Raw genomic sequence first — 57,671 nt, forward strand, 5'->3', positions numbered from 1 at the left:
ATATTTGAAAACAGGATTAAACTATGAAAAATCTAATCCTGTAATTTTTAACTTACACACTTGATGGGAAAGTGTCGAAAAAAGTAATTTTTTATCATTTTCTTTAGGCACAAACTACAGACTAGGTAAAGTTGTGTATTGTAATGGAAACTTCGAATATACCAATTCGAAATTTGATAACAATATTGGTTCTATAAGAGGTTTTACAGGATATTCGATAAGTGTTGGTTTAGGGCTTAGTTTTTAAGTGAAATCTCACCTTTTTAATACACTATTGTTCTCATTGTTCAATTTGTCCTTTAAAATGTTCAGTTCACCAATTCATTACTAGTTGAGCATCATTTCTTATAGCATTTTTGTATCAGATTAAAAAAATGAAAATAAGTTATGTCAATTTTTAAACTGATAAAAGAAAGATACAAGAGTAAACTTGTTTTAGTTTGTCTCTATGTTTTCACTTGTTATTCGGTTCACGGTCAAATAGAGTTTTCATCATTGCAAGAGCTTTTTAATTATGCTGATGATAATTCTATTATCCTAAAAACTTCCGATTTAAATGAGCAGTTGTATTTGTCAAAAAATAAAGAAAGTAAAACAAATCTATTACCAGATATAAATACATCTCTTGGTTATAATGATAACATTACATTACAACCTAGTTTAATACCAGCACAAATTTTTGACCCAACAGCACCAGAAGGAGAATTCTCAGAGATTGTATTTGGTACAAAATATCAATATTCACGTACTATGCAGGCGCAATGGGACGTGCTTAATTTTCAGAAGATATTTGCTGTCGAAGTATCAAAATTAGATATTTCTAAAGCAAAAGCAAGTACTGAGTTAAATAGGTTCAATTTATACAATCAATTAGCTTCTACATACTACTCAATAATTCTTACTCAAGAAAGTATAAAGGTTTATGAAAAAAATGAACGAACATCTAAAACTATTCTTGAAAATGCATCAAATCAATTTGATAAAGGAATAATAAGTAAGTCCGAATACAATCAAGCTTTAATTAATTTCAAACAGATAGGAAGTCAACTGAAATCAAGTAAAAGCTCTTTAAAACAATATATAATACAATTGCAAACTCAACTAGACACACAAGATAGTATTGTTGTAAATGATAGGTTTGAAGTGTTTGATGAATTTAGTTTAAACAGTACACAAACACATCCTGAAATTCTGCTTCAAGAAGCTAATCTTTTGGGTGTAGAAGCGCAATTAAAACAAACAAAAGCATTACGCTACCCTACGTTGAGTTTAGTTTATCAGGATACCAAAACCTGGGCAACGGATGAGTTTTTTGATTTTTCGGACGCTAATGATTTACCTCAACAACTTTTTGGGGTTACTTTAAGTTTAAATCCTTTTGACTTTTCACTAAAGAAAAAAATTCAACAATCTAAAATTAACATAGAGCTTCAAAAGCTAGAACTAGAAAGTTCCAAGTTGCAATTTCAAAAAGAAGATGAATTACTACAATTACAGTTTGTACAAGGTATGGAACAGCTTGAAAATGATAAGACAATATTAGCATTACAAAAAGAGAACGACCAGCATACAGAAAATTTATACCAAAACGGAGTTATAAGTCTAGATAATCGCTTAGAGAAATTTAAAGAACTATTGAATACTCAAAATAATTATTTAAACAGTTTAGCATCATTGATGTTATCAAAATATAAAAAATACATTCGTCAAATTGACTTTGAATCTAAATAAAATGAAAACAAAATTTATATACTTAAGTGTTTTTCTTCAGCTATTAAGTTGTGGGAAAGAAGAATCGGTTTCACCAATAAAAAAGAACGTTCAAGAGGTTGTCTTTGCAAGTGGTATTATGGAAATGGAAAATGAATATGTTCTTTCAGCTAAAGTAGATGCTGTTTTAACGCAGTTAAATTTAAAGGAAGGAGATAGCGTTGCTACCAATCAAACTATTGCTATACTTGATAGTGATGTACAAAAGAGTCAACTAAAAGAGTCAGTAATTGTATTTAATGATTCAAAAATGAATGCAATGACTTCTTCGCCACAGCTGCAGAATCTAAAAGCTCAAATTGTTCAAGCTCAAGAACAACTTTTGTTTGACGAACAACAGTTCAATACATACAAAGACTTGTGGAATAAAAAATCAGTATCACAGGTAGATTATGAAAAAAAGAAACTGCAATTCGAAACGTCCAAAAGCAACCTATTAGGTTTACAAGAAAACTATGAAGATCGTAAAAACGCATTACAATTAAGTGTTCAAAGAAATAAAGAACAAGTAAATATGCAACAAGCAATGCTTAATGATTATACGCTAAAAGCTAAAACCAACGGAATTATAACTAATGTATTCAAAGAACCTGGTGAGCTTGTGCGTAGAGGTGAAGAAGTTTTAAAAATTGGTAGTGGTAACTATATCATTAAGTTGTATGTTTCTGAGGAAGATATCACACAAATCCAGTTAGATCAAACAGTCATTGTGAGTTTGAATACATATTTGGATAAAACGTTTAAAGCAAGAGTTTCAAAAATCTATCCAAGCTTTAATGAAGCTGAACAGTCTTATATAATCGAAGCTAGATTTGATGAACTACCAGAGAAATTATTTTCAGGCACTCAATTACAGGCCAATATTGAAATAGATGAAAAAAAAGATGTTTTATTGATACCAACAGCTTTTTTAAAAAACAATAAAGTGAAGTTAGAAAACGGCGACTTAATCCCTATTGAAATAGGATTTAGTAATAATGAATGGACCGAGGTAAAATCTGGTATCAATGAAAATGATATAATCGTAAAACAATGACAACCAATCAGAAAATAGTTCAGGTTTTTTTAACGGCTCGTATTAAACAACTGATAGCTGCTGTGCTTAGTGTTATGTTCGGTATTTCTATGTACGTATTTATGAATAGTTTTATGGATGGCGTAAATACTATTCAAACAGATATCACATTTTCTGCAATGTCACACATAAAAATTTATAATGAACTCAAAGGCGAACCAAGAAAAATTAGTACTGAAAAGAATACCGACGAACTGATTTTAGTTAGTAATGCTAAAAGTATTAGATATACTGAAGGTATTAAGGATATTGAGACTATTAAAAATAAGTTGAAAAAAATACCTCAAGTTACGGGTTATGCAGCTCAACTTAATCAAAACGTTTTTATAAGAAATGGTGTTACTAAAATAAATGCAACCCTTTCTGGGATAGAAACTCAACAGGAGAATCAATTATTTGGTACTAATGATAACATTATTCAAGGAGATTTATATGAATTAGATAAACGTAATGACGGTGTTATTCTAGGTACTGGTCTTGCAGAAATAGTCGGAGTAAGTTTAAATGATAATATTACAATTCAAACTTCAGACGGTGTTTCAAAAGTTTTTAAAGTTGTTGGTACCATAGAAACAGGTGCAGCAGGTTTAGATAGATCTCGTGCTTTGGTAAATATAAATGTTGCCCGTCAACTATTAGGTAAGAATAAGAGTTATGCTACTGAATTAATGATTGATATAGACGAACATAAAAATGCAATTAATGTCGCAGAGAAAATCCAACCGCTAACCAATTATAAGGTAGAAGCTTGGCAAGAAGGCAATGCTCAAATGGACTCAGGAGAACTTTTACGTAATATAATTGCTTTGGCAACATCATTAACTATTTTAATGGTAGCAGGTTTTGGAATTTATAATATTATGACGATGACTGTTAATGAAAAAATAAAAGAGATTGCAATACTTAACGCAATGGGATTCAATCGTAATGATATTATAGAAATCTTCCTTTTACAATCAATTTTTATAGGTGTGATTGGAGGATTAATTGGATTAGTTTTTGGATATATTTTTTCAAGCATTATAGATGTCCTTCCTTTTGATTTAGGCATTATGGATTCGCTGCCAATGAACTATAACCCAAAAGACTATATTCTAGCATTTCTATTCGGTATTATGATAACTTTTGTTGCGGGATATTTGCCTGCTTTAAGAGCATCAAAATTAGATCCTGTAGACACTTTAAGAGGATAAACATTAAATTATGAAAGCACTACAAGTCCAAAATATTAACAAATACTTTTACACACCAACAGAGTTTCACGTTTTAAAAGATATTTCTTTTGAAGTAGAAAAGGGAGAGTTTATTGCAGTAACAGGTAAGTCTGGCTCAGGTAAATCTACTTTATTATATTTACTGTCTACTATGGATACTGATTATAGTGGAAATATAAATATCAATGGAACAAAAATAACGAATCAAGATAAAAAGAGATTAGCTAGTTTTAGAAATGAGCATATTGGTTTTGTTTTTCAGTTTCATTATCTTTTAACAGAGTTTACTGTACTTGATAATATTATGTTACCTGCTCTAAAGTTGAATAAGAAAAGTAAAAAAGAAATATATAATGAAGCAATGGAGCTAATAGAATTACTCGATATAAAAGGTCAAGAACATAAAAAAGCATCCCGAATATCTGGTGGGCAACAGCAACGTGTAGCTATTGCAAGAGCTTTAATAAACTCACCTGCTATAGTTATGGGAGATGAGCCTACTGGTAATTTAGATAGTAAAAATACTAATAATATTTTTGATATATTTAAAAGGTTGGCAAGAGATCGTGGACAGACAATTATAGCTGTTACTCACGATGATGATTTTGCTTCTAATTGTGATAGAATAATAGAATTAGCCGATGGTAGAATAGTATGATGAAATTAAGAATAAATAAAATACTTCCTATATTAATATCTGTTTCCATTCCTGGGGTTGGTTTTTTTTTATCTGAAGTAGAAACGACAGGTGCTATTCCAATGATATATCAATGGATATACACATCTATTGTTCTTTATTCTTTGTGGCAATTATTAATGTTTTCTTGGGTGCTTAAACCACTATACAAGCGCCTTCTTTTTTTAGTGGTTTGTATTCCTGTTTTTTTAATATTGGTGTCATTTTTAGCCTATTCAATAGGCATTAAAGAGGATTTAAATTTTGAATTAAAAGAATCGATTAGAATACTATTTCTAACCTTTATATTCTTGACCATACAATATGGTATTGAATCTCAAAAACAACTTGATAAATTAAAAATTGAAAAAGAGCAACTTTCTAAAGAAAATTATAAAGCACAATTACAAAGTCTACGCAGTCAGATGGACCCTCATTTTTTGTTCAATAGTTTAAACACGTTAAGGTCTATGGTCAGGAAAAATCATGATAAATCCGAGGAATTTATCTTAAGCTTGTCAGATTTTTACAGAAGTACCTTAAAGCATTATGAAGAAAATACATTGTCGTTATCAGAAGAACTTTCTTTGTTGAATTCTTATCTAAATCTGATGAAAAGTAGAAATGAAAAAGCCGTTCAGTTTGATATTTCAGGTATAGAAAAAAAATATAGTTCATACCTATTACCTTCTTTTGCCCTTCAAATTGTTGTTGAAAATTGTTTTAAGCACAACAGTATGTCTTCAAATAAACCGCTTAGCATTAGCATCCTTAGCGTGTCAAATGATTATATTGAAGTAAGTAATAATATGCAAGAAAAATTAACGCAGACCTCTACAACAGGAACAGGCTTAAAATTGTTAAAAAAAAGATACAAGCTTTTAGGTGAAAGTCAAGGTGTGGTTATTTTAAAGTTAGACGATATTTTCCAAGTAAAATTAAAATTAATTAACCCAGCTAATGAATATATTAATAGTTGAAGATGAATTACACACAGCTAATCTCTTAAAGGAAATAATTGAAGAAAGTGGAGATTTTCTTGTGGTTAAAATAGTAGAAAGTATTGTTGATGCTGTAGATTATCTGGTAAAGCATCAGCAAAATTTACATTTACTGTTTTTTGATATAGAACTGTCAGATGGTTTGAGTTTTGAAATTTTTAATCATGTAGACATCATTACACCTGTTGTTTTTTGTACAGCATATGATGAATATGCTATGAAAGCTATAAAAAATAATGGAATAGATTATATTCTTAAACCTTTTAGGAATGAAGAAATCAATAGTGCTTTAGAAAAGTATAAAACATTGCAAGCTAATTTAAACACAAAGAAATTAGTTGAATTTAATAAACCAGCCCCAAGTTTTCAGCAAAACTTTTTAAGTCAATTTAAAGACAAAACCATTGTTTTTAAAGTAGATGAAATTGCTTGTTTTAGTATCCAAAATGAAGTAACATATCTTCATGCATTCAATGGTAAGAAATCACCTGTTTATAAGAAGATAGAGTATATTGAATCCGTTTGTGACCCTAAACAATTTTTTAGGATAAATAGACAAATGTTGGTTAATAGAGCAGCTATAAATTCATATCAACCTTATTTTAATAGAAAAATTATTCTGAATATATCAGCAAAAGTTGACGAAAAACCAATAGTAAGTCGTTTAAAAGTTTCAGAATTTAAAAAATGGTTAGAGCAATAACTTACCTAATACAACTAATGAATACTCTGCTCTTTACTTAAAATATTTTCTTTTTAGAAAAGCATCAAGTAAAATATAGCTAAAAACAGGGGATATCGTGCAAGTTTTAATTACCAAAGTCATACGTTGTATGTATTCGAGGTACTAGCTAGTAAAAAGAGAAACCGCTTTAACCCATACTAACCGATTAAATTTAAATAATCCTTAATAGGGACTAACTGTTTTTAAACATAGATAATGTATGATGATTACAAAGTAAGCTTGTGTATACCCAAAAGACAGTGAGTGATGCTGAGGAAGAAATTGTCAACAAATATATAATAGATTAATCATAAGATTTTATGCTATTTATCTGTTTTTAAAGAAATTAAAAACCTTAAATTTGTTTTAGACGTTCAAATAAAAAATGTACATAAACATTGAAAAGTAAAAAGCTCAAGAAAAATTATAATTTTCTCGAGCTTTTTTAAAGTTTTTATAGAAGTCTAGCTTACTTCTGAATGTACCTACAAAATACCGATGAAACTTATATTTTTTTCATCTGTTGTTTCATCATTTGCATTTGTTCTTTTAACATACCATGTTTGTCTAATTTTTTAGCTTCTGCCATTAAATTAGTGGCTTCTCGCTTACGCCTTTTGGTCATTGCAATTCCTGCCAATTGTAGTTTTGCCATGGCCAAGTCATGATCCATAGATAAACCTAAACGTACTGCTTTTCTTAAAAATTTTTCTGCTTGTGTTATGTTGGTTTGACTCAACATAATGCCGTGTAAATAATTGTAATATCCTTGTTGCTTTGTAATTAATGCAGCTTCAGGATTTTTAATATACCCCAACCACTTTTGTGCAGCCGGAAAATTTTGTTTACGCAACTGTAAAAAAGCCAATAAAATAAACTCATTTTTAAAATACAACAACACAAAAATTCCAGCTAATAATAAAATGGAAATTCCGTTCATAATATTCACTTGAGTAAATTCATAAATAGCCCAAGCAGCAAGTAAACCTGCTATAATTAATTTAATATTTTTATTGAACATTGTTCTTTAATTTTTATTGAGGAGCAAAAATACATTTTCTTATGATAAATACCTACACCGTTTTTGAAAGCTTACAGCAATAAAGTTACTTCTTGTAATATTTTGCATATTTAAACCAAGATAATGTTCCTAAAATGGCAACAAAACCAATAGAATAATACACAGATGATGGTGTAATAACGCGATCTCCACTGGCATAAGAATGCAAACCAGCTAAGTAAAAGTTAACACCAAAATAAGTCATCATAATAGAAGCGTATGCAATAATAGTCCATAAATTAAAAGTGTATTTTCCTCGTAAACCAGGAATCAAACGCATGTGTAACACAAAGGCATAAATCATAATAGAAATTAGTGCCCAGGTTTCTTTAGGATCCCAGCCCCAATAACGACCCCAACTTTCATTGGCCCACATTCCACCTAAAAAGTTACCAATGGTTAACATTACCAAACCAACAGTCACTGCCATTTCGTTAATTATGGTAATTTCTTTAATGTTAAGATCCATTTTCTTTTTGTTATTTTTATTCGTAAAAAGAATTAAAAAAAGCGAAAATATTCCTAAAATCATACCCAATGTTAACGGCCCATAACTGGCTACAATAATAGAAACATGTACCAATAACCACCAAGAATTTAATACAGGCTGTAAATTTGCTATTTCAGGGTCAAGCCAATTCATGTTGGCAACAAATAAAATAATGGAAACAACAAATGTTGTTGCTGTAATGGTTAAAGCAGATTTTCTACCCAAATAAAGCCCAAATAACATGGTTGTCCAGGCCACATAAATAATAGATTCATACGCATTACTCCAAGGTGCATTTCCGCTAATATACCACCTAGCAATTAAACCAGCTGTGTGCAAAAGAAAAAGAGCAATTACAATTCCTATTGCAAATTTTACAATCATATTCAGCCATTTTTTATCACTAAATATTTGTGCAATTACAAATACAAGCAGTAGTAAACTAGCCAAACCATAATAGCGAATTAATTTTGCAAAAACACTAAATTTATTATAAGCAATTTCTATATTTATTTGTTTTTCTGACGGATATACTTCTGCTCCAAATTTCTTTTGATACTTTTTGATACCATCTAAAACTTGATCAGCTTTAGAATAGTCTCCTGTTTTCTTTGCAGTTTGTAGCAATTGCACATAAAGAGGTAAAGATTTCTGTACAAACACAGTATCTGCGGGTCTAAAGCCTTTTGTACTTGTAGTTTCAGGTTGAGAAACCCATTTGTTATTCTCATCATTTGGTATTGGATAAATCTTAAGAATTCCACCACCAATAGCATTGTATAACAACCCTAAACGTCTATCGATTTTAATAAGATCTTGCTCAAATTTATTTTGAATCTTTTTTTTCTGAGCTTCTTCAATTTGTTGTTTAATTATGTATTCTCCTCTAGCCGTAAAAAAATCTGATAAACGAGCATATTTTGCAGTAGGTGCTACACCCAATTGTTCTCTAATTTTTAAATTACCTTTTTCTAAATACACCATAGGAACTTCGTACCAAAGTCTTGGATTTTCTATAATAGAAAGCAACACTTGGCTTGGCTGCATATTATTAAACGTTTCTGTTTGTGCCACTTTACGCACCAATTCAGAAGCAAAAGTATGTGCAGGTTTCATTCTACCACCAGCATCCTGAATTACCAATTTACTAAAACTTTCTGCATGTGCAATAGATACCAAATTGGCTGTTAAAATAGAGTCAATTTGCTTTGCGCTAACTTTGGTAGTAGGTAAAGTAGTATGAGGCTCTGTAGCATCTGTTGTTGGGTTGGTATCGTGTGTATGATTAGGGTCACTATGATCGTGTTCGTGTTCTTGAGTAAAGGCAAAACTAGAAGCCAACAATAAAACAGTTATGCTAAGTAATTGTTTCTTTTTACGAATCTTTTTTAGTGAATTTTTCAAGCTATCAAAACGCGTGTATTTAGCAAAGAAAATAGTAATCATTCCTGTGTATAAAAGTGAGTATCCTAAATATGTAATAAAAGTTCCCCACCAATCATGATTTACAGATAAATGAGTTTGTTCTCTTTCGCCAGACAAATCATAACTAGATTGGAAAAATTTATAGCCTTTATGGTCTAAAATATGATTCATAAAAATGCGATAATCAAATTTATCATCTTTATCAATAACAGTTACTTCACTAGCGTAAGAAGCGGCACTTTCTGAACCTGGATATTTTTCTAATTGAAAATCATTCAGTTTAACGCTAAAAGGTGTTTTTAAGATTTTTGCACCATACCACATTCTAAAATTTAATCCGTCAACAGAAAATTCTTTAGCATTGTCGTTGTTAAATTTCCCTCCAGAAAGTGAAACTCTTTTGGTTTCGTTCTCTGTTTTTACATCTAAAACAATAACATCTAATTTCTTATCATCTTTTGGCCCACGAACTATTTCCATTTTGCCTTTTGCTGGATATTGAGGTACCACAAATGGTAAACCAGCAACATTGTATAGCGCTCTTAATTTAAAATCTTGTACACTATCTTTTGTAATGGTTCCTTTATTCATAGTTGCCATAACTTGATAGACACCATCAGACTTTGTGCTAATTTTTAAAGAGTCGTTTCTTTTAAAAATATTGATTGAGGCATTATTATCAACATTATTATAACCCACCAAAATATTGTGAATGTTTTGAACTGTACCCGATTTTATACGATGTTCGTGCCTGTTTCCGCTTGACGATTCTACCAAAAACAAATATTCGTCTCCTGAATTGCTTTCAGTGAATTTTTCTTCTGCCCACGGAATGTAATCTACCAAATCAACTTGGTAACTTTTACCTTTAAAATCATCTGAAAAAGCCCAAGAATTGTCACCCCAAGCACTTAATAAAATAGGTTCGTGTTTTGTTTTTTGTACCTCATTATTGTCTACAATAACATTAACATAAGTAGTTTCTGATAAAAATGTATTGGTAGTTTCACCTTCATCAATTAACATAATGCCTTCATAACCAATGTATCTGGTAACTCCTGCTCCAATAATAATAAATAAAAATGCCAAGTGAAACATCAATACTGGCCATTTTTCTTTGCGTAAGAGTTTGTATCTAAAAATATTGCCAAAAAAATTAATTACAAAGAGTATCATTATGGTTTCAAACCACCAAGAATTATAAACTAACGCTTTAGAGGTTTGTGTACCAAAGTCGTTTTCTATAAAGGTAGCAACCCCCATTGCAGTTGCAAATAGAAAAAATAGAACGGCCATTAAGCGTGTAGAATATAGAAAATTCAGAAAATTTTTCATCAAAAAAAATACTTTTAAAAGAGTTACAAATTTAAGTATAAAAGCACAAATTTTCTGCTGGATTCCATTATATTTCTGTATTAAGAATAGTTAAAAATTACAAAAATAAATGTCAGAAAAACACATAATACCTAAAATTATTAAAGATAGAGTAGCATTTGCGTTAGCACATTACCCAGAACTGAAAGATATCTATATCGAATTTAAACTCAAAAAAAACATTAAAAAATCTACAATGCAGGCTAGGCCTACTTTTGATAGTTTTTTTAAGCTAAAAAAAGATAGAAAATTTTTAATACTGATTAGTGAGAAATTTAAAATTTCGAATAAAAAGTTTTCAACTTTAGATATTCCTGATGATATTTTTATTGGTTGGATTGGCCACGAGTTAGGCCATATTATGGATTACCAAAACAGAAATAGATTTAATTTAATTTGGTTCGGAATTAAATATCTCTTTTCAGAAAATCATATTGTTGAAGCAGAAAGAGCAGCAGATCGCTTTGCAGTGCAACATAAAATGGAGAAATACATCTTAAAAACAAAAAATTTTATTTTAAATCATGCAGAGATTTCTAAAGTTTATAAAGATCGGATGAGACGTTATTATTTATCGCCAGAAGAAATTATGTTTTTGGTGAAAGAGAGAGACAATATGAAAAGTGCGTTGTTATAAATTGGGTTGTTTTTCGCTCAGGTATTTCCAATAGCGTTTGGGAATATGTTTTACATGCAACTTCATATTTTTACGTTCTTTAATGTTTGTGCTATCAAAATAATCTTTCCAAAGTTTTTGAAATTCAAATTCCTCTTCAGCAAAAAAATCAGCATTTGTTTTTGTAAAATCTAAATTTTTTGGAAAATCTAGATTGATGAAATCTAAATTTTGCAAATCATAATACAAACCATAATTTCTTTTGATGTCATAAATCACCCATTTTTGATCTGCATATCTACGCTTAAAATGTTTAGCAATTAACGGTAATACATTAAAATCGGGATCAATATTGGCAAAGTAAATATCATCTTTTGTTAATCTAAAACGCACAAAAGCTTCCATTCTATGTTTTTCTCGGCTAACATTTTTTGCAATTTTCGATGTTTTTAAAACACTTGGGTGTGTAAAATCGGTATCTACTTTTTGTTGATGTTTAAAGATATATTGAATGTAATTTAGTAATGTATTTTCAATGCCTTCTTGTTCACTTAAAAAAGCATAATATATTTTGGTTGATGTTAATGTAGATGCTTTCTTTTTTAAACCGTTCCAAACTCTATCTGATTTTTTAATATCTGTAATAATGGTTTCATTTTCAGAAAATAATCCGTTTTGATGTACATATTCATTTTGAATAGAAACGTCTTTGAGTTTGTATTCGAAAACATAAAAAACACAGGATAGAAAACCTTCAAAAGTGCCATCATAAATGAGTGTTTTTTCTTGCATTGTTTACCCTTTTAATGTCATTTCGACCTTGTGGAGAAATCTAAATTAATATTATTTAAGTAGAGATTTTTCGACTCCACTACGTTTCGCTCAAAATGACAGTCAAAAATTAAATTATTTATCAAATAAATTCAATTGCGGACTTAACATTTTCTCATATTTACTTTTTGAGTTCTGTAAAATCAGCCCTTTTAATTTGGCTGCTGTTAAATCTCTCCTTTCAAATTGAGGACTATCGCATACTAAAAAGTATTGTGCTCTGTTAAATGCGATTCCTATCTTTTTAAGATGATCCCAATTTAATCGTCTGTATTTTCTTGCCATTAAAATTTTGGCAACAGATTTCATTCCTACTCCAGGAATTCTTGCTAACATTCGTTTACTTGCTTTGTTGACATCTACAGGAAATTCGTGTAAATTACGTAAAGCCCAACTCAGTTTAGGATCAATATCTAAATCTAAATTTTGATGCTTTAAGTTGACAATTTCGTTAGTCTGAAAACCATAAAAGCGCGTTAACCAATCAGATTGATACAATCTATTTTCACGCAACATGGGCACCTCACTACCAATTGCAGGCAAACGATGATCGTAACTTATAGGCACATACCCAGAATAATAGACTCTTTTTAGGTTGTAGTTTTTGTAATAATGTTCCGCGGTTTTTAAAATCTGAAAATCATTTTCGCCACTTGCACCCACAATCATTTGAGTACTTTGTCCTCCAGGAGCATATTTGGGTGTACTTTTTATAATTTTCTTTTCAGCTTTATATTGAATAATTTCATTCTTAACCTTTTCCATGGGTTTTATAAAATCTTCAAAATTTTTATCAGGAGCCAATAATTGTAAACCAGATTTTGTTGGAATTTCTATATTTACGCTTAATCGATCTGCATACAAACCTGCTTCTCGCATTAATTCGTCTGAAGCACCAGGAATCGATTTTAAATGTATGTAACCATTAAAATTTTCTTCTAACCGTAATTTTTTAGCTACAGCCACCAAACGTTCCATAGTATAATCTGCACTTTTAAAAATACCGGAACTTAAAAATAAACCCTCAATGTAATTTCTACGATAAAAGTTGATGGTTAAGTCTACCACTTCTTGTACTTGAAAAGCGGCTCTTTTTACATCGTTACTTTTGCGAGTAACGCAATACGCACAATCGAAAATGCAATGATTGGTGAGCAAGATTTTTAGTAAAGAAACACATCTACCATCTTCTGTGTAGGAATGACAAATACCCATTCCTGTTGCATTTCCTAACCCTTTATTTGTATTGGTTCTTTTGCTGCCACTGGAAGAGCAAGAAACATCGTATTTAGCTGCATCTGCTAAAATTTTGAGTTTCTCTAAAGTGCGTTCAAAAGACATAAAATGTTGGTATTGTTGAGATTGATTGATTTTTAAAAAGCATTAAAATCGATATTAACCTTGCAACAAAATAATCAATTTTAGAATTTGAAAAGCATTAATTAGGATTAGTTTTCCACAAAATAGAAAATATTTAAAAATGAAAAAGTATTTTTTTTATAGCTTGCTGTTGGCAAATTTTGTTAGCCCAGATTGAACGGTTTGTTTGAACTCTTTTTTGCGTTTTTCAGCAAAAAAAGTGAGTAGTGAAAGCTGGAAATAGCTTCAAAAAAAAACTTCTCTTAAGTTTACTTTACAAAGTCTTCCCATTTTTTAAATTTCTTCTCTTTCATTACACGTTCCATTTTTACTTGTCCGCCTTTTTTCTTGTTCCTGTCATTCCAATCGTAAAACTTTTCTACTGGAATTATGTTCACTTTTACACCTTTTAAAGCTTTACTTCTGGCGACCTTATAATTTTTATTGGCATCTTTTAGAAAATTATCTAGTGCATTTGCGACTTCAGTTTCCTTGGTATTTAAGTCAGTCCCCAAATACCAAGAATGATAAAATTCGCCATCTTCAAAACGTTTTGCACAAATGGTATATTCAGAAATTTTGGTCGAAAATTTCTCTTCTAAATGTTTCATAGCATCATCCATTTTGTTGACAGATAATTGCGAACCTACTGTATTTAAAAAGAATTTGGTGCGTCCTGTAATTTTGATTTCTGCTTTATCAACATTAGTAAATTTTATGGTATCACCAATTAAATAGCGCCAAGCGCCAGAAACTGTACTGATGATTAAAATATACTCTTTTTCTGGCTCAACATCTTTTAGAGAAATTGCAGGTGCATTTTTCTTTAACGAGCCATCTGGTTTTATATAATCTGGATGCATTGGCACAAACTCAAAGTAAATTCCGTTATCGGTATTCAATTGCATAGCATCAGTTTCTGGTCTGGTTTGGGTAGCAATATAACCCTCAGAAGCCAAATAGGTGTCAATAACTGTAACAGGTTTGCCCAATAAAGCATTGAAACTTTTTTCGTAAGGACCAAAAGCAACGCCTCCTGAAGTATAAACTTTTAAGTTGGGCCAAATTTCGTGAATATTGTTGAGGTTGTGATATTCGATTACTTTTTGAAGCATCAATTCTATCCAAGCAGGAATTCCGCTTAACGCACCAATATCCCAATTTTTTGCATTTTTTGCGATATGTGAAACACGTTCGTCCCAATCATCAATTTTAGCAATATCTTCACCTGGTTTGTAGTATCCTTTGAACCAAAAAGGGATGTTGCTTGCGCTAATTCCGCTAATTTCTCCTTCTAAATGATTGCTATTTTCTTGCAAGTCTGTAGAACTCCCCAACATCATAATTTCTTTTTCAAAAAAATCTGCGGGCAAATCAAAATTATTTAAAGACAATACCTGTTTGATTCCTGAGCTTTTTATAGCATCAATCATGTCATCAGTAACAGGGATTCTTTTACTGGATTTTCCAGTAGTTCCTGAACTTAGTGCGAAATAGGATGGTGTACTTGGCCAAGTCACATCAGTTTCTCCTTGGTGTAATTTGCTCCACCATTTTTTATTGATTTTATCGTAATCAAAATAAGGTACAGTCTCTGCAAAAGATTCTTGCAAATCGTCACTGATTAAAATAGTTTTAAAATGATACTTTTCACCAAACTGTGTGTCTTTAGCAGTTTCTAATAGATTTTGAAGCACTTTTTCTTGGGCTTCAATATGATTTGTTTCTGATGAGAGGGTATCTGTTACATTGATAACTCCTTTGATAAGATTTCCTAAAATGGTCATAATTATTGGTTTTGTACAAAGTTGATCATTTTAGGAAGATTTTTTTAACGTAATTACTGTAAAGCTTAATGCATTTCGTAAAGGTTTTGCAAAACTGTTTTTTATACGTTTGCTTTTCTGTACAAATTTCTTTATCTTAAAAGAAATTAAAAATTATGAGAAATATGAGAAATGAGTTAGAATTGATTCAAAAATACCAAGCAAAAGGTTATGTGAGTAACTTTAGAGTAGCTAACCAAAAATTAATAGATGTAACTAGTAAAATTGAATTTTCACCCGAGAAAGTTCATATTGTTGCAGAACATAGATTTGAAGGAATGAGCAATCCTTCTGATATGTCAATTTTATATGTAATTTGTGTTGGTGATGCTATTAAAGGTACGTTTTTAGCTTCTTATGGTTCTGTTGCAGATACTGAAGCTGCCGAATTTTTTAATGAAATTCCGAAAGCCAATGTATCTAATACAGCTAATATTTTGAGTTAAACTACTACTGGTTTTTGTTTTTTTGTTGATGGTTAAAATACGTTGTACCTATTAATACAATACCAATTAAAATACTGTAATAATAAATGCTTAAATTTTTGCCTTTGAGCATTTGATATATTCCTATAATTATTGCTAAAGCACCAATCAAAAATTTAAGATAATACGTTGCTTTTTTCATAGAAAACTATTTGATTACAAAATAAAGTGATTCATCAGTTCAGGTATTGTTTTTTTATTATCAATATAATAAATATTGAGTTATATTGATGTTTTGATTTAAAAAAGGGCTATGTAAATTACTATAAAGGGTTACTAATAAGTTATTTAATCTACAACACTATCAATCAAAATACTTAATAAATCAATAGCCGCTTGTGCAATTTTTGTGCCTGGTCCAAAAACACCAACAGCACCAGCATCAAATAAAAATTGGTAATCTTGTGCAGGAATTACACCACCAACTATCACCATAATATCTTCACGTTCGTATTTTTCGAGTTCAGCAATTACTTGAGGAACTAAAGTTTTATGGCCTGCGGCTAAAGAGGATATTCCTAAAATATGCACATCATTTTCTACAGCTTGTTTTGTAGCTTCTAAAGGTGTTTGAAATAAAGGGCCAATATCAACATCAAAACCCAAATCTGCATAACCAGTAGCCACTACTTTTGCACCACGATCATGACCATCTTGCCCTAATTTGGCAATCATAATTCGTGGCCTGCGTCCTTCTAATTCCGCAAATTTATCTGCTAAAGCTCTTGCTTTTTTAAACAGTTTATCATCTTTTATTTCTTTACTATACACACCAGATATGGTTTTAGTTACGGCTTTGTGTCTTCCAAAAACAGTTTCTAACGCATCTGAAATTTCTCCTAAAGTAGCTCTGTTTTTTGCTGCTTTTACTGCTAAATCTAAGAGGTTTTCTGCTCCTGTTTTTGCAGCATTGGTTAAATGTACCAAAGACTTTTCTACTTCTTCTGAATTCCGTTTTATCTTTAAATCCTTTAATCTTTCTATCTGAGAATTTCGAACAGCTTCATTATCTACTTCTAAAATATGCAGAGGATCTTCTTGTTGCAATTGGTATTTATTTACGCCCACAATTACATCTTGTCCACTATCAATTTTTGCTTGTTTTTTGGCAGCGGCTTCTTCAATTCGTAATTTCGGAATTCCTTTTTCAATGGCTTTGGTCATTCCTCCTAACTCTTCAACTTCTTGAATCAATTCCCAAGATTTGTTGGCAATGTCTTCTGTTAATTTTTCAACATGATAACTGCCAGCCCAAGGATCTACAGTTTTGGTAATGTATGTTTCTTGTTGTAAATATATTTGAGTATTTCTTGCAATTCTAGCAGAAAAATCTGTGGGTAAAGCAATAGCTTCGTCTAACGCATTGGTATGTAAACTTTGTGTGCCACCAAAAGCGGCAGCCATAGCTTCTATGGTAGTTCTGGCAACATTATTAAAAGGATCTTGCTCTGTTAAAGACCAACCACTGGTTTGACAATGTGTTCTTAACGCTAATGATTTTGGGTTTTTAGGGTTGAATTGTTTTACAATTTTAGCCCACAACATTCTTGCTGCTCTCATTTTAGCAATCTCTGTAAAATGATCCATACCAATTGCCCAAAAGAAAGATAACCTTGGCGCAAAAGTATCAATATCCATTCCTGTTTCTAATCCTTTTTTGATGTATTCTAATCCATCTGCTAAAGTATAAGCCAATTCAATTTCTGCAGTAGCACCAGCTTCTTGCATGTGATAGCCGGAAATAGAAATAGAATTGAATTTAGGCATATATTTACTGGTATATTCAAAAATATCCGCAATAATTTTCATGGATGGAGTAGGGGGGTAGATGTAGGTGTTTCTTACCATAAACTCTTTTAGAATATCGTTTTGTATGGTACCTGAAAGTAATTCTAGAGCAACTCCTTGTTCTTCTGCAGCCACAATATAAAAAGCTAAAATGGGTAAAACAGCGCCATTCATGGTCATTGAAACCGACATTTTATCTAAAGGGATTTGGTCGAATAAGACCTTCATGTCTTCTACAGAATCTATGGCAACACCAGCTTTGCCAACATCACCTTGAACACGTTCGTGGTCAGAATCGTAACCTCTATGCGTGGCTAAATCAAAAGCAACAGATAATCCTTTTTGACCGGCCTCTAAATTCCTTCTATAAAATGCATTGCTTTCTTCTGCTGTAGAAAATCCTGCATACTGTCTAATCGTCCATGGTCTGCGAACATACATAGTGGAATAAGGTCCTCTTAAATTTGGAGCGATACCAGCTGCGAAATTTTCATGCTTTCGAGATATGAGTTGCTGCTCATCTAACTCTGAACTCTGAACTCTAAACTCAGAACTTTTTAATTTAATTTTGGATACATCTTTTCTACTCATTGTCTAAACGTTGTTTTTCAATCGTTTCAGAAAGTCGTTTTCTGACAATTGGAGTGATGATTGTTTTGATATGTCTTTGTTTTACAAAAGGATACAACTCTAGATTTGACTTCATCTTATCAGCAAGATTTTTTTGTAAGTTGGTACCTAATAAAACAATTTCATTTGCATTAAATTTAGCTTCCTCTTTTGCTGCACTTTCGTTAATTTTTCTTTGGATACTGCCATTTTTCAATTGCTTTAAAAATCCGCCTGATTTTTCAATCTGTTTAAAAATAATTAATGCATTTTGTGCCAATTGATGTGTAAGAGCATCAATATAATAAGTACCATTAGCAAAATGTTGGGCTGTAGAAAAGTAACTTTCTTGTTGTAAAATTAAGAGCTGATTTCTAGCAATGCGTTCACCAAATTCGTTAGATTTATGATAAATATGATCGTAGGCAACATTAGAAATAGTATTTGAACCTCCTAAAATGGCACTCATACATTCTGATGTTGTACGTAACATATTGGTGTTGTAATCGTATAAGGTTTTGTTGCGTAAACTTGGTTGCGTAAAAATATGTGCCTCTGTATTTTGTATTTCATATTCATTTAAAAGAGCTGTCCATAAAATTCGAAAGGCTCTTAGTTTAGCAATTTCAAAAAAGTAGTTGCCACCTACAGCAAACTTAAAATGAATTTTTTGGGCAACTTTACCACCAAAATAATTTAAATATTCATTTGCGTGTGCCAAGGTATACGCCAATTGTTGCGTTAAATTTGCCCCTGCATTTTGATATAAATCTCCAGAAACCGAAATACAATGGTTAGATGATGGTACAATTTCTTCTACAGCTAAATGATCTTTTTTAAGATTGTAAAACCAATTTCCAGTTTCAGCCAAATTGCCAATAATATCTGTTTCAATAAATGTATTATTAGAATCACAAAATTCTGAAAGTTTGGTTTGAAATTCTACATCTAAAAAAGTAAGCTGAAAATAAAGTAGTGTTTTGCCAGCAAATCCTTTTAGTAATTTATTGGGATTAAATGGTTTAGTGGCTTTAAATGTAATGGAATTTGCGCCTCTTTGTAAAGCATTTATTGCTAAAGAATTTGCAACTTTTTCATCGCCTATAAAAATAGATTGGCAAATATTGAATTTTTTTTGAGGAAGTTGAATTTTAGTGTTTTTTCTATCTTCTTTGGTGTAAAATGGTTTTACAACTATTCCCTCATCTGTGTGCCAGAGTAAAGCTTCATTATAATCTACACCTTTTAAATCTACTTGAATTTTTTGTTTCCAAGCAGCAGGTGAAACTGCGTTAAACTCATCAAATAGAAATTCGCTCATTATTTTACGGTATCAAATTCAATTATATAGATGTCTTCGTTTTCTTTTTTCATTAAATATTTTTCACGAGCAAAACGTTCTAATTCTAAAGAATCTTCAAGTTTTTTAATGGTTTCTTTATCTTTTTCAATTTTTGCTTTGTAGAATGAAATGGTGCTTTCTAAATCTTCAATTTCTTTATTAAATTTACGATGCACTAAATAAGAATTTTCATCAAAAAACAACATCCATATAATAAATGGAATTAATATGATTACAAAAACATTGGTAACCAGTTTAAATATAAAATTATTTTTTAAATCTTTAAAAAAACTCATTTAGAGATTATTTACAAACGTTCGTTAATTACACTGCGTACAATATCGATAGCTACAGTGTTGCGTCTATCATTAGGGATAATTATATCTGCAAAATTTTTAGTAGGTTCTATAAATTGCTGATGCATAGGTTTTAATGTGGTTTGATAACGATTTAAAACTTCATTTACATCTCTACCTCTTTCTGCTACGTCTCTTTTTAATCGTCTAATTAAACGTTCGTCTGTTTCTGCATGTACAAAGATTTTAATGTCAAATAAATCTCTTAATGCTTCACTATTAAAAATGAGAATTCCCTCAACAATGACCACTTTTCTTGGGTGTGTTTTTACAGAATCTTTTGTTCTATTGTGTGTTACAAAAGAATAAATAGGTTGGTTTACTGTTTTTCCTTTTTTAAGCTCTTTAAGGTGCTTAATGAGTAAATCAAAATCTATTGCTCTTGGATGGTCAAAATTTATTTTTGTACGTTCTTCATAAGAAAGATTATCAGTGGCTTTGTAATACGAATCTTGTGAAATTACACATACTTCATCATTGGGTAATTGTTTTACAATTTGATTAACCACTGTAGTTTTTCCACTTCCAGTACCACCTGCAATTCCGATAATTAGCATAGATGTAATTGATTTTGATTTGATGTCATTTTCTTTTAAGTCGAAAGTTGTAAAAAAAAACAAACTAGTTTTTCGACTAGGTTTGAGATGACAAGAAAATTATATTAATACCTAACTAAACACGAAAGTAATAAAGATTTTACAAATTCATAAAATTATTAATCTTAATCTCTTTAGCTTTTAAATCGAACATTAGATTATACAATCCAAAAAAGGTTCTGTTCATATAAATAAAGTGTTTAGATCCTCTACTTGCATTGTACGAACGCAACTCAACATTTTTAGAATATCGCTCACCAAATTCAGAAATTTTCCCAAAAAATTCAGCATCAGAAAAATCAAACTCTTCTACGTGAAAAGGTTGTGTAAAAATGGATAACATTTCGTGAAACATCGCCTTAAAGAATTCAAACTCTTCTTTAGGGTCCTCTTTTCTTAAAATATCTAACTCAAACATTTTTTCTACAAAAAGAGGTTCGTCGTCTAAAGTTTCTTTTCTTGCTAAAACAAAATACGGATTATAGAATTCTAAAGGAATGGTTTTCATACAACCAAAATCTAAGGCAATCAATTCGCCTTCTTCAGACACTAAAAAATTTCCTGGATGTGGATCTGCATGTACTTTTTTTAATATATGGATTTGATACATATAAAAATCCCATAAGGCTTGCCCAATTTGATTTGCTATTTTTTGGTCGGTATTTTTAGCCGTAAATTCAGATAGATGAATACCTTCCATCCAATCCATTGTTATGATTTGTTTTGACGAAAAATCCGTATAATAATTAGGGAAAGCAAGATGATTAATATTTTTACAAGCATTTACAATTTCTTTACTTTGTTGAACTTCAAGAAGATAGTCGGTTTCTTCTAAGAGTTTGTCTTGCACCTCAAAGAAGTATTCATCAGAAGTTTTTCCTTTCATATTAAACATTCTAATTACAAAAGGTTTTAATAATGCCAAATCTGATTTTATACTGTCTGAAACGCCAGGGTATTGAATTTTAACAGCCAATTTTTTACCATCTTTTTCTGCTTTGTGCACTTGCCCAATACTTGCAGCATTGTATGCTTTAACATCAAATTTATCATATATTTCAGACGGAAATTTACCAAAACTTTTCTTGAATGTTTTTAATACTAAGGCTTCAGAAAGTGGTGGTACAGAAAATTGTGCCAAAGAGAATTTTTCTACGTATGCTCTTGGTAAAATACTCTTTTCCATACTTAACATTTGCGCTACTTTTAACGGACTTCCTTTTAAGTCTTTTAAGCTATCGTAAATATCTTCTGCATTGTTTTTGTTAAGCTGTTCTCTTGCTTTTTCTTCGGTTTCTGTAATTTTGTTTCCATAATACTTTAAGTAATTCACACCTACTTTTGCCCCTGTTTTTACAAGTTTAGAGGCTCTTTGAATTTTGGTAATCGGAATTTTACTGGCTTTTTTCATACGTTAATCCGTTTTTGTTTGGAATTTTTCTTTGTACACAAATTTCCCTAGGTCAAATACGTTTTTTAGGAATTTGTTTTCTATTAACTCGAAGCTAGTATTGATTGATTTCTCGATAAAAATATCTGTTTTTTCAAAGGATTCTGAGCTGTCTTCTAACCAAAATTTAATGGTAACAATCAGTTGAACCCAAGCAGATTGGCTGATAATATTAGATTGAAATTTTTCTAAACCGTCAATAGGTAAAATACTTTCGGTGAGGCTTAAATTATCTATAAATTGGATAAAACTTTTCTTTAAAGCAGCAAATGTTTTATATGATTTTAATTGATTTTTACAACCTTTTAAAACAACTTCTACATAGGTTCTATTTAAGTTTAAGTTTTCGAAAAAGGTAAAGTATAAACTTAGCAATTGGTTTTTACCATCAAAAGAAGCAAACTCTTCACTTTCATTTAAAACTTCTAAAGAGTTTTTAAACAATTCGTTAAAAATAGTTTTTTCTACTTTTTTTAAAGATTTAAAATGCTCGTAAAACGTAGTTGTATCTAATTCTACTGCATCACAAAAACTGTCTACATCATCTGGTCTCGTTTTGGTTTCAGCAACCAAATCCATATACAAAGTAAGGATGTCTAATTTAGAGATTTTTTTCTTTTTTCCCATAAAAATATATATACTACAAAAATACGAAACGTTTTATGGTTACAACAAAAATGACTTCTATAAAAACCAAAAACCAAGTTAAATTTTAACTTGGTTTGCTACAATTATGTCAAGAAAAATTATGCAAAGATTTTACGGAACCTTTCTCTGCCTTTTACAAAATGACTTTTATAAGTTTCTAGAGCATCAAATACTATATTTTGTTGATTGTCTAGTAATTGCACTCCTCCTTTTAAGGCCTTTTCAGTAACTTTTTGCCATTGACTAGCAACATCAATAGTTTCTGTAACAATTTCTTCTGTTGCTTGTAAAGCAAATTCATTTGCTTTTGATGCCGATTTTTTTACCTTTTTTATGGTTTTATCTACTTTGTTAGTAAAATCTGCTTTTTTAACTTTTTTAGATGTCATAACTTTTGCTTTTTATGGTTTTAATTTTGTTGATCTTTAATTTTAATATTTATTTTCTTGTCCAGTTTTTTACAGCTTCCATATCACCTTTTAACGCTAACTTAGCTTGTGCTTTCCATCCAGATAAGTCGTAAATTTTTGCGTTTATACCAGCATCAGTTAATAATTTTGTCATGTTTTTAATAGTCATTTTTGCAATCTGGCTATAGGCAGTAATATTTAATTCGTTTAAAGACTTTTCTAAAACTGGGCCAATACCTTTAATTACTTTTAAATCATCTATTTCATCCACTTTTTCAACCACAATTTTTTCTTCTACTGCAACCTCTTTTTTAACTACTTTTTTCTTGGTAGTTTTTTTTGTTTTTGCAGGTTTAGCGTCTTCTAACTTTTCGTTAACGGTATTTAAAGCATCTTCTGTATAATCTTCAATTTTTTCTTTAACATCATCAATAGTTTCAGAAATATTCTGCTTTAATTTTTCAGACATTTTTTCGGCTTTTTTTACCAATTTATTTTTGGCAATTTCTTTCTCAACCTTGTCTTTCATTTCCTCAGCTTTTTCAACAAAAGGATTTTCTTTTATTTTTTTCTTTGCATTTTCTAACATTTCTTGATCATAACCAACCAATGTCTTTAAACGCTCAGTACTATTGTCTAACTGACCTTTAATAGATTCTGCAGTTTCTACAACCATATTGATTTGTTTTTTGGTTAAAGGTTCTGCTTTTTTTGCTAATTTAGCCGTTAATTTTTGCCATTTTTCTCCTGTTTTAACCGTAGTTTCTATAGCGTTAAAAGAAGCATCAATTAAATCGTTATTTATTTTTTTAAATATTGCTTTGGCTTTTCCTAATTTTTCGTGATTTTTATATTTTGTTGCCATTATATGTGTTTTTTTTTTCTTTAAAAATGAATACTACAAATATAAAGTTTGTGAGTTACAGATGAGTTACAGTTTATTTTTTGCTGAAAAAGTCTAAGGTTCTATTCATGTTTTTCCAAATCATTTTTTTGTTGATTTCTAGATAATCAAAAAATTTATCTTGTTGTTTTTCAGAAAATTGAAATCCTTTTTTTTAAAGTTTGTCTGTTTTGTTTTGAACTTTTTCTATTTTATTAAAAGAACATAAAACTGTTTTTTCTGTTGTTTTTAATGCTTTTTTATTGATTTGTAAGGCTTGTTTTTTTATGTTTTTAGCTGTTATGTTTTTCATTTTTAATTCGTTTACTGGTTCATTTTTATTCAAAAGTAAGAAGTAGAAGTTACAGCAGAGTTACAAGTGGTTTTTTTAAGAACCGAATGATACAGTTTATAGTTATTCTTTTTTAGTTGATAGTGTCATTACCAACGAAGTTTAACGTAGTTGGAAATTTTTAATTTTTATAATCATATATAAATTCTCTACCTCGCTTAAAATGACACACCTACATGTACTTTTCAAATAGTACCCTTGTATTGTAATAAAAAGAAAAATTAAAACGATTAAAAAAAATGTAAACTTCATTTAAAATTATTGTTAAAACCAAGTTTAAAAACCTAAAAATTTAGCCTTTTGTTTTCATTTGCGTAATGTACTTCATTGTTGCTATAAAGTAATTTTACGGCTCAAGAAATTCAATTTAAAAATGAAATCAACTACACATCTTAAAATTACATTACTAACATTGTGCCTGTCGTTTTTAGCTTTTCAAAGCAAAGCGCAAACAGGAAATTTAACCGGAGTTTTAACCGATAATCAAGGGTTATATGTGCCAGGTGCCAATATTCTTGTTGTAGATTTACAAAAAGGAACAACATCAGACTTTGACGGTAAGTTTACCATTATCGGAATTCCGTCTGGTAAACATCAACTAAAAATATCTTATATAGGGTATAAAGATGTTATTAAAGAAATCGAAATCTTAGCAAATAAAACGTTAAAAGTAAATTATACTTTAAATGATGCTAGCTTTGAGTTAGAAGAAATACAAATTAGAACCGGCTTAAGTGGTCAAGCAAAGGCATTAAATACACAAAAAAGTAACATCAATATCACTAATGTTGTGGCAACAGACCAAATTGGTAAGTTTCCTGATGTAAATATAGGAGATGCCATGAAGCGTATTTCTGGTATCACTATGCAAGTAGACCAAGGTGAAGCTCGTAATATAATTGTAAGAGGTTTGTCTCCTCAATTAAATTCGGTAACATTAAATGGTAGCAGAATTCCGTCTGCTGAAGGCGATAACAGAAACATTCAAATGGATTTAATTCCATCAGATATGATTCAGTCTATTCAAGTAAACAAAGCTGTAACTCCAGATATGGATGCAGATGCCATTGGAGGTTCTGTAAATTTAGTAACCAGAACTGCCCCACAAAATTTTAGATTATCTGCTACAGCAGGTTCTGGAATCAATACAATTACAGACAAAAGAATTTTAAATGGTTCTTTTTTAGTGGGTAATCGTTCTAAAAACAAGAAATTTGGTTGGATGTTATCTGCAACTGTAAATGATAATGATTTTGGTTCGGATAATGTAGAGGCAGAATGGGCAAATCAATTTGCATATACAAACACAAACGGAGATGAAGTTGAATTAGATGTAAATCCGTACACCAATGTGCTAGAAGAAAGAACCTATTTAGTGCAACGTGTACGTAGAAGTTTTTCTGCAAATTTCGATTACGAATTTAATGCAAACAATACCATTTATTTAAAATCGATGTATAACTGGAGAGATGATCGTGAGAATCGTTTTGTGTTAGAACACGGAATTTTAGATGCAGAAGATATTGCAGAAAATGATTTTGCATTAGATAATAATTTACCAATTCGTTTTCCAGTAGAAGTAAAAAGAGAAACTAAAGGAGGTATAGACAATGATAGAAACCAAAACAGACGTTTAGAAGACCAAAGAATGCAAAATTATACTTTGGGGGGTAAGCACTTAACAGGAAAATTCAAAATTGATTGGTTGGCATCTTATGCAAAAGCATCAGAAGAACGTTTAGATGAGCGTTATGCCGTTTTTGCTACAGAATACAGTATTATTAATAACAATAACAATACTGAGTTTCCTTTTTTTACAGCCGTAAATTCATCAGATTTTAATGATGTATCTTCTTTTGAGTTTGATGAAATCACTAATGAAAATCAATACACAGATGAAAAAGATATCAACTTTTTTGTCAACTTTCAAATGCCATCCAATTGGTTTTGTAAAGGGGAAGGTTTTATAAAATTTGGTGCTAGAGGTCGTTTTAAAGAAAAATTAAGAGACAATAACTTTTTCGAGTTCGATTTAGAAAGTAGTTTTGCTACTATGGCAGCTATCCCTACAAAAGATTATACTGATGCCGATTTTTTAGCGGGCAGTAGATATAATGCAGGTTTATTTCCAGATGAAACTTGGTTAGGTGGTTTAGATTTAACAGGTGGAGAATCTGTTGATGACGAATTTTTAAGAGACAATTTTAACGTTACAGAAGATGTTTGGGCAGGTTATGTAATGACCAATCAGCAGATAACAGAAAAGCTTGGTGTTTTATTAGGACTTCGATTAGAGCACACTAGCTTGTCTGCAACTGGTAACCAAATTTTAGATGAAGATGATTTACAAGGAACGTCAACATCAGAAAACAGTTATACAAATGTATTACCAGGTATTCATTTTAAATACAATGCAACAGATAACACTGTATTGCGTTTTGCTTGGACAAATACATTGGCAAGACCAAATTATGTAGATATTACTCCTTTTTCTGATATTATAGAAAGTGATGAAGAGGTTTTTTTAGGAAATCCTGAATTAGAACCAACAACATCTATGAATTTCGATTTTATGGCAGAAACCTATTTTAAAAATGTAGGAATTTTATCAGGTGGTATATTCTACAAAAGAATTAATAATTTTATCTATACCTTTCAAAGAGAAACTACTTCTGATGAATTTGGTGCAAACAGTACTGGTTTTGAAGTTTTTCAGCCTTTAAATGGCGATGATGCTTCTATTTTTGGAGCAGAAGTTGCATTTCAAAAACAATTAGACTTTTTACCATCATTCTTAAAAAACTTTAGTGTATATGCAAATTATACCTTTTTAACTTCTGATGCAAACGGAATTAGAAACGAAGATGGAGATGAGCGTACCGATTTAGATTTACCAAACACAGCACCAAATATGTTTAATGCTTCGTTGGCTTATACAGATAAAAAATTCTCTGCAAGAGTTTCTGTAAACTTTTCTGATGCTTATATTGATGAAATTGGTGGAAATGCTTTCGAAGATCGTTATTATGATGAACAATTGTTTTTAGATTTCAATGCTACTTATGCCATCAACAAAAATTTACGTATTTATGCTGATGTAACCAATATTACAGATCAACCTTTACGATATTATCAAGGTGAAGCTAACAGAACAATGCAGATGGAATACTATGGACAAAGAATACAATTAGGATTAAAATATGATTTGTTTGGTAAGTAAATTGGTTTTTATTTTTTGAACAAAATCAAGAAATCTTCAATTTGTTAGTCTTTAGAATTTTTCTGATAAGTTAGAATAAAATAAATATAAATATGATTTCAAATCCAATAAAATTCATCAACAATGCTGCTCTAGTTGTGGGCAGCTTGTTGTTTTTTTCTTGTGCAAAAACAAGTAAACTACCTCCAATTACACCAGATGTAATTACAGAAAAAACAATTAACGATACAGACGATCCTGCAATTTGGATACACCCCAAAGACCCCGAAAAAAGCATTGTTTTTGGAACGGATAAAGAAACCAATGGTGCTATTTATGCTTTTGATTTGCAAGGTAAAATTATTGAAGAAAAAACCATCAGAAATATAAAAAGACCCAATAATGTTGATTTAATTTATGGGTTTCAACTCAACGATTCTACTCAGGTTGATGTTTTAGCGTTTACAGAAAGAGAGCAACAACAAATTCGAGTTTTTTCCATTCCAGATATGCAACCTTTAGACAATGGTGGTTTTAAAGTTTTTGAAGATGAAACTGATATCAACCTAAAACTACCTATGGGTATTGCCCTGTACAAATCGCCAATAGATAGTTCATTATATGCCATTGTTGGTAGAAAAACTGGGCCACAAAATGGCTATTTATATCAGTATAAACTTGAACCAAAAGAAAGCAAAGTTACAGCAAAATTGGTTAGAAAATTCGGACAGTTTAGCCAAAAGAAAGAAATAGAAGCAATTGCTGTAGACGAAGAAATGGGTTTTGTTTATTATGCTGATGAAATGCATTGTATTCGAAAATATTACGCAGAACCATCAAAAGGTAGTAAAGAGATTTCTTGTTTTGGAGGTGATAAATTTTTAGAAGATATTGAAGGAATTGCCATTGCAAAAATGAAAAACAAACAAGGTTTTCTTATTGTTTCAGATCAGCAAAGAGGACAGTTTAATATTTTTAACAGAAAAACCAACGAATTTATAAAGGCCGTAAATTTAACAACAATTAGCACAGATGGTTGTGAAGTGGTAACAGTGCCATTAAATAAAACCTTTAAAAGTGGTTTGTTTGTTGCTATGAATGATACCAAACAATTTTACTTTTATGATTTAGATAGAATATTGAAATAGAAAATTTTATCCCTAGCAAAAAGAGGTTGTCTTCTAATTTAGACAGCCTTTTTTTATTTGTAGATTTCAGTTTGTCTATTATTTTGTTTTAAAACATCATAATATAAAAAATCTAAAATCTCAGTTCTACATTGATACATAGGTCTTGAATTCCAACTATGATCACCGTTTTTAACAGCGTATAAATAATAAGATTTGTTGATTAATTTTAGTTGATTTGCAATAGTTTGAGACCCAAAAAGAGGCAAATACCCAACATCATTTTTAGAACAATAATGATGAGGAGCAGCATCAAAAGGTACTAATTTGTCTGAAGTTCCATGAAAAAGTTGTGTAGGAATTGCTGTTTTTAAGTTGATATTATCTATCGAAATTATAGCACCAGCCATACTAATCATTCCTGCAAATCGAAAATTTTTAGGTAAAATGGTATTCTCATACACATAACTTAAATGTAAAATAGCTTCTGCACCAGCACTAGAACCCACAAGAATTATTTTATTTTTATTTATGTTAAATCTTCTTTTCTTTTTAAAGAGATACTGCAATGCAAAACTGATGTCTTTTGATGCCATATTAAAGGCGTTTATTTTATCATAAGCATTAGTAAAACAACCAAAACCTTTACTTTTCATTGTTAAACGATAAGATATTGAGGCAAAAGCATAACCTCTTTGTGTTAGAAAATTTGCAAAATCTTTAATGTAATATTCATTTCGTTTTCCTCCAGAAAAACCACCTCCGTGTACATATACAATCAGTGGATACTCCGTTTTGATGTTTTTGGGGCTGTAAAAATCTAGTTTTAGCTTTTTACCATCAATTTTCTTGTATTTGTAGGTTCTTTTTTTAACTTTAGAAATACTATCAAAATATATTTCTTGGGCATGTAAACTACTGATAAAAAAAAGAAAAGTGACTACGAATATTGATTTCATAAAAGTTAAAGTCTTTTTTGTAAGTACTTTGTTTTTAGGTTAAAATAAAAATTTCTTAAATGCTTGTATAAAAATGCATTCGTTCTTACATAGTAAAAAGAGATAATACATACAGAAGCCATAAAGGCAATAGCACCAAAAACAGCTTGTAGAGGAGATAAGGTTTTGCCTATTAATTTTAAGCCAATTCCTGTAAAGCTTCCATAAATAATAATAAAATGAATAACGTAAATAGACAACGTTTTTTGTCCTATTTTTAAAATTAGAGGTACTTTTAAGTAGGTTTCAAATCCATAGAAGAAAGCAAAATACAAAAAAACATTACCTAATCTTGTAAATAAATAGTTAAAATATGCAGCATCTAAAAATAATTTTATGTTGGTAAATTTGGCAATTTCACTTAAGATAAATGAAGAGTAAAAAATTAAGAGGAACCCAGCGATTAGAAAACCAACGATTATTTTTAACTTAAACTGCTTTTTATCTAAATTTTTATGGAATAAAGTTGCCAAAAATGCACCAAAAGAAACATAACCAAACCAAGGGATTATTGTAAAAATAGATCCATTACTTTTAGAAATATAATTGCTTAATACAAGTGGTAGATTATAAAAAGTAAGTTCGCGATATAAAGGTTCAGTAATAAAAATAAGTACTCCAGTAATGATAGTTAATAAAGAAAAAATTTGAAGATTTTTTGCTGATAAAACATACAGACCTATAACAATAATTAAGCTTAAACCAATACACTGTAGAACATCTACCACTAAAAAATAAGTGTTAAAGCTACCTGTAAACCATTGAAAAACAGGAACTCTTATTAAATAACCAACAAAGATTAAAAATAAACCTCTAATGATGCCTTTTCTAATTCTCAATTTTTCGTTGCCTTTCGCTTTGGCTTTTAATAATAGAAACGTAAAAATTAAACCAGAAATGGTAAAAAAAGTGGGGGCTGTAATTCCACGAAAATATGACCATACTTTATAAAGTATGTAAGTTTTATCTCTATAAATAGGGTCTAGAAGCGTATCAATAAAATGCCCTTGCAACATCATTAAAATGGCAAAAGCACGCACAATATCAATAAAATAAAGTCTATTAGAGTTCAATATTTAAAAAATAGACTCTAAAAGTAAACATATATTTAAGAAATGACCAAAAGAAGTAAATGAATTTGATTGTAATTGTAAAAAAGAAAAAAAAATAAAAAATACTGATCAAATATATTAAACTGTTCTAGTTCTATTTAGCAACATAAAATCAGCCAAAACCAAAGCTGTTAAAGCTTCTACAATGGGTACAGCTCTTGGTACAACACAAGGATCATGTCTTCCTTTTCCTGTAATTTCTGTAACTTCATTTTCAGAATTAATTGTTTGTTGACTGCTCATTATTGTGGCTACAGGTTTAAAAGCAACTCTAAAATAGATGTCCATTCCATTAGAAATTCCACCTTGAATTCCACCAGACAAGTTGGTTTTAGTAGAACCATCAGCATTAAAAACATCATTATGTTCAGTACCTTTCATTTTTGCACCACAAAATCCGCTACCAAATTCGAAACCTTTTACTGCATTTATAGATAACATTGCACCACCTAATTGAGCATGAAGTTTATGAAAAATAGGTTCACCCAAACCAACAGGCACATTTTGAGCCACGCAAGTAATGGTACCTCCAATAGTATCTCCAGCTTTTCTGATTTCTTTAATTTTGTCAATCATTTTTTCTGCGGATACTTCATCAGGACAACGAACAATATTACTTTCTGTTTTAGAAAAATCTACCTCTTGATATGGTTTTTCCATAAAAATATCACCTACAGAAGATGTAAAAGCATTTATTTTGATGTTAGCCACCAATTGTTTAGCTAATGCTCCAGCCACAACCCAGTTTGCAGTTTCGCGAGCAGAACTTCTTCCACCACCTCTATAATCTCTTAAACCATATTTCTGATCGTAAGTATAATCTGCATGAGAAGGTCTGTATACATTTGTATTATGATTATAATCTTTACTTTTTTGGTTAGTGTTTTTAATTACAAAACCAATAGAAGTTCCTGTGGTTTTACCTTCAAAAATACCAGATAAAAACTCTACAGTATCCGGTTCTTTACGTTGGGTAACAATTTTAGATTGCCCTGGTTTACGTCTATTTAGTTCTTCTTGTATTGCTTCGAAATTAACTTCTAAACCCGCAGGAAAACCATCTATTACACCACCAATTGCAGTTCCGTGCGATTCTCCGTAAGTTGTTACTTTTAATAAATTTCCAAAAGAATTAAATGACATAATTAAAAATTATAATTTTGATACAAATATAATGAAAGTACGCTATAGTTTTTTGTAAGCAAAAAGTATTATAATGATTTCTAAAATCTATTAAATATCTTTAATAGCTGATTTTTAGTAAGATAAAATTATAATTTTAAGATATTCAAAAAAAATAAAAATTATTCGTTTTTTTGTTTCACAAAATAAAAAAGCTTTCTATATTTGCATCCGCATTCAGGAAATACCTGATGAGACACTTGGAGAAATGGCAGAGTGGTCGAATGCGGCAGTCTTGAAAACTGTTGACTGTAACAGGTCCGGGGGTTCGAATCCCTCTTTCTCCGCTGATAGATTTTCAAAAATCATCAAAACCCTTTAAAATCTAGGTTTTAAAGGGCTTTTTCTTTTTCGGAAAACACATAAAATTCATTAAATCTTATAAAAATCGAGACCCATTCGGTGTCACTTGCAAATCACAAAAATAAGTGACACCGAATTTCTCTGGATCCCTTTGATATCAAGGGTTTCAAAATTAAAACTTGACTAAAACCTGTTCAAAAAAAGTACATCTTGTTTTGAATTCGGTGTCACTATAATTTTAATATGAATTTTTAAAGGTTACCAAAAATGAAAACAAAAACAGCAATTTTATTTTATGCAAAGAAATCAAAAGTAAACAGTAAAGGGCTTTGTACCATCTACACACGCATTACAGTCAATGGAAGACGAATCGAATTTAGCACAGGTAGATTTGTACAACCCGAAAAATGGTCCACGGCTGGTGGCAAGGTAAAAGGACATTCTGCAGAAGCTCGTTCAATAAATAGGCATCTTGACATTTTAAAAACCAAGATTATTGATATTCAAATGGAATTCATTCATGCAAAAATTCCATTCTCAACAAAATTGTTTAAAAGCAAAATATTAGGAGAAGAAACAAAACAAAGAACCTTAATTCCAATTTTCGAAGATCATAACAAAAGAATAAAAGAATTAGTCGGTAAAGAATATGCACCAGGAACATTAGAAAGATATAAAACCTCATTAAAGCACACCAAAGAGTTTTTAGAATGGAAGTATAAAGTATCAGATATCGATATTCTAAAAATAGATCATGCCTTTATAACAGATTACGAATTTTATTTACGATCAGTTAGAAATTGTAGTAACAACACAGCAGTAAAATACATCAAGAACTTTAACAAGATTATAAAAATCTGTTTAGCTAATGATTGGATAGATAGAAACCCATTCAGTAACTACAAATCTAAAATTAGGCAAGTAGAACGTGTATATTTAACTGAAGTTGAAATTCAAAAACTAATGGAAAAAGAGTTTGCATCAGAGCGCTTGTCATTAGTAAGAGATATTTTCTTATTCAGTTGTTATACTGGCTTAGCATATATAGATGTAAAGAACTTAACTCAATCACATATTAATATCGGAATTGATGGTGATAAATGGATATTCACCCATCGTCAAAAAACTGAATCAGCATCTAAAATTCCAATATTACCAGTTACCCAAATCATCATAGACAAATACAAAGACCATCCAAAATGCATTGCAAATAATGCACTTCTACCTATTTTTAGCAATCAAAAAATGAATGCCTATTTAAAAGAAATTGCGGTAATCTGTGAAATCAACAAAGACCTTACGTTTCATATTGCACGCCATACTTTTGCTACAACAGTAACACTCTCTAATGGTGTACCCATAGAAAGTGTAAGTAAAATGTTAGGGCACAAAAATCTAAGAACTACACAACACTATGCAAAAGTATTAGACAAAAAAGTGAGTCACGATATGCAGATTTTAAAACAAAAATTAAGTAAAAATCACACCTTAACAAAAAGTCAAGGTATAGGCTAGTTTAGAGCCTGTTAATAACTTTTTAAGGGTATCAATTCATAGAATTTATACATTTTGAATTATTTTGTAGTCCTCAAAATAACTCATTTTAATTGCTATGAATTCTTTTTGCACACCATTCTTTCAAGAATTGGAGCGGGACTTTGTATCACTCAAAAGTTCTGAATCCAACACTATTGTTAGGTGTCAAAAAAATCATTTCATTTTTAGAAAAGAAGTTAAAAAAGCTCAATAAATGGGTAAAGAATTATTCTTTTGAATGTCAAAAAGAGGAGATCTATTTTTTTAAAGAATTAAAACCTTCCTTAATTTCTAAAATATTGTTTTATCAAAATGTTTTAAAAATTGAATCAACATTGCCTCCTGGTAAAAAAGCAAAAAGGAAACACTACATAAAAGCCATAAATAAACTATCTGTAAAAACCAGAGAAGATCGTGATTTTTTCGAATATTACAGGTCAAGAGCAACATATAATGACCACAAATATTTTGTAAGAAGACCGTATAAAGACATTTTTAGAGACGATCCAATGCAGTTGTATTTCGATTCTAAAATATCTACTTCTCACGAATATCAAGTTGCCAAATTAATCAGCTCAGATATGCTAGTAAATTATTTAGAACGAAAGATTGATGAAATAAATCAGAAAACAGGAGCAGCAAATTTTAGAGATCCTGTAAACTACATCTGGTCAGGCACCAAAATAGATCTGGTAGAATTGATTTATGCTCTAAAACATGCTAGACTCATCAATAATGGAAATACCGATGTAAAAGAATTAGCGACTCATTTGGGAAAAATTTTCAATATCGAATTAGAAGATAATATCTATAGAATTTATCAAGACATTAAATTGCGAAAAACGGTTAGAACTAAATTCTTAAATAAATTAGCAGACAACCTCAACCAAAAGTTAGACGAAGAAGATCTATAATACCCAACTTGGGATACCTGTGGTTTTATATTTAAAATAGATACTTTTCTAAGTGTTCTTTGTCGATGAGAATTGAACTGACATTCATTTTAAATTTTACATTCAACAACAATAGTCGTTTACAACCTTTTAGTAAAAAATCACACCCACCTTACGAATACCTTGTCAATAGAAATAATACAATTGCAGTTGTTTTGTAGCAGAACAATTTATTCTAATGTAAAACAAATCAATATGCATCTAAACTTAAAAAATCTATTCCCAGAAACCGAAAATCTAGACATTCTAAAACACCAACAAGTAACAAGATTAGACTTGTTAAATGCACTCAATTTTCTGATCAACGAAATCAATACCAGTAAAAAAGAAGAGCAACCCAAAAAATGGTTAAAATCTTCAGAGGTAAAAAGTTTATTAAGAATTTCTCCAGGCACTTTACAAAACTTACGCATCAATGGCACCTTAACCTATACCAAAATAGGGGGAATCATTTTCTACTCTTATGAAGAAATTTTAAAAGTAATGGAACAAAACAAAGTAAACAGAAATACAAATGAGTAATATGAATTATATAAAACACTTAACAGGTTTCTTTGATAAAGTCATCAACGATCATACCTTAAATCCAACACATATTAGCTTATACATTGCTTTGTTTCAATTCTGGAACTGCAACCGATTCAGAAATCCCATCAGTATTTCTAGAGATGAAGTAATGCGCATCAGTAAAATCAGCTCAAAAGCCACCTATCACAAATGCTTAAAAAATTTACATGCACTAGGGTATTTAAGATACGAACCATCCTACAATCCTTATAAAGGGAGTATGGTGTATATGTTTAATTTTTCTGAAAATTTAAAGCCCAAAAAGAAATCAAATACTAAACAAGTGCAAGACAAGCAGCAGACAAGTAACCTACCAACTAATGAACAAGCAGAGGTATCTTATATAAACAATACAAATAGTACAAACACTATAAATAAATTAAAAGAAGAGCAATCAAAAACTACTGATGTAGAAAATTTAGAAGAGGTCTCAAAACAAAAAAAGTTGCGTCAAAAAAATAAAAGTAAAGAACCAGTTTTAGAAGAAGTAATAAAATATTTCGAAGAACAAAACTTTCCAGAAATCGAAGCCAACAAATTTTACAACTATTTTTCCAGTAATGGATGGTTAGTAGGAGGTAAGACCCCAATGAAAAACTGGAAAGCAGCAGCAAAAAACTGGATGCTCAACAGCTTAAAATATAATCAGAATAATAATTCAAAAACATCCATTCAACCACAAAACCTCAACACAGCCATTGATAAAGATTACTCAGAACCACTCTAATGTCATTGCGAGGAGTTTACGACGTGAAAATCTGTTTATTTATAACACTATAATCCAAAGCAATATCACAAACAAAATCACAATCTAAAACCGACATAGGATTTGTAAACGAGCGTCAATAGTTTGAAAATGCTGTAAAAATAAAAGCTGTTTGAAGCATTACCAAAAATCAAAATGTATTTTGCTTTGAAGGTAGCAAGCATAGCTTAGTTCTTTTATTTTAGGCATTAAAAACGTAATAGACCGCTGAAATAACGAAGTTATTCACGAAGTCCATAAAGTAAATACGAACAACCTGAGTAAAATCCAAGTCTAGATTTTTTTGCTTCTTTTTTGATCAATGCAAAAAAGAATGAGAAATAATTAAAAATATATGCAGCCTAGATTTTTTGAATACTTTTTCATCAATGGAAAAGAATAATAAGAAACAAAGAAAAGTGAGTCTTGATTTCTTGTTTCATATAGTATCAAGACAAAATGATATGAAGTAAAAAAACATTTTATCACCCCAACAAAGAAAACCATGAACAAGAAGCAATCTCATAAAACAAAGTCACAATCTCAAACGTCATAGAATTTGCAAGCGAGTAGTCTTCTGTTTGAAAGTTACGTAAAATGAAATGCTGTTTGAGCAAAGCGAGTTCATTTCATTTAGTAATTGAAAACCTAGAAGACCGCTGAAAATTCAAGACTAGCGTTTTTTGTTTCTTTTTTGGGCGATGCAAAAAAGATTAGAATAAAATAAATTAAGTCTAGATCTTATGTGAAGTCTGTGCTGAATTTAGTTCAGCATCTATCAAGAAAAAATGAAAGGATAAACCAACAACCAAAAACGAACAACGAACAACGAACATGTACAACTACCAAAACACCACAAACTGGTTAGAATCCAAAGGAAAACAACTATTTGGGAATCATTTCAAAATATACGAAGAAGACAAACCCATCATTTACAAACTGATAGCTTACGCTTTACAAGATCAAAAAATGGTAAAAAGGTGCAATATCAATTTAGAAAAAGGAATCCTGCTGTCTGGTCCAATAGGTTGTGGAAAAACCACATTAATGACATTATTAAAATTCTTAGTCCCAAAAGACCAAAAATACTATGTAAAATCCTGTAGAGAAGTAAGTTTTGAATTCATAAAAGAAGGTTACGACGTAATACACAAATACAGCAAACCAAGATTACATCAAAAAAAAGCAGGCATCATTTGTTTTGACGATCTCGGAACCGAAAGTAATCTAAAATATTACGGAAACGAATGCAATGTAATGGGTGAAATTTTACTAAGTCGATACGATGCTTTCAGTCATCCAGAATCCAGTCGTAGAACTAAAACCCATCTCACTACAAACCTGTCGGCTTCAGAACTAGAACATTGTTATGGCAATAGAATCAGAAGTCGATTAAGAGAGTCTTTTAATCTAATAGCCTTTAGTAATAATTCAAAAGATAAACGAATATAAAAAAAACATTTTAAATGTATATTATTTTATACATTATTAATATATTTGTATAATTATATATACATTATTGCATTATGGGGAAGAAAAAACAAATACTATTTCCAAAGCACTTGGTAATTCTTGAACAGTTAGGTGAAAACATCAAATTAGCTAGAAAGCGACGTAAATTAACAACAACTCAAGTCGCTGAAAGAGCTGATATCGTCAGAATGACCTTATATCAAGTAGAAAAAGGCAACCCAAGCGTCGCTATAGGCGCCTATTTCAATGTATTAAGAGTATTAGGCTTACAAGACGATTTCTTAAAACTGGCAGCTGATGATGAATTTGGAAGAAAATTACAAGATTTAGATTTATTATAAAACACAGATCATTGCGAGAAGTGAAACGACAAAGCAATCTCTAGGATAGTATCAGAATGAAAACAGGTAAACTAGACATATACGTATACGCACATTGGAAACCAATGCAAGAACCCGAATTAATAGGCATCCTTTCAGCACTATATGCCAAAGGAAAAAAAGCCTTTAGTTTTGAGTATGATAAAAAATGGATCAAATCTAAAAACCAAATGTTGTTAGATCCAGATATTCAGTTTTATAGTGGTCCACAATATCCAAATAACAAAGAAAATTTCGGTGTCTTTTTAGATAGTATGCCAGATACCTGGGGACGCACATTAATGAAAAGAAGAGCGGCACAAGAAGCAGCAACAATTGGCGAAAAAGCAAAAACACTATATGAAATCGACTTTTTACTCGGTGTGTATGATGAAAGCCGAATGGGAGCATTAAGATTTAAAACAGACCTAAATGGCCCATTTTTAGATAATAACAACCAAACACCAACACCACCTTGGTCCTCAATACGTGAGCTTCAAGATGCTGCTCAAAACCTTGAAAATGATACCGAAAGCGATGAAGCTAGACAATGGCTTGCTATTTTAATGGCTCCAGGATCCTCTTTAGGTGGTGCCAGACCCAAAGCTAATATTCTAGATAACGAAAAAAATTTATGGATAGCAAAATTGCCTGCAAAAAATGACACCACAGACAAAGCTGCTTGGGAATTTCTAGCCTATCAATTGGCATTAAAAGCGGGTATTCACATGTCCGAATGTAAAATCCAAAAGGTAACTGGTAATTACCATACCTTTTTTACAAAACGCTTTGATAGAGTAAATGGCGAAAGAATTCATTTTGCATCAGCAATGACCATGACTGGTAATAACGAAGTAACAATAAGAGATCATCAAGCTAGCTATTTAGAGTTAGCAGAGTTCATTCAAAACCATGGTAGCAATATAGAAAGTAATCTCGAGCAACTGTGGCGCCGTATGGTGTTTAATATTGCCATTTCAAATACCGATGATCATTTACGCAATCACGGGTTCATCATTAAAAATGATGGCTGGGAACTCTCTCCTGCCTACGACCTCAACCCATCTATAGATAAAGAGGGTTTAGCATTAAATATAGATATGGATAACAATGCGTTAGATTATGATTTAGCAAAAAGTGTAGGAATATATTTTCGTTTAGGTGAAAATCAAATGAATACTATTTTAGATGAGGTATTCGCTGCAGTTACTTCCTGGAAAAAATTGGCAACAAAAATAGGCATTTCAAATAAAGAAATTCAACTCATGCAAAAAGCATTTAAGATGTAGTTTTTATTACCACAAACCACAAACCACAGAATTAGAACAATGTTATGGCAATAGAATTAGAAGTCGATTAAGAGAGTCCTTTAATCTAATAGCTTTTCCAAATTACACCAAAGACAAACGGAAATAATAATTTTTAAATTCTTTTGGTTCTTTTTGTGGATGTGAAGCCTTTTTTTACCTTTTTGTTTAAAAATTTATTAGGTAATTATAACAATGTTCAGTATATTTGAGTGTTCATTGTCACTGAACAGTTAAAAATAATGAACACACTATGTTATGTATCGAAACAACGACTTTATATATGAAGCAATCTCTAAGTTAGAGAAGTTGATTAATATTCCTATTGAAATAGGTAGTAATAGACCAAAATATGATGCGCTATTGCGAATCAAAAACGAGCAATTTATTGTAGAAGCAAAAAAAACTGTGCGAACTTCAAATCAAGGTTTAATCTTGTCTAAACTTGAAGAGGCGAAACTATATAGTAAAAGACCTATTATTTTAATTGCAGAATATATTTCTAAAAAAGCAACAGAAGAACTAAAGGAACGTGAAATAAATTATATAGATACAGCAGGAAATGCATTTATTAAATACAATGAACTTATTATTTTAATAGAAGGTCAAAAAAAAGCTAAAAAAGAAAAGACAAATCAATCTCGTGCTTTTCAAGAGGCTGGATTAAAAATAATATTTCAATTATTATATACGCAAGAACACCTTCAATATTCATATAGAAGAATTGCAGAAAAAGCAGACGTTTCTATTGGTTCTGTAAGTAATGTAATGGCAGAATTAGAAGAGCTGAATTACCTATTAAAAACTGATGATAAGCGTGTTTTGAAAAATAAAAACGAGCTACTTGAACGATGGATGGTAGGATATAATTCAGTGTTGAAACCTCGTATTTCAAGAAAGAAAATGCGTTTTCTAGACAAAGATTTTCAACAACAATGGAAAAATATAAACACAGATATTAATGATGGCGCTATTTTATGGGGTGGTGAACCAGGTGCTGCAATTCTTACACATAATTTACGACCAGAAAAATTTACAATTTTTACAGATCTAGATTTATCTGAAGTTGCCAGATCACTAAAACTGGTACCAAGTGAAAATGGAGAAATAGAAATTTTACAAAAATTCTGGAAGAACGACTCTGAAAATCAAAAAACAGCACCAGCATTATTAATATATGCAGATTTAATTAACAGTGGTTTTGGTAGAAATATTGAAACTGCAAAACAAATACTAGAAAATGAGCTTAGATATATCTAGTGCTAAATTTACACACCCACTAATAAAGCCCATTTTAATTGAGTTAACTACTTATTTTAAAAAAAACAGGAATTTCTTTTTTTGTTATAGGTGCAACTGCTCGAGATATTGTTATGGAATTAAATAATCAGAAATCTGGTCGTTTAACATACGATTTAGATATCGCAATAACAGTTAATGATTGGGTACAATGGCAGAAAGTTGAAGAAGAGATCGTAAAGCTAGATAGCTTCACTAAAGACCCAGATCAAAAGCAACGATTTATATATCAAGGAAAATTTATATTAGATATTGTACCCTTTGGAAATATTATGAAACAAGATAGTAAAATATTTTGGCCACCAGATGAAGATTTTGCAATGTCAGTTTTAGGTTTTGATGCAGTAGAGGAGGCTTCACTAAAGGTAAATATAGATCAAGAAATAGAAATACAGATAGCCTCTTTAAGCGGTATATTTCTCTTGAAAATTACAGCTTGGAAAGATCGTAATCATAAAAGTAATAAGGATGCTGATGATATTGGGTTCATTTTAGAAAATTACCTCTCAATAAATGAAGAACGAGCAGCAACTGAATACTACGATGATATCTATACCGAAGATTTTACACTGGTAAAAGGGGGTGCAATGCTTTTAGGTATAGATGTCTCAGAAATATTGCAGGAATATCCTGATGATTTAGCAGCTATTAAACAAATATTGATAGACTCAGTAGATCAAAAAGAACATAGTATACTCATCAATCAAATAATAGAAACACATAAAACACTATCCTATGAAGAGGTCTTGGGAGCAATACAAAATTTAATAAATCAACTAAATTAAAAATTCAAAACACAACATTAAAAATCCTTTCCACAAATCATCAACACTAAATACTCCAAACCCTTTTAAAAGAATTCAAAAGACAAACGGAAATAATAAATTTTAAATTCTTTTGGTTCTTTTTGTAGATGTGAAGCCTTTTTTTTACCTTTAGTTTTTATCTTTTTTTGATAAAAATTGCTAAAAATTATCACATATTTATTTTTAGAACAGGAATTTAGTTTTCATTGTGCTAAGACTAAATAAATCAACCATAACCAAAAAGAATGCAAGTAAAACCAATTACTATTGGGCAAAGGATTTCAACAAGAGGAGAAGATTTTTTAATAACAAATATTATAAATAATTCAGATGGTAGCCAGTTATTAGATGTAGAAGGTATTAGTGAATTAGTTAAAGGAATGCGTTTTGCTTTTGATACTAAAATTGATAATCAAATAAAGGCAGTAAATCCTAACGATACTATTTTTACTGCAGATATTGAAGGAGGATACAGAAAATCAAAATTATATATTGAAACCCATCTCAGAAATTCTACAATTTATTCAGATAAAATTACCATCGCTACAAAGGCAGCTTTTAATGTTGCTGAATATCAATTAACACCAACCTTAACAGCATTACAATTACCAAGACCTCGTTTATTAATTGCAGATGGAGTTGGTTTAGGAAAAACCATAGAAGTTGGAATTTTCATCACTGAAATGATGAAAAGAGGAAAAGGAAAGCGAATTATGGTATTAGCATTAAAGTCAATTTTGGGTCAATTTCAGCAGGAATTATGGAATCGTTTTGCCATTCCATTGGTAAGATTAGATAGCGAAGGAATTGCTAAAATAAAAACCCAACTTCCCGCAAACAAAAACCCATTCGATTATTACGACAAAACAATTGTATCAATAGATACATTAAAAAATAATGCAAAATTTAGGCATTATATAGAAAAATCTAGATGGGATATCATAGTAATTGATGAATGTCATACAGTAGCAAACAACCAAAGTCAGCGAGGAGATTTAGCGCAGTTTTTAGCAAAACAGTGTGAATCGTTAATTTTAACATCAGCTACACCTCACAATGGTAAAAAAGAGAGTTTTGCTAATTTAATTAATATGATTGAACCCACTGCTATTCCAAAAAGCGGTAATTATACAAACGATGATGTAAAACCATATTATGTTAGACGTTTCAAAAATGATATTACCGAAGATGCAGTAAGAGCCAATTTTCAAGATCGTGAAATTATTAGGTTAGAAACAGAGTTGTCATCAGAGGAGTTGGCCTTTTTACGTTACCAGCAAACTTTAAAAATTCAAGGTTTACAGGCATTAAAAAATAAGAAATCTAAAGACGATTTATTATTCTCTATTATGATATTCAAATCGTTTATGTCTTCTCCTTATGCAGCCTTAAAGTCTATCAACAATAGAATTGAAAAAGTAAAAGAGATAGGGGGGCAGTCAACCAATTTTGAAGATAGTTTAGAGGTCTTAAATGAGTTAAGAGTGTATTTAGAAGATATTTTGAAATCAAAACAAGATAGCAAATACAAAAAGTTCAAAAAAACCTTAATGGAGTTAGGTTGGTCTGGTAAGAAAAAAGATGATCGATATGTAGTTTTTGCAGAACGCATTGCAACTCTTGAATATTTAAAAGAAAACTTAATAAGAGATTTTGGTTTAAAACCAGAAGCAATTCAATCCTTTAGTGGTTCAGATACAGATGTAGAGCAACAACATATCATAGAAGATTTTGGTAAAGAAGATAGTAAGGTTAGAATCTTATTATGTTCTGATGCAGGTTCACAAGGGGTAAACCTACATTACTATTGTAATAGAATGTTTAATTATGATATTCCTTGGTCTTTAATCACGTTAGAGCAAAGAAACGGACGTATAGATCGTTATGGTCAAAAAAATACACCTTATATCTATTACTTGGTAGGTAAAACAGAAGATGAAGCCATCAGAACAGATTTACACATCATTAACAATCTAACTAAAAAAGAAGAAGAAAAGCATAAAACATTTGGAGATATTGGGTCTATCATGCAATTGTATAATGCAAAAGAGGAAGAAAGTAAAGTAATAAAAGCTATTGAAACTAAAAATGAAGACTTTCTAGAGGAGCTAGAAACTTTCGATTACGGTGCAGCTTTTATTACAGAAGATGACAGTACAGCATCAATTATCACAGACAATCCTTTTGAAAAACAATTGACCATTTTTAACAACGACTTTTCATATTACAAAGCGCTTTTCAATCAGTTAAATGTTGAAAACCTAATGAACTCAAAAGACTTTTCCTTATACGAGGAAGATGAGTTTTTAGAGTTAAACAATACAAAAGAACTCAATAAAATCTTATACGATTTACCTTCAGAATCCAAACCAAAAATAAACGAGTTTTTTAAACTAACTACCAATAAGGATTTAGTACAACAATCTATAGAAAATGCTCGTAAGAAAACAGACGAATGGGCAGAGTTTCAAGTCTTGTTTGATTTGCATCCAGCAATTAAATATTACATGACCAAGTTAGAGGCTAGTGTACCTAAAAACGAAGCGTTAGCGGCTAAATTAAGTACAATACTACCAGAAAATAGTGCTTGGTACGTGCTACAAGGGCAAATTTCTAATAATCTAGGGCAACCTGTGATCTCTGACTTTTTTGTTGTAGGAGTTTCAGAAGAGAAGGTAATAAAATCGATGCCAATATTAGAGTTTTTAGAAACTTATAAATTGAAAGAAGAACTGTATGATGAAAATATTACAGCAAAAGAGTTAGCAGCATTACATAAAAAATTACCAATAGCTATAGATTTTGCGCAACACAAACACATGAAAACCCTACAAGGAAAGCTTTCATCGAAGATGTTTGAAGAAATGGTAAAGCAGGAAGAAAAGGTAATGAAATGGCAGGAAGCATCTTTAAAACAATTAGAAGTAAAGTTTGAAAATACGGCCGATACTAACTTTATGAAAAACAAAAAGGAAAAGGAACTCGAAGAGATTAATTCAATTACAGCAGACTCAAGTCAGTATTTAAAAAACGTAATGAGTTTAGCAGATCAGGAAGCATATATTAAAGTAATGGCAGTATTTTTTAACGCATAGGTATGATTAAATTTATAGACAACATAGGCGATTTTTTTGCGACCAATTATTTCGACGAAGACTTCGTTAAAAAAGTACATGCCAAATCTGGGTACAGTGTAGAAGATCAAAGAGAACTTCAAAAAAGAATTAGCCCTTTAAAAGATAAGTATTTTAAATACAAACAATCGATTATAGAAGGGCGACTACGTACAAAAGATAAAATATACGAAACGCATCAATTTCACACACACGTTTTAAATGCATTAGGTTTTGATGGTGATCATCACCAATACAACGATCCATTCCATTTTAGTGAAACCGAAGTATTACCTGTACGTCACAAATTGTATCGTGGAGATAAGCTCCATATGATGATTATGGAAATGCAACCATTAATTAAAGAAGGTGATGAAGAACCTGATGGTTTGTTTGAGCAGCGTTACAATATCGAAGACGAAGAAATTCAATCGAAAGAACAAAAATACCACAGAGCACAATGGAGTAGAATTTTCAAGGTAAAAGACGAGTTTAAAATTTCACCTGTCATTATCAACAAGGCAATTTCCCAATTATGCTTATTAGACCAAAAAGAACGTCCGCAATACATTTTGTTGTTGGCGGGTAATGTGGTGTTTTTAATTGATGTAGAAAAATGGTTTAGAGGTTCGTATTTATATTTCGATTTAGAAGAGTTCTTTTCAGAAGCAACCATCACTCGTACGTATTATTCATTATTCTACTTATTACTATCCAAAGAAATGTTGTCTCCAGAGAGTGATATGGTTTTGATGGATCAACTAGAAGAAGACAGCCATAAAAGTGCTTACGAGGTTACCAAAGATTTAAAAGAAGGAATCATTCATGCAGTAGAAGCTTTGGCTAATGAAGCCATTTACTATAGAAAAAAAGTGCTTTCACAGGAGTTTGATGAAACCGATGATAATTTTGAAGCCCAAGTAAAAGACGATTGTTTAAGCATAGTTTATCGCTTGTTATTCGTGTTTTATGCTGAATCCAGAGCCGATTTAGACATTCTACCCATTTCGGATAGTGTCTATCAAAAAGGATATTCCTTAGAAATGTTACGCGATTTAGAACAAACGCCCTTACAAACAGATCATGCTGCTAATGGATATTTCTTTCACGAATCTTTACACCAACTTTTTCAATTGATGAGTGCTGGCTATCGCGAAAATGAAAACGGAAGTAACAAAAGTTTTAGAATCCGACATATAGATTCGCCATTGTTTGATGATGAAAAACTCAACCAATTACAAGGTGTAAAATTTAGAAACTATGTGTGGCAAGATGTTATTTGTCAATTATCGCTTTCACGAAAGCAAAAAGGTAAAGCACGTGGTCGTATTTCGTATGCCAATTTAGGCATCAACCAATTAGGTTCTGTATACGAAAGCTTACTAGCCTTTAGAGGGTTTTATGCGGAACAAGATTATATAGAAGTCCACCCAAAAAACAAACCCAAAGAAGGTACTTTATTAGTGCCTCGTAAACGACGTAACGATTTTGACGATGCTGAGGTTTTAAAAAATAAAGAAGGTAAAGAAGTCATCATACCAAAAGGGCAATTTGTATATCGTTTAAGTGGTCGTGATCGTCAAAAATCGGCTTCCTACTATACACCAGAGGTACTCACACAATGTACCGTAAAATACACCCTGAAATCTATTTTAGAAAAAGTAGAAAATGGCGAAATGAAAGCACTAGAGTTGTTAGAACTCAAATTGCTAGAACCTGCCATGGGTGCAGCTGCTTTTCATAACGAACTCATCAACCAATTGGCAGAAGCCTATTTAAGCTATCGCCAAAAAGAACTCAAACAAAAAATTTCGCCTGAAAAATTCCGTGAAGAACTGCAAAAAGTAAAAGCCTACATCGCAACTAACAATACCTATGGTGTCGATTTAAATCCAACAGCAATTGAGTTGGGGAAACTATCTTTATGGCTAAACGTAATCCATAAAGATATGAAAACCCCGTTTTTTGGGTATCGTTTAGGAGTGGGAAACGCAGTAGTCGGTGCTTGGTTAAAAGTGTATCATAAGAGAGCATTTAGTGTAGAGTTTTCTAAAGTAGGTACCAAAAAACAACGAGAAAAACCGATTAAAAAAGAATGGTGGGACAAAGCTCCAAAGCATCTACATTTTAAACACAATGAAGGCATACAACGTAGAAAAGATGAAATCTACCATTTTTTATTACCTGATAAAAACATGGTGCCGTCTGCAAAAATTAAACTCTTAAAAAATGAGTTTGAAGAAGAAGCGAAATATGTAAGTTCTTGGAAAAGCAGTTTTTGCGCACCTATTAATGGTGAGGAATACCAACGTTTACAAAAACTCTCTAAAGCTGTTGATTTATTATTAGAGGAACACTACAAGTTTCAAGCAAGTATCAATGCCCAAACCAAAACCAAAGGAGGTTTTTTTGGCGCTTATGAAGATGAGGAACAAGGCAAATTAGGTTTACGTTCTTATGATGAAAAAGAACAACTAGCAGCACAACGTAACAATACCAATGCACCCTATTACAAACTAAAACTCATTATGGACTATTGGTGTGCTTTATGGTTTTGGGACATGCGCGATGCCAAAGAACTACCAACACGTCAACAATGGTATGACGATATTGAAAAAATTATAAACATAGATTTAAGCTTATTAGAAGAGGTAGAAATAGAAATAGAAGAAGACCTCTTACCAAAACCAACCTTAAAACAAGCCAGCTTATTTGAAGAGCCCAATACCCAATACACACTTAAAAGTTATAGAAAAGATAAAGCTGCAGCGCTTAAAAAATTAGGTGAAGCCTTACAAAGCAACCCAGATTCTTTATTTAAAAATGAACGCAGCAAAATTGTAAACCAACTGGCAGACCAATACAAGTTTTTTCATAACCAATTAGAGTTTATTGAAGTGTTTAAAGAACGTGGTGGTTTTGATGTGGCGGTTGGTAACCCACCATGGTTAAAGGTGATTTTTGAGGAAAAAGGATTAATGAGTGAAGTGTTTCCTGAATTATCCATTCGTAATGTAGCTGCACCGGAAGTAAGAAGATTACAAAAAAACTTTTTGAAAACTGAAGTACAAAAACAAACATACTATTCAGAGTATATTGAAACAGAATCTGCTACTGAATTTATGAATTCAAAACAAAATTATCCGCTACTTGAAGGTCAGCAAACAAACCTTTATAAATGTATACTTGAAAATGGTTTCCAATTAATATCGAAAAATGGTTATTTAGGGTTGATTCATCCAGAAGGAATTTTTGATGACCCTAGAGGTGTTTTATTAAGAAGAATTGTGTATCAAAGATTAAAGTTTCACTTTCAATTTATTAATGAAATAAAATTATTTAGTGATGTTCATAATCAAACATTATTTAGTATAAACATATATGCTGGCAGTATTGAAGAGATAAATTTCTTTTCTATAAATAATTTATTTGATCCATCAACAATTACCGCATCATTCTTACATTCTGGCGTTGGAATTTCGGGAGGTTATAAAGTTAAGGATAGTAGTGGTTTTAAATGGAATACACGTGCACATAGAAAACGTGTTGTTGAATTTAAAGAAAAGGAACTAGAAATAATTAGAAAAACATTTGGAGGAGAAGAGCATTTCTTGGAAACGAGACTCGTCTCTATCCATGCAAGCCCTATCATAAATATTTTAGATAAAATGGGGTCGTTCAAAAGTCGTGTTAAAGATTATGAACAAGATATCAGCCAGTTTTGGGATGAAACTAATGATGTAAATAAAAACAATATTATCAAAGGGCATTTTCAAGCTAACGATGAAAATTTATCATTGATGTTATTTAATGGGCCTATGCTATTCGTATCACATCCATTGTATAAAAGACCAAGATCTACGCAGAAAAGTAATAAAGATTATGATATAATAAACCTATGTGAAGTCGAAGAAAATTTCATTCCAGACTTTTCTTTTCGATTAAATATATCTAATTATAAAAATAATAATCGCAACTTTTCGAATAGAGTTGCCTTTAGGAAAATGTTACCAATTACAGGAGAAAGAACTTTGACTGGATCAATTCTTCCCGAAAATAATATGCATACAAATGGGCTCATTTCAATTGGATTTAAGAATAGTTGTAATTTAATTGAGTTTACAGGTTTATGTAGTTCACTTATATTGGATTTTTTTATCAAATCTGTTGGGAAGTCAAATTTATATGACACGACACTAAAAACTTTACCACTAGGGATAGCTGAAATTTATTTAGAAACATTAAAATTAAGGACGCTACAACTAAATTGTTTAAATAAATATTATTCACCATTATGGGAATGTAATTTCCAAGAAGCCTTTAAACAAGATACTTGGAGCAAACCAGATGCCCGTTTAAAACCATTTAATACCTTAACCCAAGAATGGCAATGGGCAACACCTTTACGCAATTGGTTTGAGCGCAGGCAAGCGTTGGTAGAGATAGATGTGATTACTGCGATGGCTTTAGGGTTAACCCTAGAGGAGTTAATATTAATTTACAACGTACAGTTTCCTGTACTACAACAAAACGAAGATGATACTTGGTATGATACCACAGGTAATATTGTATTTACCTGCTCTAAAGGTTTAACGGGAGTAGGAGTAGATAGACCTGTTTGGAGAGACATTAAAGACCTAAAAGCAGGAGAAACCTACGAGCATACCATAGAAAAAAGTGAGTTATACAAAGGTAAAATTATAACCTACCACGCCCCTTTTGATAAATGTGATCGTGTAGAAGATTATAAGGTGGCTTGGGCGCATTTTGAGGAGGTTTTTAAAGAGGAGCAAATATGATGACAGCAGAAAACATTAAAAACATAGCTGCATCTGGAGAAGGTTACAATGCAGAGTTTAAAATTAGAGTGCCAGCTAATGTGAAAAAAATTACGGAAGAAATTTGTGCTTTCGCAAATGCTGCTGGAGGCACATTGTTAATTGGTGTAGATGATGATAACGTATTACAAGGTGCTACTATAGATAACGGTAAACGTTCTGCAATTCAAAATTCTATACGAGAAATAACACCAGCATTAAACTGCCCATTATATGCTGTACAAGTAAATGGATTAGAGATTTGGGTAGTAGAAGTGCCATCTGGGTTACAAAAACCTTATGTTTTAAGTGGTGCTATTTATGTACGTAATGGTCCCAATACACAAAAGCTAACTACTGTGGAAGAAATGAGGGATTTTTTCCAGCAGTCGGATAGAATTTATTTTGACGAAACACCTTGTCCAAACTTTGATGGTTCATCTCAAGTTGATTTAGTTAATTTTAATGAGTTTAGAGCTGAAGCTAGATTATCAAGTGGTGTATCTAATGACCAGGTATTTGCTAATTTAAAGTTACAAGACCAAAAAGGTGTGTTTAAGAACGGAGCCGTATTATTCTTTGGTCAGGCACCACAAGATTTAATTGAAACTGCTGTAATTCGCTGTGTGGCTTTTGAGGGTCTGGACAAAAGATATATAATAGATGATAAAACTTTTGGTGGTCCATTGTATGTCCAGTACAAAGAAGCTATCAATTGGTTAAAAACAAAATTAAATATAAGGTACCAGATTGAAGGGTCTACTGGTCCCAGAGAAGAGGTTTGGGAAATTCCTGAAATTGTTTTTAAAGAGACCATAATTAATGCTTTGGCTCACAGAGATTATTATGATAAAGGAGCTAGAATAACCATAGAGCTTTTTGAGAATCGTGTAGAAATTTCCAACCCTGGTGGCTTAGTAAGTGCAGTATCTCCAAAAGATTTTGGAAAAAGGAGCCATAGTAGGAATCCACTAATTTTTGGGCTTTTTGCTAAAATGAGAATGGTAGAACAAATTGGTTCGGGTATTGGGCGTATAAAAGAAGTAATGCAAGAGCATGGTCTTCCTATTCCTCAATTTTCATTCGATGGTATGTTTACAGTCACTTTAAATCGTTCTTTCGATTTTGATAAGTGGATAAATAAGTGGGTAGATAGTTTGACAGATAAGCGAATTGCTATTTTAAAAGCAATTCACAGTAATAATAAAATAACTAAAAAAGAACTGGAACGTATTATAGGTATTAGCGCTACGCCTATGGATAATAATTTAAAAGTTTTAAAAGAACTTGGGTTATTAGATAGGATTGGTACCAAAGGAGGTACTTGGGAAATACACTATATGGAACCTAAATAGGGTGAATAAAAGGGTAAATAAAATAAAATTGGGTCCAGTATTTATGGAGTTTTTAAGATTATTGGTACCTAAAGAGGGTGAATAAAGAGGGTAAATAATAAAAATAAATGCTAGAAAAAGAAATAACAAAATTTGCTACTGACATTAATGACTTAATTAATGCGAATTACAACACTTATAAAGATATAAGCAGAATAAAAGCAGATTTTAGAACTGAAAAAGGAACTACAAAATCGTACAATGGTAGACAGCTTCTGGAAATGCTACAAAATGCAGATGATGCACGAACAGATGTTGTAGACATAAATCTAGATAGACAAAATAATAGGTTGTCTATTTCTAATAATGGAACACCTTTTACAGTAGAGGAAGGGATTGCTTCTTTAATGGTTGCTAGTACCTCGAGTAAGAAAAAAGAATTTATCGGGAATAAAGGATTAGGGTTTCGCTCTATTTTAAATTGGGTGTCTGAAGTCAAGATTATAACCCAAAAAGAGGTAGTAGTTTTTTCAGAAAAAATAGCCAAAGAAGAATTTGAGAAATTAAGTAAAAGTTCCCAGGACAAGTTAATATTAGAAAATAAAGATCGTTTAAGTGAAAATGAAGTGCCATTCGCTATTCTTGCCATTCCAAGAGTATACATCAATGAAGAAACTTCCAATTTTGAAACTACCATAGAATTAAATTATAAAAAAGAGGAAGAGTTTAATATTATAGAACAACTAAATTTTTTAGCACCTGAAATTTTATTGTTTTTAAACCATACAAGTTCTATTAGTATTACAGATAGTGAAAATGAATTAACTAAAAATATTAGTAGAACTACCAATGAATCGAATACACGAATCACTATCAATAACATTACTTGGAATATTAAAAACTCAGGAGAAGTATTTTATAAAGAAGTAAAAGATGAGAAACAATACTTCAGTTATAAAATTGCTTGGCAAGACAATTTGGGAGACGTAGACTCAAAATTATTTACGCATTTTCCTACAAAAGAATACACATATTTACCTTTTTTAATTCACGCAACATTCGATTTAGATCCGTCTAGAAATTATTTAAATAGCTCAATAGAAAATGAAGATTTATTGGCCATAATAGCAGATGCACTTGGAGAAATTGCTGAAAATAAAATTAGAAAAGAAAAAAGTGATTGGGATGCTTACCAGTTTATGTTACCTGAAAGAATAAGTAATGATAAACAATTGGCGGAATTTCATAGTAGGATAGAAGAACTAAGAGATGAGTTAGAAATTTATCCTTGTGTAGATGGGACATATTGTAAACTAGAAGACGCTATATTTTATGGTAGTGCGTTTTCAGATTGGGTAATTAGAAATAATGTTCAAGAACAATTTTCTAATTTATTAATCCCAAACAAACTTGATTTTGAAATCTATGTAGGCAAAGAATATACTTTTGAAGGATGGTTAGAAATATTTAATAACGTAACCCATCAAATAACTAATTTACAAGAAAGAGCACTTTTAATAAAGCTGCTTATGGGTAATTCATTTAAAACTATTCATAATTCTAAAGTTAAACTACCCTTATTATTAGATACTAAAGATGGTGTTATTCCCGAAACTTCTCAGGCATTTATTTTGTCTAAAGCAGATATTGAACAGTATATTATACCAAGTTATGTTGATATTTCTTTTATGTCAGGTGAGTTGTATGAAGAATTACTGTCTGTATTAGAGGAAGAGGTTTCAAATAAATGGAATGGACAAGAACATAAATCAAGACCATTAAAAAGAGTAATTGCAGAGGTGGTAAATATTGGGTCTAATGATATAACAGATGTTATTAGAAATATTGTAACTACTTCAGATAAAGAAATAAAGTTAGCTGAAGATGAAAAAATAAATGATATAGCTATTGGCTTGGTAGAATCACTTTTTTCTATTTATCAAGTAAATCCTGAAAGAAGGAATAGTATAAATTTGAATATACCACTTTTAAATAAAAATTTAGATTTATGTATTGCTGGTGATTTGTATTTGGGTGAAGATTATGAATTAGGAAAAACTACATCAATAATATTCAAAGGTATTTTTGAAGACAAAGATTATGTAGCGGGTAATGAATTTTGGCAGTTAGAAGAAGGAGGTTATGAATACTTAGAAAATTTCTTTGGTTGGTTAGGGGTAAATCGTTTAACAAAAACTAATACGAAACCTAAATATTTGAATAGAGATCAGATAGACAATTATTCTAATTTTGTTTTTAGAAATACAAGTTGGCCAGATAGTAAAGTTCATAAAGAGTACAATGTCATCCAAATTTCCGATTTTGAAAGAATTAGCAATCATAAAAACTTTAGTTTAGAGATTTTAATTGCTTGGTTAATTTCCGATGTAAAATTATTCAATCAATTAAATTTTGATAATCAAGATACATTTAGTTATTCATATCACAATAAAGTAACTCCAGTTAATTTCAAGCCTTCATTCATTTATTATCAAATAAAGGAGCTTTACTTAAAAAATATAGACTCAAAGTTTATTAAAGAATTAGATTTTGCTAAAGATTTAGGGTATAACTCAATAGATTTTGACCACCCTGTATTTAAAGAATTGCAAGTTGATGAAGTAGATATTGATAAAGTTTTAAAAATACTTGATCTTAATTTGTCAATTTATGATATAGAACCAGAAGAAATTTATAATATTATTGAACAATTTCCTGAAAAGGATTTAGAGGGGAAATATGCTCGTAAGTTGTACAACTTAGTTTTTAGTTATTTTAAAACAAAAAAAGAAATTGATTTTTCAGAATACGAAAAGAACTATAAACTTTTTGCTAAACGGAAAAGTCAAAAAGAATATAAGCTTATTGATGAAGTGTACTACAGTGATAATTCTACGCTACCATCTAAAATAGCTGATGAATTCTGGATGATTGATTTACCAAAAAGATTAGGGGAAAGTCAAATTTCAAGATATTTTGGTGTTAAAACATTTAAAGATATTGAAATAAAAATAGACAAAGATTCCATCAAAGAAAGTGTCATTTCTCCAGATTTTCAATCTTGGTTTACAAAAATCAAACCCTATATATTGACGTATCGTTTAAGGTCTATAAATAATTCTATTCAAAAGGCGGAAGCTGAAGAGCTTAAAAAGGCAGAAATAAGTATTGTTTCCTCATTATCTTATAGCATTAAAGTGGGTGAAGAAAAACAATTATTACCTGGAGAGTTTTTACCAAAACCTAATGGAAGAGGGTATTATTTAGGTGTTAAAGAAAATGTACTACTTGAAGATTTAAAAGACAATCCAAAAGTTTGTGAAGCATTTGCAGAAATTTTATGTACGGTATTTAAGGTAAATGATCATAAAGATGATTATAGAGCTGTGTTTAAGGACAGGAATACATTAACAGATACAAAGTACTTGATAGATGTTAAGTCGTTAAATGAGTTGTATAAAACAGTTCTAGAACTCTTAGGGATATCTAATGAAGAAATTAATTTTTGGTCAAAAATTTATGATTATAATGGTCTAGTTTTAGCGAGTACTATTAAAGATTCTAAAGAATTATCACAAGTTGTTTTAGAAGATTTTGGTTTTGATATGGTAAAGCAGAATTTTGGTGTTGATTATCAAATTTTAGACACAGAAAAATCGGTGGCCTTTTTAAGAGAAATTAATAGTAAACTCGGAGTTCCAATAAGTCAACTATTTGATTCAGATTCCGATGGTTTAGTAAATTATCATCTACTTAATTTTGAAACAACAGTTTTAGATTATAAAAAGTATTTTAATTCCTGCCTATGGTCAGCATTAAATGAAGTTAGCAGTAAACATAAATTATTGATAAATTCTCAAGAAAAATATGAAAATTTCATAAAGTCTATAGAAGTAAGAGACATGTTATTTGAATATAGATTTGAACTAAATCTAAATTACATTCAAATTTTAAAAGAAGAGGTAGACAAAGTATTTGGATTTAAACTGATAGAAGAAGAAAAAAATAAGATTACTATCCAAACTGATTATCTAAAACTCCTCAAAGAAAATAACATATCTGATAATGAAATTGAGGATGATAAAATTAGAAGTTTATTATATTTTCCTGGTAATGTAGAAAAGATTAAAGCTTATATAGTATCCAATAAAGAGTCAGAGAATTCAGAATCAGAAAATGACAATTCAGAAAAAGTAATAGGAAAATTAATCTTTAGTAGTTCAAAAAAAGTGATTCACAAACAACCTAAAAACTCAGAAGGTAGAGGGGGAACTTGGAATCATACTGATAAAGATATAAAACGTAACAAAAGAGCAGGTAAAAAAGCAGAAGAACTTACTTATAATACCTTATTAGAAAGTGATGAGGTTGCTGAAGTGGAATGGGTCTCTAGTTTTTCGAATACTTCAGATAAATCTGATAACAAACACTATGATATAAGGTATAAACCTATGGATAGTAATAGTTGGAAATATTTAGAAGTAAAGTCTTTTAATGGTTCTTATTTTCATTTAAGTAGATCAGAAAAACAAGAGGCTTTAAAGAGAGGAAAAGATTTTGAAATAGCATTAGTAATTGGCGAAGAAGTTCATATTCAAAGAGGGTTATTTACAAGTGATGTTGATTTTGAAAATAATGATATGTTTTATGCAATGCCTTCTGATTATATAATTACGTTAAAAATAGATTAACAAATTATGCTACCACTACAACAAGCTTACGAAGTAAAGCAATCCATATTAGAGTATCTAAAAGCGACATTTAGCTTTAAAGAGAAAGCAGTATCTGAAGCTTTTTATAATTTTATTCAACATCCAAAAGACGGAATTTTTAAAGGGCCTTATGTGTCCTTAAAATTACCTTTTGTAACTTATACAGATGATGAAGAGCTACCAATAGAAATTAAACCAAGTTTCCCACCATATAAACATCAGTTTGAGGCTTTTAAACGCTTGCATACAAAAAATGGTCATAAACCAAAACCAACCTTATTAACTACAGGTACAGGTTCGGGTAAGACAGAATCGTTCTTGTTTCCGATTTTAGATTATTGCTATAAACATAGACAGGAAAGAGGAATAAAAGTCATCATTTTATATCCAATGAATGCCTTAGCTACAGATCAAGCAAAACGTCTGGCAGAAGCCATTTTTGAGGATGACAAACTAAAAGGGAAAGTTACAGCGGGTTTGTTTATTGGGGAAGGAAAAAATAAAAATAAGTTTCCAACCAAAATGGGTGAAACCCATGTGATTGAAAATAGAGAGGAAATTATTAGCAATCCTCCAGACATACTGCTAACCAATTTCAAGATGTTAGATTATGGGTTAATGCGTCATAATTATAACAAACTATGGTCTCATAATTTTGAAAATCCTGAATTGTTACGTTTTTTAGTGTTGGATGAATTACATACCTATGATGGTGCACAAGGTACGGATGTTGCAAATCTAATTCGCAGATTAAAATTAAAATTAGCAATTCCAGAAAACTATTTATGTCCTGTAGGTACATCAGCAACAATTGGTAAGGGAGAAGATTCTGTAAAGCTATTAACCAAATATGCTTCAGATGTTTTTGGTGAAAACTTTCCACCAGAATCTGTTATTGTAGAGCATCGTTTATCTTCCGAAGAATTTTATTCCATTCCAGATGGTAAATTGGATACTTTTTTACCAAGAGTATTGGGTATACAACAAAGCAGATTAAAATTAGATGAAGAGTATCATGATTATATTAATAGACAGAAAAAATTATGGCAAATTCCAGAATCTATTTCTGCATACAAATTAGCGAGTGAATTAAAGAAGTTAAAAATCGTAAAGGATATCAGTACCCTTTGTGGTGAGGGAATTGTATCTGTAAATCAGTTAATTCAAAGATTAAATAAACTAAACGCAAATTTTAATTCGATTCTAGATTATGATGACGAGTATGGATATAATCCAAAAGAAGAAGTCATTACATCTATTTTAGCATTAATAGCAGAGGCAAAAGCGGATGAAAAAGAACGTTTCCCTTTTTTATTCTTGCAAATTCAAATATGGATTCGTGAGTTAAGTGGTGTATTACGAGTTTTCTCTGAAGAACCAAAATTTACTTGGCGAGATAAAATTGGGGGAAAAGGAGAGGCTGCAGCATTACCACCCTATTTTTGTAGAGAATGTGGTGCAAGTGGTTGGTTAGCCAATAAGCAAGACAACAGAAATCAGTTTGAATTAGACCCTTTAGAAGTATACGAACAATATTTTAGCAATCATAAAAACATCTATTTTGTAAATTATAACACAGCAGCACATTACAAAATAGAAGAATATGAACCTACAGCAGCACTAACAACCTTTGCACATCAGGTAGATTTAAAATTTGGCAATGATCCAGGAGAGCGCAGTATTAATCTATTAGCATATCGTAAAGTAAAAGAAAATAAAGCGATACATACTTGTCCAGAATGTAATGCGAATAACGATATGAGTATTATTGGTACACGTATCGCAACTTTAAATTCGATTACAACAAGTCAAATTCTAGCGTCTAATTTAGATGAGCGTGAAGAGAGATATCGAAAAGTTTTGGCATTCACAAATGGGGTACAAGATGCAGCACATCAGGCAGGTTTTATTGAGTCTAGAAATTACAGATTTACCTTTAGAGCTTCTTTACAAAAGGTAATTAATGAAATTAATGAGCCTGTAGATTTAATCTCAGTAAAGAATGCCTTTATAAAGTATTGGAAAACGCACGCAGATCCAACAGAAAAAAAACATTTAGAAGCGTATTTCTATAGATTTTTTCCAGCAGATAGAATTGGTGAGGCAAGAGTGGAAGATTTTAGAAATTTATCTACCAATTCATTTTCTAAAACCTTTGAAAAGGAATTTGATACTCGGGTATTTTGGGAAATTATTTCAGAATTTGGTTATAATGCAAGTATTGGTAGAACTCTTGAAAAAACAAATTCCTCAGCACCTAGTTTTAATCATGAAAAATTTGAGACCATATTTTCTGAAATGAAATCTTGGTTAAATGAAAATATGTTAGAGCACATAGAACAAGGAGATTTTGTGAAATTTATAAATGG

At 30.8% G+C, this 57,671-nt stretch carries 41 protein-coding genes, 1 tRNA gene and 1 pseudogene (1 of these 43 running past the window's edge); 26 read left to right on the forward strand and 17 right to left on the reverse strand.

Translation table 11 applies throughout. From position 1 onward, the window contains the following. The first annotated feature begins 387 nt into the window (after window positions 1-387). The 6 genes from ACW9UN_RS13195 to ACW9UN_RS13220 are packed head-to-tail and all read left to right on the forward strand — an operon-like array spanning window position 388 to window position 6,439. The gene (locus tag ACW9UN_RS13195) at window positions 388-1,731 is read left to right on the forward strand and encodes a TolC family protein (RefSeq protein WP_459486768.1); all 1,344 of its coding nucleotides are present in this window, start codon (window positions 388-390) and stop codon (window positions 1,729-1,731) included. Window position 1,732: 1 nt separating this feature from the next. After that, window positions 1,733-2,806 (forward strand): efflux RND transporter periplasmic adaptor subunit, encoded by a 1,074-nt coding sequence (locus tag ACW9UN_RS13200; RefSeq protein ID WP_459486769.1) that lies wholly within the window; start codon window positions 1,733-1,735, stop codon window positions 2,804-2,806. Then, window positions 2,803-4,038 (forward strand): ABC transporter permease, encoded by a 1,236-nt coding sequence (locus ACW9UN_RS13205; RefSeq protein WP_459486770.1) that lies wholly within the window; start codon window positions 2,803-2,805, stop codon window positions 4,036-4,038. Before ACW9UN_RS13200 ends, ACW9UN_RS13205 begins: the two co-directional genes overlap by 4 nt. A gap of 10 nt (window positions 4,039-4,048) precedes the next feature. Beyond that, window positions 4,049-4,717: an ABC transporter ATP-binding protein gene (locus tag ACW9UN_RS13210; RefSeq protein ID WP_459486771.1), complete on the forward strand. Its 669-nt coding sequence runs from the start codon at window positions 4,049-4,051 to the stop codon at window positions 4,715-4,717. Further along, a complete protein-coding gene (locus ACW9UN_RS13215; protein ID WP_459486772.1) occupies window positions 4,717-5,715 on the forward strand; it encodes a sensor histidine kinase in 999 nt (332 codons plus the stop codon). Before ACW9UN_RS13210 ends, ACW9UN_RS13215 begins: the two co-directional genes overlap by 1 nt. Then, on the forward strand, window positions 5,696-6,439 hold the full coding sequence (locus tag ACW9UN_RS13220; protein ID WP_459486773.1) for a LytR/AlgR family response regulator transcription factor: 744 nt from the start codon (window positions 5,696-5,698) through the stop codon (window positions 6,437-6,439). The genes ACW9UN_RS13215 and ACW9UN_RS13220 overlap by 20 nt, the downstream gene beginning before the upstream one ends. 526 nt (window positions 6,440-6,965) lie before the next feature. On the opposite strand, the gene ACW9UN_RS13225 is transcribed toward ACW9UN_RS13220, so the two are convergent. Then, window positions 6,966-7,481, reverse strand: coding sequence for a DUF2892 domain-containing protein (locus ACW9UN_RS13225; protein ID WP_459486774.1), 516 nt, complete (start codon window positions 7,479-7,481; stop codon window positions 6,966-6,968). Window positions 7,482-7,566: 85 nt separating this feature from the next. Beyond that, window positions 7,567-10,770: a cytochrome c biogenesis protein gene (locus ACW9UN_RS13230; RefSeq protein ID WP_459486775.1), complete on the reverse strand. Its 3,204-nt coding sequence runs from the start codon at window positions 10,768-10,770 to the stop codon at window positions 7,567-7,569. A gap of 109 nt (window positions 10,771-10,879) precedes the next feature. On the opposite strand from ACW9UN_RS13230, the gene ACW9UN_RS13235 reads away from it, so the two are divergent. Then, a complete protein-coding gene (locus ACW9UN_RS13235; RefSeq protein ID WP_459486776.1) occupies window positions 10,880-11,446 on the forward strand; it encodes a hypothetical protein in 567 nt (188 codons plus the stop codon). Here the strand turns inward: ACW9UN_RS13235 and ACW9UN_RS13240 are convergent. The 3 genes from ACW9UN_RS13240 to ACW9UN_RS13250 all read right to left on the reverse strand — a co-directional run bounded on the left by ACW9UN_RS13240 (window position 11,441) and on the right by ACW9UN_RS13250 (window position 15,402). Continuing rightward, window positions 11,441-12,217, reverse strand: a complete 777-nt coding sequence (locus tag ACW9UN_RS13240) for a TIGR03915 family putative DNA repair protein (protein WP_459486777.1) — start codon at window positions 12,215-12,217, stop codon at window positions 11,441-11,443. The two genes, ACW9UN_RS13235 and ACW9UN_RS13240, sit on opposite strands and share 6 nt — an antisense overlap. Window positions 12,218-12,331: 114 nt before the next feature. After that, window positions 12,332-13,597, reverse strand: a complete 1,266-nt coding sequence (locus ACW9UN_RS13245) for a putative DNA modification/repair radical SAM protein (protein WP_459486778.1) — start codon at window positions 13,595-13,597, stop codon at window positions 12,332-12,334. A 287-nt stretch (window positions 13,598-13,884) separates the two neighbouring features. After that, window positions 13,885-15,402 carry a GH3 family acyl-acid amido synthetase gene (locus tag ACW9UN_RS13250; protein ID WP_459486779.1) on the reverse strand — a complete coding sequence of 506 codons (1,518 nt, stop codon included), beginning with the start codon at window positions 15,400-15,402 and terminating at the stop codon, window positions 13,885-13,887. 155 nt (window positions 15,403-15,557) lie between these two features. Between ACW9UN_RS13250 and ACW9UN_RS13255 the strand changes: the two genes are divergently transcribed. Beyond that, complete coding sequence (locus tag ACW9UN_RS13255) at window positions 15,558-15,887, forward strand: hypothetical protein (RefSeq protein ID WP_459486780.1); 330 nt, start codon at window positions 15,558-15,560, stop codon at window positions 15,885-15,887. A gap of 327 nt (window positions 15,888-16,214) precedes the next feature. Here the strand turns inward: ACW9UN_RS13255 and scpA are convergent, their stop codons facing one another. The 9 genes from scpA to ACW9UN_RS13300 all read right to left on the reverse strand — a co-directional run bounded on the left by scpA (window position 16,215) and on the right by ACW9UN_RS13300 (window position 24,321). Beyond that, a complete protein-coding gene (gene scpA / locus ACW9UN_RS13260; RefSeq protein WP_459486781.1) occupies window positions 16,215-18,305 on the reverse strand; it encodes a methylmalonyl-CoA mutase in 2,091 nt (696 codons plus the stop codon). Next, complete coding sequence (locus ACW9UN_RS13265) at window positions 18,298-19,644, reverse strand: methylmalonyl-CoA mutase subunit beta (RefSeq protein WP_459486782.1); 1,347 nt, start codon at window positions 19,642-19,644, stop codon at window positions 18,298-18,300. Before ACW9UN_RS13265 ends, scpA begins: the two co-directional genes overlap by 8 nt. Continuing rightward, entirely contained in the window at window positions 19,644-19,961 is a 318-nt protein-coding gene (locus ACW9UN_RS13270) for an FtsB family cell division protein (protein ID WP_459486783.1), read from the reverse strand. Before ACW9UN_RS13270 ends, ACW9UN_RS13265 begins: the two co-directional genes overlap by 1 nt. Window positions 19,962-19,972: 11 nt before the next feature. After that, a complete protein-coding gene (udk, locus tag ACW9UN_RS13275; RefSeq protein WP_459486834.1) occupies window positions 19,973-20,578 on the reverse strand; it encodes a uridine kinase in 606 nt (201 codons plus the stop codon). A 139-nt stretch (window positions 20,579-20,717) separates the two neighbouring features. Next, on the reverse strand, window positions 20,718-22,028 hold the full coding sequence (locus ACW9UN_RS13280) for an ABC1 kinase family protein (RefSeq protein ID WP_459486784.1): 1,311 nt from the start codon (window positions 22,026-22,028) through the stop codon (window positions 20,718-20,720). Window positions 22,029-22,031: 3 nt separating this feature from the next. Beyond that, on the reverse strand, window positions 22,032-22,694 hold the full coding sequence (locus ACW9UN_RS13285) for a TetR family transcriptional regulator C-terminal domain-containing protein (protein WP_459486785.1): 663 nt from the start codon (window positions 22,692-22,694) through the stop codon (window positions 22,032-22,034). A 119-nt stretch (window positions 22,695-22,813) separates the two neighbouring features. Next, window positions 22,814-23,104 carry a hypothetical protein gene (locus ACW9UN_RS13290; RefSeq protein ID WP_459486786.1) on the reverse strand — a complete coding sequence of 97 codons (291 nt, stop codon included), beginning with the start codon at window positions 23,102-23,104 and terminating at the stop codon, window positions 22,814-22,816. A gap of 49 nt (window positions 23,105-23,153) precedes the next feature. Further along, window positions 23,154-23,990: a helix-hairpin-helix domain-containing protein gene (locus ACW9UN_RS13295; protein WP_459486787.1), complete on the reverse strand. Its 837-nt coding sequence runs from the start codon at window positions 23,988-23,990 to the stop codon at window positions 23,154-23,156. Window positions 23,991-24,183: 193 nt separating this feature from the next. After that, a complete protein-coding gene (locus ACW9UN_RS13300) occupies window positions 24,184-24,321 on the reverse strand; it encodes a hypothetical protein (protein ID WP_459486788.1) in 138 nt (45 codons plus the stop codon). Between the two features lie 412 nt (window positions 24,322-24,733). On the opposite strand from ACW9UN_RS13300, the gene ACW9UN_RS13305 reads away from it, so the two are divergent. Further along, complete coding sequence (locus tag ACW9UN_RS13305) at window positions 24,734-27,580, forward strand: TonB-dependent receptor (RefSeq protein ID WP_459486789.1); 2,847 nt, start codon at window positions 24,734-24,736, stop codon at window positions 27,578-27,580. Between the two features lie 92 nt (window positions 27,581-27,672). Then, window positions 27,673-28,707, forward strand: a complete 1,035-nt coding sequence (locus ACW9UN_RS13310; protein WP_459486791.1) for a phytase — start codon at window positions 27,673-27,675, stop codon at window positions 28,705-28,707. Window positions 28,708-28,760: 53 nt separating this feature from the next. Here ACW9UN_RS13310 and ACW9UN_RS13315 read toward each other — a convergent pair whose 3' ends face one another. The 3 genes from ACW9UN_RS13315 to aroC form a co-directional block, all read right to left on the reverse strand. Beyond that, window positions 28,761-29,645, reverse strand: a complete 885-nt coding sequence (locus ACW9UN_RS13315) for an alpha/beta hydrolase family protein (RefSeq protein ID WP_459486792.1) — start codon at window positions 29,643-29,645, stop codon at window positions 28,761-28,763. A gap of 5 nt (window positions 29,646-29,650) precedes the next feature. Next, window positions 29,651-30,757, reverse strand: coding sequence for a heparan-alpha-glucosaminide N-acetyltransferase domain-containing protein (locus ACW9UN_RS13320; RefSeq protein ID WP_459486793.1), 1,107 nt, complete (start codon window positions 30,755-30,757; stop codon window positions 29,651-29,653). A gap of 117 nt (window positions 30,758-30,874) precedes the next feature. Then, entirely contained in the window at window positions 30,875-31,939 is a 1,065-nt protein-coding gene (gene aroC / locus ACW9UN_RS13325) for a chorismate synthase (protein WP_459486794.1), read from the reverse strand. Window positions 31,940-32,180: 241 nt separating this feature from the next. Here aroC and ACW9UN_RS13330 point away from each other — a divergent pair. The 16 genes and pseudogenes from ACW9UN_RS13330 to ACW9UN_RS13405 form a co-directional block, all read left to right on the forward strand. Further along, window positions 32,181-32,265: transfer RNA gene (locus tag ACW9UN_RS13330), tRNA-Ser, on the forward strand. A 283-nt stretch (window positions 32,266-32,548) separates the two neighbouring features. Further along, complete coding sequence (locus ACW9UN_RS13335) at window positions 32,549-33,796, forward strand: site-specific integrase (RefSeq protein WP_459486795.1); 1,248 nt, start codon at window positions 32,549-32,551, stop codon at window positions 33,794-33,796. Between the two features lie 176 nt (window positions 33,797-33,972). Continuing rightward, a complete protein-coding gene (locus tag ACW9UN_RS13340; RefSeq protein WP_459486796.1) occupies window positions 33,973-34,731 on the forward strand; it encodes an RteC domain-containing protein in 759 nt (252 codons plus the stop codon). A gap of 234 nt (window positions 34,732-34,965) precedes the next feature. Then, the gene (locus ACW9UN_RS13345) at window positions 34,966-35,292 is read left to right on the forward strand and encodes a helix-turn-helix domain-containing protein (RefSeq protein WP_459486797.1); all 327 of its coding nucleotides are present in this window, start codon (window positions 34,966-34,968) and stop codon (window positions 35,290-35,292) included. Then, a complete protein-coding gene (locus tag ACW9UN_RS13350) occupies window positions 35,285-36,064 on the forward strand; it encodes a transcriptional regulator (RefSeq protein WP_459486798.1) in 780 nt (259 codons plus the stop codon). Before ACW9UN_RS13345 ends, ACW9UN_RS13350 begins: the two co-directional genes overlap by 8 nt. 852 nt (window positions 36,065-36,916) lie before the next feature. Further along, window positions 36,917-37,534, forward strand: coding sequence for an ATP-binding protein (locus ACW9UN_RS13355; protein ID WP_459486799.1), 618 nt, complete (start codon window positions 36,917-36,919; stop codon window positions 37,532-37,534). 74 nt (window positions 37,535-37,608) lie between these two features. Further along, on the forward strand, window positions 37,609-37,896 hold the full coding sequence (locus ACW9UN_RS13360; RefSeq protein ID WP_459486800.1) for a helix-turn-helix domain-containing protein: 288 nt from the start codon (window positions 37,609-37,611) through the stop codon (window positions 37,894-37,896). Window positions 37,897-37,952: 56 nt separating this feature from the next. Further along, window positions 37,953-39,203 carry a type II toxin-antitoxin system HipA family toxin gene (locus tag ACW9UN_RS13365; protein WP_459486801.1) on the forward strand — a complete coding sequence of 417 codons (1,251 nt, stop codon included), beginning with the start codon at window positions 37,953-37,955 and terminating at the stop codon, window positions 39,201-39,203. A 28-nt stretch (window positions 39,204-39,231) separates the two neighbouring features. Then, window positions 39,232-39,330: pseudogene (locus ACW9UN_RS13370) on the forward strand (ATPase); the annotation flags it as partial. A gap of 149 nt (window positions 39,331-39,479) precedes the next feature. Beyond that, on the forward strand, window positions 39,480-40,481 hold the full coding sequence (locus tag ACW9UN_RS13375; protein ID WP_459486802.1) for a type IV toxin-antitoxin system AbiEi family antitoxin: 1,002 nt from the start codon (window positions 39,480-39,482) through the stop codon (window positions 40,479-40,481). 113 nt (window positions 40,482-40,594) lie between these two features. Further along, entirely contained in the window at window positions 40,595-41,305 is a 711-nt protein-coding gene (locus ACW9UN_RS13380) for a nucleotidyl transferase AbiEii/AbiGii toxin family protein (RefSeq protein WP_459486803.1), read from the forward strand. Window positions 41,306-41,571: 266 nt separating this feature from the next. Next, the gene (locus ACW9UN_RS13385) at window positions 41,572-44,421 is read left to right on the forward strand and encodes a helicase-related protein (protein WP_459486804.1); all 2,850 of its coding nucleotides are present in this window, start codon (window positions 41,572-41,574) and stop codon (window positions 44,419-44,421) included. Window positions 44,422-44,423: 2 nt separating this feature from the next. Beyond that, window positions 44,424-49,238 (forward strand): Eco57I restriction-modification methylase domain-containing protein, encoded by a 4,815-nt coding sequence (locus ACW9UN_RS13390; RefSeq protein WP_459486805.1) that lies wholly within the window; start codon window positions 44,424-44,426, stop codon window positions 49,236-49,238. Next, a complete protein-coding gene (locus ACW9UN_RS13395) occupies window positions 49,235-50,611 on the forward strand; it encodes an ATP-binding protein (RefSeq protein ID WP_459486806.1) in 1,377 nt (458 codons plus the stop codon). The genes ACW9UN_RS13390 and ACW9UN_RS13395 overlap by 4 nt, the downstream gene beginning before the upstream one ends. Window positions 50,612-50,718: 107 nt before the next feature. Then, the gene (locus ACW9UN_RS13400) at window positions 50,719-55,281 is read left to right on the forward strand and encodes a sacsin N-terminal ATP-binding-like domain-containing protein (RefSeq protein ID WP_459486807.1); all 4,563 of its coding nucleotides are present in this window, start codon (window positions 50,719-50,721) and stop codon (window positions 55,279-55,281) included. Window positions 55,282-55,287: 6 nt separating this feature from the next. Then, window positions 55,288-57,671: the 5' portion of a DEAD/DEAH box helicase family protein gene (locus ACW9UN_RS13405; RefSeq protein ID WP_459486808.1), read on the forward strand. Its footprint extends 3,589 nt past the window's final position; only the first 2,384 of its 5,973 coding nucleotides appear in the window; the start codon lies at window positions 55,288-55,290; its stop codon lies off the right edge, out of view.

It is taken from the genome of Polaribacter litoreus, from assembly GCF_054584775.1.

Coding starts and splice junctions, on each gene's coding strand:
- ACW9UN_RS13195 (WP_459486768.1), top strand. CDS start 388: ATGTCAATTTTTAAACTGATAAAAGAAAGATACAAGAGTAAACTTGTT.
- ACW9UN_RS13200 (WP_459486769.1), top strand. CDS start 1,733: ATGAAAACAAAATTTATATACTTAAGTGTTTTTCTTCAGCTATTAAGT.
- ACW9UN_RS13205 (WP_459486770.1), top strand. CDS start 2,803: ATGACAACCAATCAGAAAATAGTTCAGGTTTTTTTAACGGCTCGTATT.
- ACW9UN_RS13210 (WP_459486771.1), top strand. CDS start 4,049: ATGAAAGCACTACAAGTCCAAAATATTAACAAATACTTTTACACACCA.
- ACW9UN_RS13215 (WP_459486772.1), top strand. CDS start 4,717: ATGAAATTAAGAATAAATAAAATACTTCCTATATTAATATCTGTTTCC.
- ACW9UN_RS13220 (WP_459486773.1), top strand. CDS start 5,696: ATGAATATATTAATAGTTGAAGATGAATTACACACAGCTAATCTCTTA.
- ACW9UN_RS13225 (WP_459486774.1), bottom strand. CDS start 7,481: ATGTTCAATAAAAATATTAAATTAATTATAGCAGGTTTACTTGCTGCT.
- ACW9UN_RS13230 (WP_459486775.1), bottom strand. CDS start 10,770: ATGAAAAATTTTCTGAATTTTCTATATTCTACACGCTTAATGGCCGTT.
- ACW9UN_RS13235 (WP_459486776.1), top strand. CDS start 10,880: ATGTCAGAAAAACACATAATACCTAAAATTATTAAAGATAGAGTAGCA.
- ACW9UN_RS13240 (WP_459486777.1), bottom strand. CDS start 12,217: ATGCAAGAAAAAACACTCATTTATGATGGCACTTTTGAAGGTTTTCTA.
- ACW9UN_RS13245 (WP_459486778.1), bottom strand. CDS start 13,597: ATGTCTTTTGAACGCACTTTAGAGAAACTCAAAATTTTAGCAGATGCA.
- ACW9UN_RS13250 (WP_459486779.1), bottom strand. CDS start 15,402: ATGACCATTTTAGGAAATCTTATCAAAGGAGTTATCAATGTAACAGAT.
- ACW9UN_RS13255 (WP_459486780.1), top strand. CDS start 15,558: ATGAGAAATATGAGAAATGAGTTAGAATTGATTCAAAAATACCAAGCA.
- scpA (WP_459486781.1), bottom strand. CDS start 18,305: ATGAGTAGAAAAGATGTATCCAAAATTAAATTAAAAAGTTCTGAGTTT.
- ACW9UN_RS13265 (WP_459486782.1), bottom strand. CDS start 19,644: ATGAGCGAATTTCTATTTGATGAGTTTAACGCAGTTTCACCTGCTGCT.
- ACW9UN_RS13270 (WP_459486783.1), bottom strand. CDS start 19,961: ATGAGTTTTTTTAAAGATTTAAAAAATAATTTTATATTTAAACTGGTT.
- udk (WP_459486834.1), bottom strand. CDS start 20,578: ATGCTAATTATCGGAATTGCAGGTGGTACTGGAAGTGGAAAAACTACA.
- ACW9UN_RS13280 (WP_459486784.1), bottom strand. CDS start 22,028: ATGAAAAAAGCCAGTAAAATTCCGATTACCAAAATTCAAAGAGCCTCT.
- ACW9UN_RS13285 (WP_459486785.1), bottom strand. CDS start 22,694: ATGGGAAAAAAGAAAAAAATCTCTAAATTAGACATCCTTACTTTGTAT.
- ACW9UN_RS13290 (WP_459486786.1), bottom strand. CDS start 23,104: ATGACATCTAAAAAAGTTAAAAAAGCAGATTTTACTAACAAAGTAGAT.
- ACW9UN_RS13295 (WP_459486787.1), bottom strand. CDS start 23,990: ATGGCAACAAAATATAAAAATCACGAAAAATTAGGAAAAGCCAAAGCA.
- ACW9UN_RS13300 (WP_459486788.1), bottom strand. CDS start 24,321: ATGAAAAACATAACAGCTAAAAACATAAAAAAACAAGCCTTACAAATC.
- ACW9UN_RS13305 (WP_459486789.1), top strand. CDS start 24,734: ATGAAATCAACTACACATCTTAAAATTACATTACTAACATTGTGCCTG.
- ACW9UN_RS13310 (WP_459486791.1), top strand. CDS start 27,673: ATGATTTCAAATCCAATAAAATTCATCAACAATGCTGCTCTAGTTGTG.
- ACW9UN_RS13315 (WP_459486792.1), bottom strand. CDS start 29,645: ATGAAATCAATATTCGTAGTCACTTTTCTTTTTTTTATCAGTAGTTTA.
- aroC (WP_459486794.1), bottom strand. CDS start 31,939: ATGTCATTTAATTCTTTTGGAAATTTATTAAAAGTAACAACTTACGGA.
- ACW9UN_RS13335 (WP_459486795.1), top strand. CDS start 32,549: ATGAAAACAAAAACAGCAATTTTATTTTATGCAAAGAAATCAAAAGTA.
- ACW9UN_RS13345 (WP_459486797.1), top strand. CDS start 34,966: ATGCATCTAAACTTAAAAAATCTATTCCCAGAAACCGAAAATCTAGAC.
- ACW9UN_RS13350 (WP_459486798.1), top strand. CDS start 35,285: ATGAGTAATATGAATTATATAAAACACTTAACAGGTTTCTTTGATAAA.
- ACW9UN_RS13355 (WP_459486799.1), top strand. CDS start 36,917: ATGTACAACTACCAAAACACCACAAACTGGTTAGAATCCAAAGGAAAA.
- ACW9UN_RS13360 (WP_459486800.1), top strand. CDS start 37,609: ATGGGGAAGAAAAAACAAATACTATTTCCAAAGCACTTGGTAATTCTT.
- ACW9UN_RS13365 (WP_459486801.1), top strand. CDS start 37,953: ATGAAAACAGGTAAACTAGACATATACGTATACGCACATTGGAAACCA.
- ACW9UN_RS13375 (WP_459486802.1), top strand. CDS start 39,480: ATGTATCGAAACAACGACTTTATATATGAAGCAATCTCTAAGTTAGAG.
- ACW9UN_RS13380 (WP_459486803.1), top strand. CDS start 40,595: ATGGAATTAAATAATCAGAAATCTGGTCGTTTAACATACGATTTAGAT.
- ACW9UN_RS13385 (WP_459486804.1), top strand. CDS start 41,572: ATGCAAGTAAAACCAATTACTATTGGGCAAAGGATTTCAACAAGAGGA.
- ACW9UN_RS13390 (WP_459486805.1), top strand. CDS start 44,424: ATGATTAAATTTATAGACAACATAGGCGATTTTTTTGCGACCAATTAT.
- ACW9UN_RS13395 (WP_459486806.1), top strand. CDS start 49,235: ATGATGACAGCAGAAAACATTAAAAACATAGCTGCATCTGGAGAAGGT.
- ACW9UN_RS13400 (WP_459486807.1), top strand. CDS start 50,719: ATGCTAGAAAAAGAAATAACAAAATTTGCTACTGACATTAATGACTTA.